Origin of the sequence: Sanguibacter gelidistatuariae, assembly GCF_900096585.1 — a bacterium.
Taxonomy (GTDB): Bacteria; Actinomycetota; Actinomycetes; order Actinomycetales; family Cellulomonadaceae; genus Sanguibacter; species Sanguibacter gelidistatuariae.
In genome coordinates this window covers 57672-115133 of sequence record NZ_FMYH01000008.1, presented here as the reverse complement: position 1 = coordinate 115133, position 57462 = coordinate 57672, and the positions used below count along the sequence as shown (strand labels likewise).

The following is a 57462-nucleotide window of genomic DNA, read 5'->3' as shown; positions in this document are numbered from 1 at the left end:
GGCGGATCGGGCGCGACCGAACCCTGGCACTGGGAGTTCACCGAGGGTGTCGAAGCCCACGGCTGACGCAGCCAGCACAGAAGTACAGCTGAACTGAGATGTGGCCCCGCACCATCAGGTGCGGGGCCACATCTGTCTGTCCGTCCGAGGTCCCCGTGCGCAAGTGTGGGTGGGCCGGAACTGAGACGGGCTCTGGGCACGCAGCCAGCCCCGACCGGGTGGCCCGGTCGGGGCTGAACGCGGCGGTTGGCCGGCGGCGTCTTTCCGCCGCCGGCGGGGGCCTACTTGCCCGACCTGCGCGGCGCCTTCTTCGCGGGAGCCGAGGCCGCGTCGTCGGGCACGGGAGCTGGAGCGGCGAGGTCGGCGGCCGGCTCGGCGCCGGTCTCGATCGCTGCCTCGACGACCGCGGCGCGGCCGGTCCGGACCTCACCGTAGGAGGTGCCGTAGTACGCGGCCTCCATGATCGTCTTCATGTCGTCGAGCATCGGCATGCGCGGGTTGGCCGGTGCGCACTGGTCCTCGTAGGCGGCCATGGCCAGCGAGTCGAGGCTTGCGATGAAGTCCTCCTCGCTCACGCCCTGCGCCTGGAAGGAGCGGGGGATGCCGACCTTGTCGCGCAGCTCCTCCACGGCCCGGGCGTAGGACTCCACACCCTCCTGGGGGGTCGAGGCCGCGAGGCCCAGGTGCTTGGCGATCTCCTGGAAACGCTCGGGAGCGACGTAGTGCTCGTACTTGGGCCAGCTCGTGAGCTTGGTCGGCACGGTGCCGTTGTAGCGGATGACGTGCGGCAGGTACGTGGCGTTGGTGCGGCCGTGGATCAGGTGGAAGGCCGAACCGGTCACGTGCGCCATGGCGTGCACGATGCCCAGGAACGCGTTGCCGAAGGCCATACCGGCGATCGTGGCGGCGTTGTGCATCTTCTCGCGGGCCTTGACGACCTCGTTGTCCGTGCTGCCCGGGCCGCCCACGACCGACTTCTCGATGTTCTCGAAGACGAGCTTGATCGCGTGCAGGCACAGGCCGTCGGTGAAGTCGTTCGCGTACACCGAGACGTAGGCCTCGGTCGCGTGGGTCAGGGCGTCGAAGCCGGAGTCCGCGGCGAGGAAGCCGGGCATCATGGCGGTCAGCGCCGGGTCGACGATCGCGACGGTCGGGGTCAGCGCGTAGTCGGCGAGCGGGTACTTCTTGCCGGTGACCGGGTCGGTGATGACCGCGAACGGCGTCATCTCCGAGCCGGTGCCCGAGGTGGTCGGGATGCAGACGAGCTTGGCCTTCTCGCCGAGGTCGGGGAACTTGAAGGCACGCTTGCGGACGTCGAAGAACTTCTCCTTCATGTCCGCGAACTCGATCTCGGGGTGCTCGTAGAGCAGCCACATGACCTTCGCGGCGTCCATCGGCGAGCCACCGCCGAGGGCGATGATCGTGTCCGGGTTGAAGGCCCGCATGAGCTCGGCGCCGGCCTGGACCGAGTCGACCGTGGGTTCGGGCAGGATGTCGTCGATGATCTGCAGGGCGACGCGCTCGCCGCGACGGTTGAGCACGTCGAGGATCTTGTCGACGAAGCCGAGGCGGGTCATGGTGGCGTCGGTGACGATCGTGACCCGGCTGATGCCGCGCATGTCGGCCAGGTAGCGGATCGCGTTCGGCTCGAAGTACGTCTTGGCGGGAACCTTGAACCACTGCAAGTTGTTGTTCCTCCGGCCGATGCGCTTGATGTTGACGAGGTTGACTGCCGAGACGTTGTTCGAGACGGAGTTGTGTCCGTAGGAGCCGCAGCCGAGGGTCAGCGAGGGGATGAAGGCGTTGTAGATGTCGCCGATGCCACCGAGCGAGCTGGGGGCGTTCGTGATGATGCGGACGGCCTTGACGCGTGAGCCGAACTCCTCGATGAGGGCCTGGTTCTCGCTGTGGATCGAGCCTGAGTGGCCCAGTCCGTCGAACTCGACCATCTGCTCGGAGAGCGAGATGCCCTCCTCGGCGTTCTCCGCGCGCAGCACCGCGAGCACGGGGCACAGCTTCTCGCGGGTCAGTGGCTCGTGCGGTCCGACGCCGGAGACCTCGGCGAGGATGATCGACGTGTCCTCGGGGACGGTGAAGCCCGCCTGGGCGGCGATCCACGCGGGGGACTGGCCCACGACCGTGGCGTTGAGCTTGGCGTCGCCGCAGTTGGTGCCGTTGGCCTGGACCCCGAAGATGAACTCTTCGAGCAGGGCCTTTTCGGCCGGGGTGGTGCGGTAGGCGTGCAGGATCGCGAACTCGGCCATGGCCTCGTCGTAGATCGGGGCGTCGAGGATGACGGCCTGCTCCGAGGCGCAGATCATGCCGTTGTCGAAGGCCTTGGAGAGCACGACGTCGTTCACGGCCCGCTTGAGCTTGGCTGAGCGCTCGATGAAGGCGGGCACGTTGCCGGCGCCGACGCCGAGGGCGGGCTTGCCGCAGGAGTACGCCGCGCGGACCATGGCGTTGCCACCGGTGGCCAGGATGAGGGCGATACCCGGGTGGTTCATGAGCAGGTTGGTGGCCTCGAGGGAGGGGTGCTCGACCCACTGGATGCAGTCCTTGGGGGCACCGGCAGCCACGGCGGCGTCGCGCACGACGCGGGCGGCGGCGACCGAGGACTGCTGGGCCGAGGGGTGGAAGCCGAAGACGATCGGGTTGCGGGTCTTCAGCGCGATGAGGGACTTGAAGATCGCGGTCGACGTCGGGTTGGTCACCGGGGTGACGCCGCAGATGACGCCGACCGGCTCGGCGATCTCGGTGATGCCGGTCAGCTCGTCGCGGCTGATGATCCCGACGGTCTTGAGCTTGAGCATGGAGTTCGTCACGTGCTCGCACGCGAAGATGTTCTTCACTGCCTTGTCCTCGAAGACCCCACGGCCGGTCTCCTTGACCGCGTGCAGGGCCAGCTCGCCGTGCTGGTTGAGGGCGGCGACCGACGCCTTCTTGACGATGTGGTCGATCTGCTCCTGCGTGAAGCTCGCGTACTCCTTGAGAGCGACGTTGCCGGCGGTGACGAGCGTGTCGATCTCTTGGGCGACGGTGCCGGTGGTCGGGGCGTCGGTGAGAGTCATCATGTCCTCTTCTGGGGCTGCCTGCGGTGGGGATCTGTTGTGTTGATCACAACGCTATCCGGACACTTGGCGCGGGCCATGCGTCAAAGGTCCCATGTTTTCTCTGGGGTGTTCGGGTGGTTTGTGCGGTCGTGTCGGCGCCGCGCGGATCAGGTCGGGTGTCCACCTCACATCCGGGTGTCCTGCGGCGTCTACCCAGTGACTGGAAGAATGGGCGGGCGCTGACCCCGGCGGCCCCGCCCGTTCCCCGCCCGTTCCCCGCCCGTTCCCCGCCCGTTCCCCACCCATTCCCGACCAGACCAAGCCCGAGAAGGCAGTCATGAAGACGTACACGGTGATCGACTCACCGCTCGGCCCGCTCACCGCGGTCGCGACCGCGGCGGTCCTGAGCGGGCTGTACATGCAGCGCGCCGCGCACCTGCCCGCGTCCTTCGGCGAGCCCGTCGCAGGCACGTTGTCCGACGCCGCCTTCGACCAGCTCCGTGAGGAGCTCGCCGAGTACTTTGCCCGGGCACGCACGGAGTTCACGGTCGCGACGGCCGCGAGCGGCACCCCGTTCCAGACCAGGGTCTGGCGCGCCCTCGCCGAGATCCCCTACGGGCAGACCCGCACCTACGGCCAGCTTGCCGTCGAGCTCGGTGACCCCCGGGTGGTGCGCGCGGTCGGTGCGGCCAACGGCCGCAATCCCATCTCGATCGTCGTGCCCTGCCACCGGGTGATCGGGGCGGACGGTGCGCTCACCGGGTATGCGGGCGGTCTCGAGCGCAAGGAGCTCCTGCTCGCCCTCGAAGACCCGGCCCGAGCCCGCGCCACCCCGCTGTTTTGAAGCGGGTGCTGTTCTGATGCGAGCGCCTTTCGACGACCTCGTCACCCGGCACGGACCTGCGATCCTGCGGGTCTGCCGGGCCGTCGTGGGCTGGTCCGACGCCGAGGACGTGTGGTCGGAGACCTTTCTTGCGGCCCTGCGCGCCTATCCCGACCTGCCCGACGGCGCCAACGTCGAGGCCTGGCTCGTGACGATCGCCAAACGCAAGGGGATCGACGCCCTGCGCGCCGGCGCCCGCCGCGCGCTGCCAGTCGAGACGGTTCCAGACCGGGGCATCCGCGACCCAGAACCCGACGCGGAGCTCCAGACGGCGCTCGCAGAGCTGACGCCTCGCCAACGCGAGGTCATCGCCTATCACGTGCTCGGCGGGCTGCCCTATGCGGAGGTCGCCGAGATCGTCGGCGGGACGGCCGCGGCGGCCCGGCGAGCCGCGGCCGACGGGCTCGCCCGGCTGCGGCGCATCTACGCTGCGGCCGACTCTGACCTATGGGAGGCACATCGTGGCTGATTCACCGATCGGAGAGTCTCTCTTCGCCTCGCTCCTGGCCCCCGACGACGCGGCGCTCGACCGCCTGCGCTCACGCCTCGCGCTCGCGGCGGCCGCCGACGGGCTGCTCGATGTCGCCTACCGCACGATCGACTCACCCATCGGGGGACTGCTGCTCGCCGCGACCGAGGAAGGCCTCGTCCGCGTCGCCTTCGAGAGCGAGGGCTTCGACTTCGTCCTGGACGAGCTCGGGCGCCAGCTCGGCTCTCGGGTGCTGCGCGCACCCGCCCGCCTCGACGCCGCGGCGAGCGAGCTCGAGGAGTACTTCGCCGGCCGGCGCCGCGACTTCGACCTGCCCCTCGACCTCGCCCTGACATCGGGCTTCCGGCGGGACGTCGTCGCGCACCTGCCCGACATCGCCTACGGGAGCACCGCGAGCTACGCGGCCGTCGCCGAGCTTGCCGGGAGCCCGCGGGCGACCCGGGCGGTCGGCACGGCGTGCGCGCGCAACCCGTTGCCGCTCGTCATGCCGTGCCACCGGGTGGTGCGCTCGGACGGCAGCCTGGGGCAGTACCGCGGGGGAGAGGCGGCCAAGCGGTGGCTGCTCGCCCTCGAGCAGGGATGAACGCCGTGCAGCCTGGCTACGCGGTGCAGCTCGGGTACGCCCTGCCGATGACCCTTGATCCGCTGCTGCGGACCATCAACGCGCACGCCGTGCCCGGAGTCGAGGAGTGCGACGTGGCCGGTCGGTGGCACTCCCGGGTCGTGCGCGGGGGCGACCTCGTCGTCACGGTCGAGTGGGGGCAGCCCGGTGAACTGACCCTGAGCGCGACGGGGACCGGCGGTCCGGTCGTCGTCGACGAGGACCTCGTGGCGCTCGTGCGTCGATGGCTCGACCTCGACCGGGACGTCGTCGCGGCGGACGTGCACCTGGGTGCCTCCGCGCTGCTCCGGCCACTCGTTCGGGCCCGGCCCGGACTACGGGTGCTCGGCTCCACGGACGGTTTCGAGACCGCTGTGATGACGGTGCTCGGCCAGCAGGTCTCCCTCGCGGCGGCGCGGACCTTCGGCGGACGGCTTGTGGCCGGGCTCGGCGTTCCTGCACCGGCCGGCATGCGTGCCTTCCCCGGTCCTGAGGTCCTCGCCTCGATCGACGCCGAGGAGCTGCGCGCGCTCGTAGGTCTCACCCGGGCACGCGCGGCCACCGTGGTGAGCCTGGCGCGCGCCGTGGCCGACGGCGCTGTGCAGCTCGGGCAGGACAGCGACACGGGCGTGCAGGTGCGGGCAGCCTTGCTCGTGGTGCCCGGGATCGGCCCGTGGACCGCGGACTACCTGGCGCTGCGCGTGCTGGGGGACCGTGACGCCTACCCCGCCGACGACCTCGTGCTCAAGCGAGCCCTCGGGGTGACCACCGGGCGGGCTGCGGCCGCACTCAGCGGTGGCTGGGCACCGTGGCGCGCCTGCGCCGTGACGCACCTGTGGACGCAGGCCGTCTACGGCTGACGTGGCTAGACCGACGTCCAGAGGAAGAGGCCGTCTCCACGTCCGTGGGCGAGGACGGCAAGCTCGACGATCCGGCGGACGAGCGCCGGCGTGAGGGCGGGGTCGAGCTCCATGTCTTCCGCCGTCGCCCACCCGGCAGCGATGTCGGCGAGGTCGGCGCTCTCGGCCGGGTCGGCGTCGTGCACGGAGAGCTCGACGCAGGCGGCGACGAGGTCGGCGGGAATCTCGAAGAGGTCCGGGAGGTCGATGTCGACGAGGTCGGGTTCGCAGTTGATGCCCTCGGCGTGCACGGCGCGGGCGATGAGCTCACCGAGGACCTCAATCTCGAAGTCGGTGATCTCGGTCGTTGCGAGGAGGTCGGTGAGGGGCGCGGGGGTTGCGCCATCTTCAGCGGCGCGGGCGCGGGCGAGCGCCGTCGCACGAGGGGCAGTGAAGATCTCAGTGAGGGTGGCCATGCTCGTAGGGTACCGAGGTGAGAAGCCCCGCTTCGCACGGCGCCGCGTCCGGACAGCTCAGGCACCCTTCCGGCCGCTCTCGACATGCCGCACCACCGGGCCTGTGGCACTCTCGCGGCACGGCCGTGAGGAGGCATCAGATGAAGGTCCTGATCTGGTTGACCGCAGGAGCATGGGAGGCGGCCGTCGATGCCTCCCGGCACTACATCCCGGCAGTTGCGACATCCCCGGGCGGTGAGCTGATCTTGCTCCATGTGCTCGACGACGACGTGTTTGCCGGCCGGTCCACGCGGTTTGTCGTCGATCATGCGCTGTGCCCCGTGCTGCTTGTCTGGCCGCGCGCCGCGTGATCTCTGCGCCGTGCCCAGGCAGCGGCGATGAACGCACCCATGTGAGTCTCGAGCCGGAACGTCATCCCCACCGGTCCCGAACCAGGCGCGCCGCAGTGCGGGAGTTGACCGAACGAGATGCGGGGTAGACGATGACGTGAACTCACACCCGTCACGGAGGATTTGCGTCAATGAAGAACGCTCGCCGCGGCGACGGAACACCGGCTGCCAGGCCACCGCTGTGAACCGCAGCACTGTCCCCATCAGCCTCGACGCTATCGTCTCGGGATTGACCGGACTGGGGCTTCGCGCTGGACATCACGTCCTGGTGCACTCGTCCCTGTCCGCGCTCGGACGGGTCGCAGGAGGCGCGCAGACAGTGGTGGACGCACTCCTCCAGGTCGTCGGTCCTTCGGGAACAGTTCTTGTTCCCACCCTGACCGGAACGGAAGCCGACGGGGAGGGAGTGGCGCTCGACTTCGACCTCGCGCAGACACCGTGCTGGACAGGCGCCGTGGCGGAGGCTGCACGCCGTCGGCCCGAGGCGATCCGATCGGCTCATCCAACGCACTCGGTGGCAGCCATCGGAGCGGCGGCGGCCCGGCTCACCTCGGACCACGAGCAGTGCATCACCCCCTGCGGGACCGGGTCCCCATACGCGAAGCTGGCCGCCGACCCCGACGGTGTCGTCCTCCTCCTCGGGTGTGACCACGAGTCCAACACCACGCTGCACCACGTCGAGGAACTTGCAGGAGTGTCCTACCACCTGCACCCGGAACCGGTGCCCGGAGTCGTCCGATTCTTCGACCGGACCGAGACGCGGGACTACTGGGTCCACAGCTGGGGCACACCCCGACGCTTCAGCGCGATCGAGCCGCTCCTGGACCAGCGCGGACTGCAGACACGCCGCGCCGTCGGCGCGGCGGACGCTCGCCTCATGTCGGCCGGGCTCCTTGTGACGCTCGCCCTCGACGTGCTCCGCGCTGATCCGCGGTTCTTCATCGCCGAGCAGGCCAGGATGAGTGGGGCGAACAGGACTGGCGTAGGGGATTGAGCGAGCTGGGATGGGGGAAGGTACCCACGCTCAAGGTCGCCGCTGCGGCCGCTGCCGACCCGCTCGTGTGGCCCAGCGCCCCACCGACCGGGGCGACGCAGCCGGCCTTCGCGGCGGAGTCCTGACCCGCGCCTACTCGACCTCTGCAGACCGGTTTCCTGTGAGGGACTCGTTCCAGTACCCGATGGCGTGGTGGGTCCCGCGCGAGACCCATCTCCCGGCGCAGGTGGGTGCGGATGCGCCGGCTCGCGGCCGCCTCTGGCAGCGCGCTCGGCCCGAGGCCGTTGCCCGATCCGACGAGCCACTCGACCGTGACGTCGCCCTCGGTCGCGAGCTCCTGCCGGTCCTCGAGCGTCGGGACCTCGATGATCGCGGTGGCCCGCGCGCCGAGCGCGGGCACCTCGTGGGGCACTGTGAGGCAAGGCGTACCTCAACCCTAGGCGGCGGGCGGTGCCGCTCCGGGCCGTCGTGGTGACCACCTGTGTCGAGGACAGGCCGACCTGTGTCGGGCTGCGACGTCGGGCTGCGACGAGCCCTCGAGGCCCCGGCCTAGATCCGGTCCCGCCGGTCCGTCGGCAGTGACCGGTGCCTCGTCCAGGCCGTGAGCATGTCCGCGCGCGTGCCGCCTGGGTTCTTGCTGTGCCAGTCCCGCGTGAAGCGGTTGAGCTCGAACTGGGGGTCGATGTCCTTGGGCGCGGCGTCGCGCGTGCTCCGCCACAGGTCGAGCGCGTCGGCGAGCGTCGTGGATCCGTCGGCGGCCGCGATGAAGTCACGCATGTGGGAGTCGAAGTGGAAGGTCGGACCCAACCGGTCGCTGAACCAGGCGCGCAGCACCTGGCTGGAGCGTTGACCCGGCGGGATGACGGTGTGCTCGGAGAGCAGCCCGGTGAGCTGCTTGCCGGACACCTTCCTCGGCGCGGCAGGTGGCAGTGGTCGGCCGTCCAGGAATGCTGAGACCCGGTGCGTCAGCTCGACTTTGCCTCCGGAGGAGGGCAAGGCGTGGGACCGGAGGAACGTCGTCTGACACGGTGCGAGCCTCACGGGGGTGGAGATCGACGGTGGCGGGAGGTGGGGCGTGGAACGACACAGGCTCGGACCCCATAGGAGTCCGAGCCTCGATGGTGCCCTCGATTGGAATCGAACCAACGACCTTCTGCTCCGGAGGCAGACGCTCTATCCCCTGAGCTACGAGGGCGGGGACCAGATCTGGTGTGCGCAGGCGCTCACCGATCAGGCATTGAGCACATTACCAGCCCCAGCCGCCATCCCTCGCCTCCGTCCGTCCCACCCCTCGCTGGGTGCGGCCGAATGGTTGCCTGGTGTCCGGTTTGGGCAGCCGTTCGGCCGCACTCAGCGGATCGGGTTCCGTGGAGCCGGGCTGCTCCTGGCGTAAAGGAGTGGATCGCGGATCCGAGCTGCCCCGGATGGGGTCAGGCGAGTGGATCGTCGATGTAGGCGTCGAGGTAGGACGTGATCTCCTCCATGGCCAGGTACGAGTCGCCCAGGGCGATGGACTCGACGAGGGAGTCGTGGTCGTCCTCGGACTGGGTGTGCACAAGGCCGATCACGTTCGTGCGGATGTTCGCCCCGATCGCATCGATGAGGTTCTCGTACAGGGACAGCAGCACGGGGTTGCGCGCCGTAGCCGCGATCGCGCGGTGTAGGGCGAGGTCGGCCGCGACGATCTCGTCGATGTCGCCGCCGGCGAAGGCCGCCTGACGTGCCGTGTTGAGCCCACGCAACGCGGCGATGTCCTCGTCGGTGCGGCGTCGGGCAGCGAGCCTGGCGGCCTCGACCTCGAGGCTGCGTCGCACCTCGAGCACGTGCTGGTGGTTGGCGTCGGCGATCTGGCGGCCCATGACGACCGTGAGCTCGGAGTCGGAGAGCACATACGTGCCCGAGCCCTGCCGGCGCGCGAGCAGCCCGGCGTGCACGAGGGACTGCACGGCCTCCCGGACGGTGTTGCGTCCGACGCCGAGCAGCTCGGTGAGTGCGGGCTCGGTGGGGATCTTGGAGCCCACCGGCCAGTCGCCGGAGATGATGTGCTTGCGCAGCTGGTCCACTGCCCGGTCGATCAGACCTGATCTGTCGCTCATCCGATGACTCTCCCACCACCATCGCCCGTCAGCCCCATCGCTGCCCAGGTCACACGCCGCACTCTACCCATTGAACGCCCGTCTATCGGCCGTTCTGCCCGGGTAAATACGCAGGTCGATGCAGGGCCGGTAGTCGGCAGGTGCACGGGCAGATGCGTGACGGCTGTGGTGGGGGAGGCGACGGGCTGGCTTCGGTAGGATTGCCCGGTGACCCCTAACGAGCTCTCCGCCGCACTCCGCGCTGCCCTCGCCGCCGCTATCGCCGACGGTACGCTGGCCCTCGACCTGGAGGCCCTGCCCGAGCAGATCCTCGTCGAGCGACCCCGCCAGCGCGAGCACGGTGACTGGGCGACGAATGTCGCCCTGCAGCTCGCGAAGAAGGCCGGCACCTCCCCGCGCGCCCTCGCCGAGGACCTTGCCTCCCGTCTGGGCTCGACCCCCGGCGTCAAGAGCGTCGACGTCGCCGGACCCGGCTTCCTCAACATCACGCTCGACGCCGCCACGGCGGGCGAGCTCGCGCGCACCATCCTCACGCAGGGGCCCGCGTACGGCCGGGGCGACGCCGAGGCCGGTCACAAGGTCAACCTCGAGTTCGTCTCGGCCAACCCGACCGGCCCCATCCACATCGGTGGCGTCCGCTGGGCCGCGGTCGGCGACTCCCTCGCCCGGATCCTGCAGGCCGCCGGCGCCGAGGTGACCCGCGAGTACTACTTCAACGACCACGGCGCGCAGATCGACCGCTTCGCGCGGTCGCTGCTGGCCCGCGCCAAGGGCCAGGAAGCCCCCGAGGACGGCTACGGCGGCCAGTACATCCAGGACATCGCCGACGCCGTGCTCGCCGAGGTCGCCGCGGCCGGCGGTCCGGACCCGCTCACCCTGCCCGACGACGAGGCCCAGGAAGTCTTCCGGTCCATCGGTGTCGCGCAGATGTTCACCGAGATCAAGGCCGCGCTGCACGGCTTCGGCGTGGACTTCGATGTGTACTTCCACGAGGACTCCCTGCACGAGTCCGGGGCTGTCGACCGCGCCGTGGCCCGGCTGCGCGAGGGCGGGCACGTCTTTGAGAAGGACGGCGCCACGTGGCTGCGCACGACCGACTTCGGTGACGACAAGGACCGCGTCATCATCAAGTCCGACGGCGAGGCTGCCTACATCGCCGGTGACATCGCCTACTACCTCGACAAGCGGGAGCGCGGGGCGACCGACGTCATCCTGATGCTCGGCGCCGACCACCACGGCTACGTGGCCCGGCTCATGGCCGTGTGCGCGGCCTTCGGCGACGTGCCGGGGGAGAACCTGCAGATCCTCATCGGCCAGATGGTCAACCTGCTCAAGGACGGCAAGCCGCTGCGCATGTCCAAGCGGGCCGGCACCGTGGTGACCCTCGAGGACCTCGTCGAGGCCGTCGGCGTCGACGCCGCCCGATACTCCCTCGTGCGGTCTTCGACCGACTCGAGCCTGGACATCGACCTCGACCTGCTGTCCCGGGCGACCAACGAGAACCCCGTGTTCTACGTGCAGTACGCCCACGCCCGCACCGCCAACGTCGCGCGCAATGCGGCCGACCACGGCGTCTCCCGCACGGCGCCCGACGGCTCCGATGCCTTCGACCCGTCCCTGCTCGTGGCGGACACCGAGTCCGGGCTGCTCGGCTCGCTCACGGAGTTCCCGCGGGTCATCGCCCAGGCCGCCGAGCTGCGCGAGCCGCACCGGGTGGCGCGCTACCTCGAGGCCCTCGCCGGCGACTACCACAAGTGGTACGCCGAGTGCCGGGTCACCCCGATCGGCGACGAAGAGGTCAGCGACGTCCACCGCACCCGGTTGTGGCTCAACGACGCCACCCGCCAGGTCCTCGCCAACGGCCTCGACCTGCTGGGCGTGAGCGCACCGGAGCGGATGTGAGCGCGGCCCCGGCCGGCTCGACCCAGCAGCCCGCACCGCTCGAGGGTCACGTCTGGCCGCTCAACGCGACCATGTCCGACGACGGCGCACTCGCCCTGGCCGGAATCGACGCCGCAGCCCTGGTGGCGGAGTTCGGGACGCCGTCGTACATCCTGGACGAGGAGCACTTCCGGGCCCGCGCGCGGGTGTTCATCGACTCCTTCACCGCGGCCTTCGCCCCGCTGGGGGCGAGCGTCGACGTCTACTACGCCGGCAAGTCCTTCCTGTCGGTCGCGGTCGCCCGGTGGGCCCGCGAGGAGGGCCTGCGGGTCGACACCTGCACGGGCGGAGAGCTCGCAGTCGCGCTGCGCGCCGGCGTGCCGGGGGCCGAGATCGGCCTGCACGGCAACAACAAGTCCGACTCCGAGATCTCCCGGGCGCTCGAGGCGCGGGTGGGTCGGATCGTCGTCGACTCCTTTGCCGAGATCGACCGGGTCGCTGCGGCGGCCCGCGCGGCCGGGCGCACGGGCGCTGACCCGGTTCCGGTCATGGTCCGGGTGACCACGGGTATCCACGCGGGCGGTCACGAGTTCATCTCGACCGCGCACGAGGACCAGAAGTTCGGCGTCTCCCTCGCCGGCGGGCAGGCATTGGCCGCGCTCGCCGCGGTCCTGGGCCACCCTGAGCTCGAGCTGCTCGGGGCGCACACGCACATCGGCTCCCAGATCCAGGACGCCCACGCCTTCGAGATCAACGCCCGCAAGATGCTCGGCCTGCGTGAAGACCTGCGCTCGACGACCGGCTACCTCATGCCCGAGCTTGACCTCGGCGGTGGCTACGGCATCGCCTACACGCCGGAGGAGATCCCGATCGACGTGCCGTCGCTCGCGCTCGACCTGGCCGGCGTCGTCGGGCAGGTGTGCACGGAGCTGGGCACCACGGTCCCGCGGATCTCGATCGAGCCGGGGCGCTCGATCGTCGGTTCCACGACCGTGACGCTGTACACGGTCGGTGTGGTCAAGCCCGTGACCCTCGAGGACGGATCGGTGCGGGTGTACGTCTCGGTCGACGGCGGGATGAGCGACAACATCCGCCCCGCCCTCTACGACGCGCGGTACACGGCGCGGCTGGCCAACCGCACGGGCTCGGCGCAGACCATGCGCGCTCGGGTGGTCGGCAAGCACTGCGAGAGCGGGGACATCGTCATCTCCGACATCGCACTGCCGGCCGACATCGCACCCGGCGACCTGCTCGCGGTCCCCGCCACGGGCGCCTACGGGCGGTCCATGGCGAGCAACTACAACCACGTGCTGCGGCCGCCGGTCGTGGCAGTCTCGGGCGGTCGTGCGCGGGTCATCGTGCGCCGGGAGACCGAGGACGACCTGCTCGCGCTCGACCTCGGCTGACCCAGATCGCCGCGGCGGGAGCGCGGCGCGCGGGGGAGGTGATCTCGATCACCAGCTTCCCCGGGACCAAGGGCCTAGGTTAGGATAGCCAAACCTCCTCCTCAGAGGCGGTATCCACTCCCAGCGGTGCTCGTCGCAGCGCTGCGCGTACATCTGGATGGAGTCGGCGAGATGACAGGCGAATGGCGTCGCGCGCCCGGCGGGCTCCGTCCGGCAGGCACCGCGCTGCGCGCGGCCCGCGCGCTGGCCGCCGCGCTCGCTCTCACCCTCGCGCTCACCGCATGCCAGGGCGCGACCGGATCCACCGGACCCGAGAAGGCGCCCGACGGCGGCCCGCAGCTGGCAGACGTCACGCCGGTCACCGACCCGAAGGCCCTCGTCGGTGGGTCGACCGCGCTGCTGACCGACGCGACCATCTCCACGCCGGCGACCCCGCCCCACCCCACGCTCCCGGTCACGCTGACCGACATGCAGGGCACCGAGGTCACCGTGACCGACACGAGCCGGATCCTCGCCCTCGACGTCTACGGCTCCACGACCCGCATCGTCTACGAGCTGGGCCTGGGCGCCAACCTCGTGGGCCGGGACGCGTCGTCGTCCTTCCCCGAGGTCGCCGGGCTGCCGCTGGTCACCCAGAGCGGACACGACCTCAACGCCGAGGCGATCCTCGCGCTGGCTCCGACCCTCATCATCACCGACACCAGCCTGGGCCCGTGGGACGTCGTGCTGCAGATGCGCGACGCCGGGATCGCGGTAGTCGTCGTCGACTCCGAACGGTCCCTCGCCAACACCGGTTCCCTCATCAACGAGGTCGCGACCGCGGTCGGGCTGCCGGCCGAGGGCGCGGCGCTGGCCGAGCGGGTGACGACCCAGATCGACGCCAAGGTCGCGCAGATCGCCGCCGTCGCCCCCGTGGCTGCGGCCGACAAGCTCCGGATCGTCTTCCTCTACGTCCGCGGCCAGGCCGGCGTCTACTACATGTTCGGAACCGACTCCGGGGCGGACTCCCTCGTCAAGGCCCTCGGCGGCATCGACGTGGCCACCGAGATCGGTTGGAGCGGAATGCGCCCGGTCAGCGACGAGGGCCTCATCTCGGCTCAGCCCGACGTCGTGCTTGTCATGTCCGACGGCCTCGACTCCGCAGGCGGGGTAGACGGCCTGCTCGAGTCCATCCCGGCGCTCGCCCAGACCCCCGCGGGGGAGAGGCGACGGATCGTCGACATGGACGACTCAGAGATCCTCAGCTTCGGGCCAGGGACAGCTGGCGTGCTCGACGCCCTCGCCGTCGCGCTCTATGCGCCCCAGAACCACGCGCCCCAGGACCCGTCATGACCGGCGCGGCCCTCGCGAAGGCCGACCGCGCCGCGACGGCGAAGCAGCCCACGCAGCCCGAGCCGTCCACGCCGGACCCGCGCCGCACGGTCCGGGTCGGGCTGCTCTTCACGGTCCTGGCCGTTGCGCTCGTCGTCCTGGCCGTCGTCTCCGCCGGGATCGGCCAGCTGCACATCCCGGCCTCGGAGGTGCTCGGCTCGATCCTGCACCGCGTCGGCCTGGACGTCGGCCCGATGCCCACCCACCCCAACGGCGACGCCGCGCTGTGGACCATCCGCTTCCCGCGGGTCACCCTCGCCATCCTCGTGGGCGCGGCCCTCGCCTCGGCCGGGGCCCTCATGCAGGGAGTGTTCGGCAACCCCCTGGCAGACCCGGGCGTCGTCGGCGTCTCCTCGGGCGCGGCCGTGGCCGCCTGCCTGGTCATCGTGTTCGGCTGGAGCTTCCTCGGCTCCTGGACCGTGGCCGCCTTCGCCTTCGTCGGGGGCCTGCTGACAACCCTGCTCGTGTACTTCATGTCCCGGTCCGCGGGACGGACCGAGGTAGTCACCCTCGTGCTCACGGGCGTCGCGGTCAACGCCGTGTGCGGCGCCGGGATCGCGTTCCTCACCTTTCTCGGCGACTCCCAGTCCCGGGAGCAGATCGTCTTCTGGCAGCTGGGCAGCCTCAACGGCACCCGCTGGCAGTACGTCGGCGTCGTCGCCCCGCTCGTGGTGATCGGCCTCGTCGGGGTGTTTGTGCTCTCCCGGCGCCTCGACCTGCTCTCCCTCGGCGAACGGTCGGCCCGCCACCTCGGGGTCGACGTCGAGCGGCTGCGCATCGTCAGCGTCGTCCTGGTGGCCCTGCTCACCGCCGCGGCCGTCGCCTTCTGCGGCATCATCGCCTTCGTCGGACTGGTCGTCCCGCACCTGATCCGGATGCTCGTCGGCCCCGGGCACCGGGTCCTGCTGCCGGCCAGCGCGCTCGGCGGCGCGGTCCTGCTGCTCGCGGCCGACCTCGTCGCCCGGACCGCCGTGCCCTACGCCGACCTGCCGATCGGCATGCTCACCGCCCTCGTCGGCGGGCCCTTCTTCTTCTGGCTCATCCGCCGCACCCGCCGCACCTCAGGAGGATGGGCATGATGCCCGACGCCGCGCTGGCCGCCGCCGCCCAGACCTCCCCACCCGCTCCCGTGCTCCAGGCGCGCGGGGTGAGCGTGGTTTTCGACGGCACACCCATCGTGACCGACATCGACTTCGAGCTGCACGCGGGCCAGGTGCTCGCACTGGTCGGCCCGAACGGTGCGGGAAAGTCGACGCTGCTGTCCGTGCTCGCCGGTGACATCGAACCGGTCGCCGGGACCGTGCTGCTGCACGGTGAGAACTTGCACTCGCTCAAGCTGGCAGAGCTGGCCCGGCGCCGCGCGGTCCTGCTGCAGGAGCAGCGGCTCGCCTTCCCCTTCACAGTGACCGAGGTCGTTGCGATGGGCCGCGCGCCGTGGCGGGGGCGCCCCGAGGCCGACGACGACGACCTCGTCGTCGCGCAGTCCCTCGAGATCGCCGACGTCACGCACCTCGCGACCCGGTTCTTCCCGACGCTCTCGGGCGGGGAGAAGGGGCGCGCCTCCTTCGCCCGCGTGCTTGCGCAGCAGACCCGGGTGCTCATGCTCGACGAACCCACTGCGGCCCTCGACATCCGCCACCAGGAGGCGGTCCTCGCCCGGGCCAGGACGCAGGCCGCGGCCGGGGACGCCGTCGTCGTCGTGCTGCACGACTTGTCCCTCGCCGCGGCCTACGCGGACGAGGTCGCGGTGCTCGAGGCGGGGCGGCTGCGCGGGCACGGGGCGCCCCGGGAGATCTTCACGAGCGCGCTGCTCAGCGAGGTCTACCGCCACCCCATCGAGGTGTTCGACCACCCGGTGACCGGCGACCTCATCATCCTTCCGGTGCGCGGCACGGCCGCGCCCACCACCCCGGCGAGCTCGCTCGACCGGTCCGCCCTGCTTGGAGGAACCACCCGTGCCACTGCGTGACCCTGCTCGTCGTGACCGTACCCGTCCCTCCGCTGCGGCCGCGCGCCCCGTGCGCGCCGTCACCGGAGTGCTGGCAGGTCTTGTGCTGGCCGGCGCGTCCCTGGCGCTGGCCGGACCGGCCGCCGCCGAGTCCCAGGTGAGCATCACCGACGACTCCGGCGCGACCGTGACCGACGTCGTCGCGGGATCTGTGGTGCACCTGGCGGGTTCGGGCTTCCAGTCGGTTCAGGGCGGGACCGGCGGGATCTACGTGACCTTCGGCTGGGTCGACGACGCCGCGAGTGGCACGTGGCGCCCGAGCGAGGGTGGGGCGACCGGTCTCGACTACCTCTATGCCCCCGACGTCGAGGGCGCCGGGAACGCTGGCTTCCAGCGGTACGTGGCCTTTCCGGGCTCAAGCACCGAGTCCGCCGCCAACGGTGGGGTCATCGCAGCAGACGGCTCCTGGGCGACCGATCTGACCATCCCCGCCGCGTCGTTCGAGGCGATGGACCGAGACGGCAACGCGGCCCCGGTCGACTGCGCCCAGGTCCAGTGCGGGTTCATCACGGTCGGCGCGCACGGGGTCAAGAACGCCAACAACGAGACGTTCGCCCCGGTGACCTTCGCCGACGCCGCGGCCGAGCCAGCCCCGGTCGAGGCGGCGCCGGAGGACTCGGTGGATCCCACGACCGAGGGGGCACCCGAGGCGACTGCGTCGGTGACTGCCGAGGCTGACGACTCAACCGAGACGATCACCGCCATCTCGGCCGAGCCGGTCGACCCCGACGATGACGCCTCCGCCCGGCGGACGTTCATCCTGTCGATGGTCGGCGGGTTCCTGACGATCGCCGTCCTGATCTACCTCGGCGTGCGCCGGGCCCGCGCGAATCGCGCGGCGCAGGCGGAGCCCGAGGTCGGCGCCGAGCCGACCACAGATTCTCCGGCAGCCGATCTCCCGACCACCGACTTCCCGACGGACGACGACGCGAGCCGCTGACCGGCGTCGGGCACGGCTGCCTGCCCGCGCGGGCATGAACGTGCGACCCGCGTGGGCACAACTACCGCGTATCCTGTGGGCGTCACCTGACCGTCTGTGCGCACTGCGTTCTGTATGCGTCTCCGGCCGGGCGTGGTGACCTCTCAACGACCTGAAGGGTGGCCTCCTGTGCCCGCACCATCGGCGCTCCGCGTCGCACTGCTCGGATGTGGCGTCGTCGGGACCCAGGTCGCGCGGTTGCTCATCGAGCAAGCCGACGACCTCGCCTCCCGGGTCGGCGCCAGGCTCGACCTCGTCGGCATCGCCGTCCGGGACATCACTGCCCCGCGTGACGCGATCATCGACCCCGCGCTGCTGACCGAGGATGCCCGTGCGCTCGTGGAGCGCGCGGACATCGTCATCGAGGTCATCGGCGGCATCGAACCGGCCCGCACGCTGCTGCTGCACGCGATCGCCTCGGGGGCCTCCGTCGTCACCGCGAACAAGGCGCTGCTCGCCGAGGACGGTCCCACGCTCTACCGCGCGGCCGACGAGGCCGGCGTCGACGTGTACTACGAGGCCGCCGTCGCCGGCGCGATCCCGATCGTCCGCCCGATCCGCGAGTCGCTCACCGGCGACCGGATCCAGCGGGTCCTGGGCATCGTCAACGGCACGACGAACTACGTGCTCGACCAGATGACCACGCACGGCCTGGCCTTCGACGAGGCCGTCGCCCAGGCGCAGGAGCTCGGCTACGCCGAGGCCGACCCGACCGCCGACGTCGAGGGATTCGACGCCGCGGCCAAGGCCGCCATCCTGGCCTCGCTCGCCTTCCACACCCGTGTGACGATCTCCGACGTCCAGCGCGAGGGCATCACCAAGATCACGGCCGACGACGTCGCCTGGGCCAAGCAGACCGGTCATGTCATCAAGCTGCTCGCGATCTGCGAGGCGACCGAGGCCGGCGTCTCGGCCCGGGTGCACCCCGCCCTCGTCCCGCTCGACCACCCCCTCGCCGGGGTGCGCGGGGCGTTCAACGCCGTGTTCATCGAGGCGGAGGCCGCCGGTGAGCTCATGTTCTACGGCCGCGGCGCGGGCGGCGCGCCGACCGCCTCGGCCGTCCTTGGCGACGTCGTCTCCGTCGCGCGCCACCGCGTGCTCGGCGGCAAGGGCCCGGCGGAGTCGCACTACGCTGGCCTGCCCATCGCGGCCCCGGCGACGTCGCGCACCCGCTACCAGATGCGCCTGGCCGTCTCCGACCGCCCGGGCGTGCTCGCCCAGGTCGCCCAGGTCGTCTCGGCCACGGGCGTGTCCATCGAGGCCGTGCGCCAGGTCGCCCTGCCCGATCAGGACAGTCGAGCCACCAGCGTGGGCAGCGACGGCTCGACCGTCGCGCTGCTCGTCATCACGACCCACCACGCGGCCGAGTCCGCGCTGGCCCAGACCGTGGCCGCTATCGCAGACCTGGACGCCGTCCAGGACGTCATGTCCGTTCTACGAGTTGAAGGATCCTGATGGCTCACCTGTGGCAAGGAATCATCCGTGAGTACGCCGACCTGCTGCCCGAGCACCTGACGACGCACATCGTCACCCTCGGTGAGGGTGGCACGCCGCTGGTTCCCGCCCCCGCGCTGTCCGCGCTCACCGGCGCCGAGGTGTTCCTCAAGGTCGAGGGCATGAACCCGACCGGGTCCTTCAAGGACCGCGGCATGACGACCGCGATCTCCGCGGCCAAGCACAAGGGCGCCAAGGTCGTCGTGTGCGCCTCGACGGGCAACACCTCCGCCTCGGCAGCCGCGTACGCGGTCGCGGCCGGCATGCGCTGCGCCGTGCTGGTCCCGGACGGCAAGATCGCCATGGGCAAGCTCAGCCAGGCGATCGCGCACGGCGCGACGCTGCTGCAGGTCGACGGCAACTTCGACGACTGCCTGGTGGCCGCGCGCAAGCTCGCCGAGGCCTACCCGGTCGAGCTCGTCAACTCGGTCAACCCGGACCGTATCCAGGGCCAGAAGACCGCGTCCTTCGAGATAGTCGACGTCCTGGGCGACGCCCCCGACATCCACGCGCTGCCCGTCGGCAACGCCGGCAACATCACTGCGTACTGGAAGGGCTACACCGAGTACGCCGCGGCCGGGATCTCCACCCGCCTGCCGCAGATGTGGGGCTTCCAGGCCGCCGGCTCCGCGCCGATCGTCGCCGGTCACCCGATCACCGAGCCCGAGACGATCGCCACGGCGATCCGGATCGGCAACCCCGCGTCCTGGGAGCAGGCGATCGAGGCCCGCGACACCTCCGGAGGCGTGATCGAGGCGGTCACCGACGAGGAGATCCTTGCCGCGCACCGCATCCTGTCCGCGGAGGCCGGCGTGTTCGTCGAGCCGGCCTCGGCCGCCGGCGTCGCCGGGATCCTCTCCCGCGCCCGTCGCGGCCTCGTGCCGGCGGGGGCGCGCATCGTCGTGACCGTGACCGGTCACGGTCTCAAGGACCCCCAGTGGGCCCTGCGCACCCTGGACGGCTCCGACGTCGTCCCGCAGCGCGTCACGGCCGACATCATGTCGATCGCCGCTGCGCTCGAGCTGGTCTGAACCGGCCGCCATGCAGCTGGGAGCAGATCACGTCCGCGTCCGGGTCCCGGCCACGAGCGCGAACCTCGGGCCGGGCTTCGACGCCCTCGGCCTCGCCCTGGGCTACCACGACACGCTTGAGGTGCGGGCGCTGGCCAGCTCCGAGGTCCGCGTGGACGTCACCGGCGAGGGCGCCGGCGAGGTGCCCGACGACGAGCGTCACCTCGTGGTGCGCGCGCTGCGGGTCGCCCTCGACCACGTCGGCGCTCCGCAGACCGGTCTGCATCTGACCTGCACGAACGTGATCCCGCACGGGCGCGGGATGGGCTCGTCGGCCGCCGCCGTGGTGGCCGGCCTGCTGGCCGCGCGGATGCTCGTGGCCGACCCGACCGGGCTCGACGACGCGACGATCCTCGCCTTGGCGACCGAGCTCGAGGGACACCCGGACAACGCCGCCCCGGCGATCTTCGGCGGGGCGACCGTGGCCTGGTCGAGGGACGGCAACGGCCCGCAGGCCGCGCGGCTGCAGGTCCACCCCGACATCGAACCGACGCTCGTCGTGCCAGTTTCCCGCCTGGCCACCCGCGCGGCGCGCGGTGTGCTGCCGGCCACGGTTCCGCACGGCGACGCCGCGTTCAATGCGGGACGCTCCGCGCTCCTCGTCCATGCCCTGGCCCAGGAGCCGGCGCTGCTCTTCGACGCGACCGAGGACCGGCTGCACCAGGAGTACCGCTCGGGCGTCATGACGAGCACCTGGGAGCTGGTCCGCGGGCTGCGCGAGCAGGGGATCGCCGCGACGGTCTCCGGCGCGGGACCGACCGTCCTGGTGCTGCACCCGGTATCCGACCGAGAGAGGGTAGCTGCGGCGGTCGACGAGCTTGTCGGCGGATCGCCGCGGTGGCGGGCGCTGCAGCCGGGGATCGATTCCGTGGGCGCGGTCGCCGAGCGTCTGTGACGCCTGACCGCGCGCCCTGAAGGCGCGTGGTCGCGGGCCTGAAGCCGCGTGACTACGCGCCTGAAGGCGCGTGGCGGCGGGCGGGGGAATGGGCGGGATGGTGGCCTGCTGAGTGTTATAGTGATGACAGTTTCCCACAGGTCCCGGCACTCGCCGGGCGAGTGCGCCACTGAAATCACCGAGTCTTGCTCCACAGGTCATCTCCGTCGATGCATCTCATCTCTCGTTGATCACCCGAGGTCGTCGATAGCTGAGACCTCTGCGGACAGTCATGGTGGATACGCAGCCGGCGCCGCACAAGGGAAACAATCCGAACACGTGTCATCTCTCGTTGCGTCGTCTCGACGTGACGTGTGTTCGTACTACGTACCGGCCGCCTCAGTGCCGGACGTCGACCGCACGCAGCCCGTCAGTTTCTGATGCGCGGGCTGTGAACGAGGGGAAGGGTCCTTCGTGACTGAAACCATCGACGCCACCTCGAGCAGCACTGCTGCTGGTGGCCCCGCCCGAACCGGCGCGATCTCTGCGCTGCGACTTCCCGAGCTGCAGGCTTTGGCCTCCCAGCTTGGTGTGAAGGGCACGTCCAAGATGCGCAAGAGCGATCTTGTCGACGTCATCAAGGCGACGCAGGGCGGCGGCTCCGGCCGTCCCGCCAAGGCCTCCGGGTCTGCCATTGCTTCGGTCGCTGCACCAGCGACCTCGACCCAGGCTCCGGCCGTGGCGTCCGCGCCGACAGCGACCGCGTCGTCGGCCGACTCGTCGTCGTCCGCCCGGGAGGACGCAGCCTCGGCGCGTGCCGCCCGGTCGATCGCTTCCCTCGACGCACCGGTGCGGACCGACCGGGTCCGCTCTGACCGTGCCGACGTTCGTCTCGCGGCAGGAGAGACCGCCGACGACCGTGCGGCTCGTGCCGCGGCGGCCGTCGTCGACGTGACGTTGCCCGACCGTCCGCTTCGCGAGCGTGGCTCGCGCCGCGCAGCCCGCGGCGCCGGTGCGCCGGTCGACGGCGCACCCGCCGCCGCTCGCTCCACGTCCGACGACGCGGCTCGCGCGACCGGCGACGCAGCTCGCGCAACCGGAGACAGCCAGCGCAGCTCGAACGACGCTCAGCGTGGTGATTCTCAGCGCGACTCCCAGCGTGGTGGTCAGAATGATGGCCAGCGTCAGACTGATGGTCAGCGCCAGACGGACGGTCAGCGCGGCGGTCAGAACGACGGCCAGGCGCGGGGCAACCGCCAGCGTGGTGGTCAGAATGACGGCCAGCGTCAGAACGAGAGCCAGCGCCAGAATGATGGCCAGCGCCAGGGTGACGCTCAGCGCGGCGGCCAGAACGATGGCCAGCGTCAGAACGACGCTCAGCGTCAGAACGACCGTGGCAACGGGCCGGACCGCAGCAACGGCTTCGACGACGACGAGGGCAGTGGCCGTCGTCGGCGTGGACGCGACCGGTTCCGTGACCGGGACCGCGATCGCGACCGCAACAAGCGTGGCGCGCGCACCCGTGGCGGCGCCGCGGACATCGCCTTCGAGGAGATCGAGGTCAGCGAGGACGACGTCCTGCTGCCCGTGGCCGGCATCCTCGACATCCTCGACAGCTACGCCTTCGTGCGGACCTCGGGCTACCTGCCAGGTGCGAACGACGTGTATGTCTCGCTCAGCCAGGTCAAGAAGTCGGGCCTGCGACGCGGCGACGCCGTGACCGGAGCCGTGCGTCAGCCTCGCGAGGGTGACACCAGCGGCCAGGCGACGGCCGGCCGGTCGAAGTACAACGCGCTGATCCGCCTGGACACGATCAACGGCATGGCTCCGGAGGAGGCGCGCAACCGCCCCGACTTCGCCAAGCTCACGCCGCTGTACCCGCAGGAGCGGCTGCGCCTGGAGACCGGTGACCCCACGCGTCTGACGCCTCGTGTCATCGACATCGTCGCCCCGATCGGCAAGGGCCAGCGGGGTCTCATCGTCTCCCCGCCCAAGGCCGGCAAGACGATCATCATGCAGCAGATCGCGAATGCGATCACGGCGAACAACCCCGAGGTCCACCTCATGGTGGTGCTCGTGGACGAGCGACCTGAAGAGGTCACCGACATGGAGCGCACGGTCAAGGGTGAGGTCATCGCCTCGACCTTCGACCGTCCGGCCTCCGACCACACGATCGTCGCGGAGCTCGCGATCGAGCGGGCCAAGCGCCTGGTCGAGCTGGGCCAGGACGTCGTCGTGCTCCTCGATTCCCTCACCAGGCTGTCGCGTGCCTACAACCTCGCGGCTCCGGCGTCGGGCAGGATCCTCTCCGGTGGTGTGGACGCCTCGGCGCTCTACCCGCCCAAGCGGTTCTTCGGTGCGGCTCGCAACATCGAGAACGGTGGCTCGCTCACCATCCTCGCCTCGGCGCTCGTGGAGACCGGGTCCAAGATGGACGAGGTCATCTTCGAGGAGTTCAAGGGCACCGGCAACATGGAGCTGCGCCTGGCACGCTCGCTCGCGGACAAGCGGATCTTCCCGGCCGTGGACGTCAACGCCTCGGGTACCCGCCGCGAGGAGATCCTCATGGGTCAGGACGAGCTGCGGGTCATCTACAAGCTGCGCCGCGTCATGGGTGCGCTCGACCACCAGCAGGCCATCGAGCTGCTCCTCGGCAAGCTCAAGGACACCAAGTCCAACGCCGAGTTCCTCATGCAGGTGCAGAAGACCACGCCGGCCGGTCCGATGGACGAGCACGCGGGGCGCACGATCTGATCTGCCGACACCCGCTGAGCCGGTAGTTCCGGTCGCGCACCGGACGCGCAACCCTGGGCATGTATGCCCGGGGTCGCGCGTCTTTTGTCGTGTCTGGGAGCGGGCGGTATCGGGTGCCGGGGCACAATGGGGCCCATGATGGAGTCGATCCGCGAGGTGATCTTCCTGGTCGGTGTCTGGCTGGTGCTCCTGTGCTCTTGCGCATGTCCCCTCGTCGCCTTCCCGTGGATCGGTCCGGCGCAGCTGCCGAGGTCCATGTGGCCTGCCGTGCAAGCCCGCTCTGGCATCCCGATAGCCATCACCGCGGCTGGTTTCATCCTGGTCGCTGTGGCCGGGGAACCTCTGACCTTCTCCGCGTCCAGTGCACTCGCCGGGGTGCTTCTTGTGCTTGGCCTGCGCTTGCCGCGGACTGTGCAGCCACCCGCCGGTCGAGGACGACAGCAGCCCCCGCTCACGGGTCGCCATGCCGTGCCCTGGCGATCTCCAGGGCCTGGCATGACGCCGCGCATGGTGGTCTTGGGCTGTGGGTTCACGGTTGGCTTGATGGGATTCTTCGCCATGATCGGCGTAGCGGTTCCGAACGCGCCGGCCTGACCGGCTGCGGTGTGGCGACGGTGGCGGTGAGGTTGGGGTCGTCGGGATGATTTTCGTCCCGGCCGTTGTTCTGAGACAATGTCCCGTTGGCTTCTGGTTCACGTGCACGGTTGGCGTTCACGACCCAGGGGCATACCCCAAGGAGAACCCTGTGAAGTCTGGAATTCACCCCGAGTACGTCGAGACCACGGTCACCTGCACCTGTGGGAACTCGTTCGTCACGCACAGCACCCAGGTCTCGGGCGTCATCTCGTCCGACGTCTGCAGCGCTTGCCACCCGTTCTACACGGGCAAGCAGAAGATCCTCGACACCGGTGGCCGCGTGGCCCGCTTCGAGGCTCGTTACGGCAAGAAGTAGCGACTTCACAGCGCCGGTGGAACCGGCGTCGGCAACCTCTCCAGGGGCAACCGACGCTGGTTCCACCGGCGCTGTTGTCTTACCCGGGGCCTAACCCCGGGGCCCTACCCAGGGCCGTACCCAGAGCTTCAGCCGACGCAGCACCCCACCGCGCCACGACCGTGCGATCCCACCGCACGACAGACGCAGGCACCCAGCGAGGAACCGATCCCGATGAACGAGTCTTTTGCAGCGGCGGAGCCGCTCCTTGCTGAGCACGCCGAGATCGAGCAGCAGCTCTCCGAGCCGTCCGTGCACGCCGACGCCGCCCGCGCCCGCACGCTAGGACGCCGGTACGCCGAGCTCGGCCAGGTCGTCGCCGCGTACCGCAGCTGGCACGCCGCGACCGAGGACGCCGAAGCCGCCGCCGAGCTCGCGGCGGAGGACCCCTCCTTCGCCCAGGAGCTGCCGGCTCTCAACGCTGCCGCCGCCTCAGCGTCCGAGAAGCTGCGCCGGGTGCTCATCCCGCGTGACCCCGACGACGGCCGTGACGTGATCCTCGAGATCAAGGCGGGGGAGGGCGGCGAGGAGTCCGCGCTCTTCGCGGGTGACCTCCTGCGGATGTACCTGCGCTACGCCGAGCGGCGTGGCTGGAAGACCGAGGTCATCAGCGCGACCGAGTCCGACCTCGGCGGCTACAAGGACGTCCAGGTCGCGATCAAGGCCAAGGGCACCGTCGCGCCCGAGGACGGCGCCTGGGCCAACCTCAAGTACGAGGGCGGCGTGCACCGCGTCCAGCGCGTGCCTGTGACCGAGTCGCAGGGCCGCATCCACACCTCAGCCGCCGGGGTGCTCGTCTTCCCCGAGGTCGAGGACGTCGGCGAGCTCGAGATCGACCAGAACGACCTGCGCATCGACGTCTACCGGTCCTCCGGCCCGGGCGGGCAGTCCGTCAACACGACCGACTCCGCGGTGCGCATCACCCACATCCCCACCGGAATCGTGGTGTCGATGCAGAACGAGAAGTCCCAGCTGCAGAACCGCGAGCAGGCCATGCGCGTGCTGCGGGCCCGCCTGCTGGCCGCACGCCAGGAGGAAGAGGCCGCCGCGGCGAACGACATCCGCCGGTCCCAGGTCCGCACGGTCGACCGCTCCGAGCGCATCCGCACGTACAACTATCCCGAGAACCGCATCGCCGACCACCGCACGGGCTACAAGGCCTACAACCTCGACCAGGTGCTCGACGGCGACCTCGAGCCCGTGGTCCGCTCGGCGATCGAGGCGGACGAGGCGGCCCGACTGGCCGCCGCCGGAAGCTGATCGACGTGACCAAGGACGACGTGACCCCGGATGCCATGAGCCCGGATGAACAGTCGAACCGTGCCGACGCCGGCCCGAACGCGAGCCCTGCGCGCGCAGCCGCGCCGCAGGACGCCGCCCGGCTGCTCCGGTCGGCCGCCGCACGGCTCGCCGACGCTGGCGTCGACTCCCCGCGGGTGGACGCCGAGCTGCTGCTCGCGCACGTCTGCGGGCTCAGCCGAGCTGACCTGACCCACCGCCTGCTGCTCGGGCGGCCTGTCCTCGGAGTGGCAGCACTTGGAGATGCAGCGCCCGGAGCTACCGCACTGGAAGAGTCCGCCGCATCCGCAGAGGACCGCTTCCTCAACCTCGTCACACGTCGCGCCGCCCGCGAACCGCTCCAGCACCTCACGGGCACAGCCCCCTTCCGTCACACGGAGCTCGCCGTCGGCCCCGGCGTCTTCGTCCCGCGGCCCGAGACCGAGGCCGTCGCCCAGGTCGCGATCGACGAGGCGCGCCGGGTCGCCGCGGAGCGCGGGAGCGTCCTCGTGGTGGACCTGTGCACCGGGTCCGGGGCGATCGCGATCGCCGTGCACACCGAGGTCGAGGCCGCCCGGGTGCACGCCGTCGAGCTCGACGCCGAGGCCTTCGTCTGGGCCCAGCGCAACGTCGCCGCCTACCCATCGACGTCTGGCACCCTCGTCGACCTCGTCCGCGGCGATGCCCGCCGGGCCTTCGCGGAGCTCGACGGGACCTGCGACGTCGTCGTCTCCAATCCCCCCTACGTCCCCACCGGCGCCGTGCCCAAGGACCCGGAGGTCGCCCGGCACGACCCCGCCGTCGCGCTCTACGGCCTGGGCCCCGACGGGCTCGAGGTGCCGCGCGGGGTGACCCGCTCCGCCGCGCGGCTGCTCGCCCCGGGTGGGCTCTACGTCATGGAGCATGCCGAGGTCCAGGACGCCGCAGCCCGTGCGATGGTCGCCGAGACCGGTCTCTTCGACCCGGCCACGACCCATGTCGACCTCACCGGGCGCCCGCGGATGGTCGTGGCTCGTCGAAACCGGTCCCCGATCATGGAAGACTCTCACCCGTGAGTACGTCCGCGATCCGCCCCGCCCACGACCCCTCCGAGTGGGGTCCGTCCATCGATGAGGCTGTGCACGTCGTCCAGCGCGGCGGCCTCGTCGTCCTGCCGACCGACACCGTCTACGGCATCGGTGCCGACGCCTTCAACCCCGACGCCGTGTCCGCTCTGCTCGCGGCCAAAGGCCGCGGCCGGCAGATGCCGCCCCCCGTTCTGGTGGGTTCCCTCGCGACCCTCGACGGCCTCGCAACCGAGGTGCCCGACGACGCCCGCGCCCTCGCGACCCACTTCTGGCCCGGCGCGCTGACGCTCATCCTCACTGCCCAGCCATCGCTCGCCTGGGACCTGGGGGAGACCTTCGGCACGGTCGCCCTGCGGATGCCTGACCACCCGACCGCGCTTGCGCTCCTCGCCCGTACCGGGCCGATGGCCGTCTCGAGTGCGAACCGCACCGGCTCGCCCGCCGCGCTCACCGCGCAGGACGCCCATGCTCAGCTCGGCGTCTCGGTCATGGTCTACCTCGACGCCGGCCTTGCCCCCGGGGGAGTCGCATCCACCATCGTGGACGCGACGGGACCCGTGCTGCGAGTCGTGCGGCCCGGGGCGATCACGCTCGCCGAGCTCAACGCCGTCGCACCCGTTGAAGACGTGCCCGTCGTCGAGGCGCCGGTCGACGACGCGTCCGGTGACGACGCACCCGTCGACGGCGCCCAGGACGACGCCCCCGTCGCTCTGGTGCCCGACGGCGATGCGCCGGTCGATGCGCCGGACGCTGCGGCGTCGTCCAGCCCAGCACCCGCCGAGGCCAGCCCTGATGGTGAGGACGCTCCCGGGTGAGGGTCTATCTCCTGGTCATGCTCGTAGCGGCGGCGGTGACGTTCCTGCTCACCCCGTTCGCCCGGTGGCTCGCCATCCGCACCGGCGCGGTCACCGCGGTCCGCGCGCGCGATGTGCACACCATCCCGACGCCGCGCCTGGGCGGGGTGGCGATGTGGCTCGGGCTGGCCGCCGCGCTGCTGTTCGCCTCCAAGATGCCCTTCCTCGAAGGGGTCTTCGAGGCATCCGACACCGCCTGGGTGATCCTCGGCGCCGGGGCGATGGTGTGCCTGCTCGGCGTGGCCGACGACATCTGGGACCTCGACTGGATGACCAAGCTCGTCGGCCAGGTCCTCGCGGCCGGGTTCATGGCATGGCAGGGCGTCCAGCTCATCACCATCCCGATCGGCGGGCTGACGATCGGCTCGAGCCGCCTCTCGCTCATCGCGACCATCCTCGTGGTGGTCGTGGCGATGAACGCGGTGAACTTCGTCGACGGGCTCGACGGGCTGGCCGCGGGCATGATCGCGATCGGCGGGACCGGTTTCTTCGTCTATACCTACCTGCTCACCCAGGACGCGAGCCCGACCGACTACTCCAACCTCGCCACGGTCGTGATCTCGGCGCTCGTGGGCGCGTGCCTGGGGTTCCTGCCGCACAACTTCCATCCCTCGAAGATCTTCATGGGGGACTCCGGATCGATGCTCATCGGGCTGACGATCGCGTCGGCCGCGATCGTGGTCACCGGGCAGATCGATCCCTCCCAGGCCTCCGGTGGAAAGTCGATCCCGGCCTTCATCCCGATCCTGCTGCCGATGGCAGTCCTGCTGCTGCCTCTGCTGGACATGGTCCTGGCGGTCGTGCGACGGGTGCTCGCCGGGAAGTCCCCGTTCCATCCTGACCGGATGCACCTGCACCACCGGCTGCTCCAGCTGGGCCACTCCCATCCCCGCGCGGTGATCATCATGTACCTGTGGAGCGCGGTGTTCTCCTTCGGTGCTGCCGCGCTCGTCGTCGCGCCCTGGCGGACTGTTGCGGCCTGGCTCGCGGTCGCCGTCATCATCTCGATCGCCCTCACGCTCGGCCCCCTGCGCGGGCGCAGAGCCCGCAACGGCGCCACCCTCGAAGGAAAGACCTCATGAGCAACCACGACTCACAGCCCGCACCGGACTCTCCCGACGAGCCGCGGCCCGCCGCCGAGGCCGCCGACGCCGCTGCACCCGCGATCCCGGTGGTCCCGCCGCACGTCACCAAGGAGATCTTCGCCTCCGCGCTGCGGGCCACCCTGATCATGCTCGTTGTGCTCACGGTCGTCGGGATCGGCGTCGGCGCGCTCGTCGCCGGGGCGTCGGGCGTCTGGGCCGCGCTGCTCGGGGTCGGGGTCACGCTGATCTTCTCCGGGACGACCATCGCCTCGATGCTCTACACCGCGGACAAGGGCCCGAACACCACCATGGCACTGCTCCTCGGTGGGTGGATCGCCAAGATGCTCGTCCTGGTCATCATCCTCGCGGTCCTGGGGCAGCTGGACTTCTATCACCACCTGATCTTCGCGGTGATCGTCATGGTCGGAGTGGTCGGTTCCGCCGCCCTCGACATGGTCTCGGTGATCCGCGGCCGCGAGCCCTACGTATCTCCGATCGTGACCTCGGACGACACCCCGCACTGATCGGGTCCATGCCCTGGGACCGGCGCCCTCGGCGGCCGTGCCGGTGAGTAAATCCGCGGACGTTCACCGTGAGACGCCGTCGCCAGCACGGCCGTCGCTGGGTTAGAATTCTCTTAATCCATGACGGACAGGTTTGCCTTGTGCGCGCACGCGAAGTCGCCCGCGCCACGCAGACCACGACGACCGGGAGCTTCTTCTGTCCACCATCGCGACGATTACGCAGTTCGCCGCCTCCGGTGAGGACGGCGGATTCCATCCCCCGTCGATCTCGGAGTTCTTCCCGACGGCAATCTTCTTCGAGGACACGATCTTCGAGTTCAACCGCATCATGCTGGTGCGAGTGGTCGCCGCCGTCGTCCTCATCTGGTTGTTCGTCCTCGCCGCCCGCCGGGCCAAGCTTGTCCCCGGTCGCGGCCAGAACATCGCCGAGATGGCACTGGACTTCGTCCGGGTCCAGATCGCCGACGAGATCCTCGGTCACAACGCGCGCAAGTACCTGCCGATGCTGACGACGATCTTCTTCGCGATCCTCGCCTTCAACATCACGGGCGTCATCCCGTTCCTGAACATCGCGGGCACGTCCCTCTTCGGGCTCCCCGTGCTGCTCGCACTCTGGGTGTACGTCGTGTACCTCGGCTCCGGCATGAAGAAGTTCGGGCTCGTAGGTTTCCTCAAGGTCAGCCTCTTCCCAGCGGGCGTGCCGTGGTTCCTCTACGTCCTCATCACGCCGATCGAGATCCTGCAGGTCTTCGTGTTCCGGCCGGTGACGCTCGCACTGCGACTCACCGCCAACATGATCGCCGGTCACCTGCTGCTGGTCCTGTGCTTCTCGGCGACGAACTTCTTCTTCGTCGAGGCCACCGGAGCGCTCAAGGCGATGGGTGTTGTCTCCCTCGCCGCGGGCTTCGGCTTCACCCTCTTCGAGATGCTGGTCGCGGGCCTGCAGGCATATGTCTTCACGCTGCTCGCCGCCGTGTACATCTCGATGTCGATCGAAGAGGAGCACTGACGCCTGTCGTCCGTGCCGCCAGACGCAGGACTGCACCACCGCAGCACCGCAGCACCGCAGCACCTAACTTTTCTCCGCGTAGCACGTCCCACATGACGCCCCGACGGGGCGCCCAACGGAAGGAACACCCCAGTGGACACCACCACTACTCTCGCTGAGCTCACCGGCAACATCGCCACGGTCGGTTACGGTCTCGCGACCCTCGGCCCGGGTATCGGTCTGGGTATCCTCATCGGCAAGACCGTCGAGGGCATGGCACGCCAGCCTGAGGTCGCCGGCCAGCTCCGCACCACCATGTTCATCGGTGTCGCCTTCGTCGAGCTCCTCGCTCTGCTGGGCATCGTCGCAGGCTTCCTGTTCTGATGACCACCCTGACGGCCGCCGGGGCCATCCTGGCTGCGTCTGGGAGCGAAGAGGTCGAGGGCATCAACCTGTTCCTGCCCGCCGGGTATGACATCCTCTGGTCTGCGGTTGTCCTGATCGCGATCGCCTGGATGTTCTACAAGCTCGTCCTGCCCAAGTTCACCGAGATCCTCGATGAGCGCACGGCGAAGATCGAGGGCGGGCTGAGCAAGGCCGCGACGATGCAGGCCGAGGCCGACGCGCTGCTCGCCGAGTACAAGGCGCAGCTGACCGAGGCACGCACCGAGGCCGCACGCATCCGCGAGGATGCACGCACCGAAGGCGCGGAGATCGTGGCAGAGGCGCGCGGCAAGGCCAGCGAGGAGTCCGCACGAATCTTCGAGACGGCTCAGCGTCAGATCGAGGCCGAGCGTCAGGCCGCAGCGATCTCGCTGCGGGGCGACGTCGGCGCGCTCGCGACCGAGCTCGCCTCCAAGATCGTCGGGGAGTCCCTCGAGGACACCGCCCGTCAGTCACGTGTCGTGGACCGTTTCCTCGATGACCTCGAGGCCTCGGCCCTGACGACCGCAGCAAAGGGGAAGTGATGCGAGGGACCAGCCTGGCGTCTCTCCACGCAGCCCAGGACCGGCTCGAGCCGGTCCTGGCCGCTGCCGGGGAGCAGGCCCACACCATCGGCGACCAGCTGTTCGCCGTGGTCGACGCTCTCGACGCCTCAGGGGCGCTGCGCCGGTCTCTTGCAGACCCGTCACGTCCCGCTCAGGACAAGGCAGATCTTGCCCGCTCGCTCCTGGTGAAGGCGTTTGACCCTCGCACGGTCGAGATCGTCGAGGGCCTTGCCCGGGCCCGGTGGTCCTCGGAGCGCGACCTGGCCGATGCCGTCGACACGCTCGGCATCACCGCCTACCTGGCGTCGGCGCAGGCGCGCGGCGTGCTCGAGGCCGTCGAGTCCGAGCTGTTCCGGATCACCCGGGAGCTCGTCGGGCAGCGTGAGGTCCGTCAGGCCCTCTCAGACAGCTCGACCGACCCGGCCCGGCGCATCAAGCTCGTCGACGACATCCTGGTCGGCAAGGCCGACCCGGTGACCATCGCGATCTGCCGCCGGGCAACCGGCATCCCGCGTGGGGAACGCTTCGTTCCCGCACTCGTGCGGGTCGGCGGGATCGCCGCAGCTCGTCGGAACCGCATCGTGGCCTCGGTCACGTCGGGAACCGAGCTCAGCCAAGCCCAGCTGGACCGCCTCGCGGCCCTGCTGGAGTCGGCCTATGGATCGGCGGTCCAGATCGACCTGACCGTCAACCCCGAGGTCGTCGGCGGCCTTCGCATCCAGATCGGTTCAGACGTCGTGGACTCCACGGTGCTGACCCGCCTGGCCGATGCTCGGCGACGGCTTGCAGGTTGAGCGCCTTCCGCTCCGCACGGCCGGCAGCGGCCGGTTCCACAGACATGAAAGTTCGACCGCACATGCGGCCACGACAGGAGACAAGCAATGGCTGAGCTGACGATCCGGCCCGAGGAGATTCGGGCCGCGCTGGACAGCTTCGTGAAGTCCTACAAGCCTGAGACCGTCGTCACCGAAGAGGTTGGCCGGGTTGTCCTGGCTGGTGACGGCATCGCGCAGGTGGAAGGCCTTCCGGGCGCAATGGCCAACGAGCTGTTGCGATTCGAAGATGGCACGCTCGGCCTCGCACTGAACCTCGACGTGCGCCTCATCGGCGTCGTCGTCCTCGGTGAGTTCACCGGGATCGAAGAGGGCCAGCTCGTGCGCCGCACCGGAGAGGTCCTCTCGGTCGGAATCGGCGACGCCTACCTCGGTCGCGTCGTCGACCCGCTGGGTGCACCGATCGACGGTCTCGGAGAGATCGTCACGACGGGACGGCGGGCCCTCGAGCTGCAGGCTCCGGGCGTCATGGCCCGTAAGTCTGTGCACGAGCCGCTGCAGACCGGCCTCAAGGCGATCGACGCGATGATCCCGATCGGTCGCGGACAGCGTCAGCTGATCATCGGTGACCGCCAGACCGGCAAGACGGCGATCGCGATCGACACGATCATCAACCAGAAGGCGAACTGGGAGACGGGCGACCCGTCCAAGCAGGTTCGCTGCATCTACGTCGCGATCGGCCAGAAGGGGTCGACCATCGCCGGCGTGCGTGGTGCCCTGGAAGAGGCCGGCGCGCTCGAGTACACGACGATCGTCGCGGCTCCGGCCTCCGACCCCGCCGGGTTCAAGTACATCGCCCCGTACACCGGCTCGGCCATCGGCCAGCACTGGATGTACGAGGGCAAGCACGTCCTCATCGTCTTCGACGACCTGTCCAAGCAGGCTGAGGCGTACCGCTCCGTCTCGCTGCTGCTGCGTCGTCCGCCGGGCCGCGAGGCATACCCCGGTGACGTCTTCTACCTGCACTCCCGTCTGCTCGAGCGTTGTGCCAAGCTCTCCGACGAGCTCGGTGCCGGTTCGATGACCGGTCTGCCGATCATCGAGACGAAGGCGAACGATGTCTCGGCGTACATCCCGACCAACGTCATCTCGATCACGGACGGTCAGATCTTCCTGCAGTCCGACCTGTTCAACGCCGACCAGCGTCCCGCGGTCGACGTGGGCATCTCGGTCTCGCGTGTTGGTGGCTCGGCACAGATCAAGGCCATGAAGAAGGTCTCGGGAACGTTGAAGCTCGACCTCGCGCAGTTCCGCTCGCTCGAGGCCTTCGCAATGTTCGCCTCCGACCTCGACGCGGCCTCGCGCGCCCAGCTCAACCGTGGTGCTCGTCTGCTCGAGCTGCTCAAGCAGGCGCAGTACACCCCGTACCCGGTCGAGGACCAGGTCGCCTCGATCTGGGCCGGAACCAAGGGCAAGCTCGACGACGTGCCCCTCGAGGACGTGCGCCGCTTCGAGACCGAGCTGATCGACCACCTGCGCCGGAACACCGAGGTGCTCACCACGATCGCCTCGACCGGCAAGCTCGAGGCCGACACCGAGGCGGCCTTGGCCGCAGGCGTCGACGTGTTCCGCAACGGCTTCCTCAAGGGCGACGGTTCTCCGCTCATCGGCGACGAGTCTGGTCCGGTTGACGAGTCAGCGCCTGTCGAGCAGGAGCAGATCGTCCGTCAGAAGAAGGCGTGACCTGTGGCCGGTAACCAGCGCGTCTACAAGGAGCGGATCAAGTCGACGCAGTCGCTGAAGAAGATGTTCCGTGCTCAGGAACTCATCGCAGCGTCTCGCATCGGCAAGGCCCGCGCCCGCGTCACAGCGGCTCTTCCGTATGCCGATGCCATCACCCGTGCGGTCTCGGCCGTTTCCACGCACTCGACCGTCCAGCACCCGCTGACGTCCGAGCGTCGGGGGAACAACCGGGTTGCTGTCCTCGTCATCGCCTCTGACCGAGGCATGGCGGGGGCGTATGCCGCCAGCGCCATCCGCGAGGCCGAAGGGCTCATCACGCGGCTCACGGAGCAGGGCAAGGAGGTGGCTCTCTACGTCAGCGGACGGCGGGCCTTCGCCTACTACCAGTTCCGTGGACGCCCGATCGCCGGTTCCTGGACCGGCGGCTCGGACTCTCCGGATGCGGTCGAAGCCGAGGAGATGGCCGACACCCTGTTGGCTGCCTTCCTGGCCGACGACGAGCTCGACGGCGTCGGTGAGCTGCACATCGTGTACACGCAGTTCGTGAACATGGTGACCCAGCGTCCCCGGGTGATCCGCATGCTCCCGCTCGAGATCGTCGACGGCGTCACGCCGGTCGGCGAGGCTGAGACGCTGCCGCTGTACGACTTCGAGCCCTCGGCCGAGGCCGTGCTCGACGCCTTGCTCCCGCGGTACGTGCGCAGCCGGATCTACAGCTGCTTGCTCCAGGCCGCGGCCTCCGAGCTCGCCTCGCGTCAACGGGCGATGCACACGGCCACGGAGAACGCCGAGGACCTCATCCGCATGTACACGCGTCTGGCCAACCAGGCGCGCCAGGGTGAGATCACCCAGGAGATCAGCGAGATCGTCTCGGGCGCTGACGCGCTTGCGGCGTCCTGACCGGCGCATGATGACCCAGAGCAGCACTGCCATCGTCACAGCATCACCACTCAGCACAGTCCCCGCCGGAGTCACCTCCGGCCCAGCGAAGCGAGGCCAGTAATGACCGCCACGTCCGTCGAAGCCACGGCCGGCTCACAGGCCGGATCCGGCGTGGGCCGTGTGGCCCGCGTCATCGGTCCCGTCGTCGACATCGAGTTCCCGGCCGATGCCATCCCCGAGATGTACAACGCGCTCACGGTGGAGATCGACCTCTCCGCTCAGGGCGAGGGCGAGGGGACCGGCCCCTTCGTGCTGACCCTCGAGGTTGCGCAGCACCTGGGAGACTCGCTCATCCGGGCGATCGCTCTCAAGCCGACCGACGGCTTGGTCCGCGGCGCCGTCGTCACCGACACCGGTTCCCCGATCAGCGTCCCCGTCGGTGATGTCACCAAGGGTCACGTCTTCGACGTGACCGGGAACATCCTCAACGCCAAGCCGGGCGAGAAGATCGAGATCACCGAGCGCTGGCCGATCCACCGTAAGCCCCCGGCCTTCGACCAGCTCGAGTCGAAGACCTCCATGTTCGAGACCGGCATCAAGGTCATCGACCTCCTCACCCCGTATGTCCTGGGTGGAAAGATCGGTCTCTTCGGTGGAGCCGGTGTTGGTAAGACCGTCCTCATCCAGGAGATGATCTACCGTGTGGCCAACAACCACAACGGTGTGTCTGTCTTCGCGGGTGTCGGTGAGCGTACCCGTGAGGGCAACGACCTCATCGAGGAGATGACCGAGTCGGGTGTCATCAAGCAGACCGCCCTTGTCTTCGGCCAGATGGACGAGCCGCCAGGCACGCGTCTTCGCGTCGCGCTCTCGGCCCTCACGATGGCTGAGTACTTCCGCGACGTGCAGAAGCAGGACGTGCTGCTCTTCATCGACAACATCTTCCGCTTCACGCAGGCCGGTTCCGAGGTCTCGACGCTGCTCGGGCGCATGCCGTCCGCGGTGGGCTACCAGCCGAACCTCGCCGATGAGATGGGTCTCCTCCAGGAGCGCATCACGTCGACGCGTGGTCACTCGATCACCTCGCTGCAGGCCATCTACGTCCCCGCAGACGACTACACCGACCCGGCTCCGGCGACGACCTTCGCCCACCTGGACGCGACGACCGAGCTCTCCCGCGAGATCGCTTCGCGTGGTCTGTACCCGGCCGTCGACCCGCTCGCCTCGTCGTCGCGCATCCTCGACCCGCGTTACGTGGGTCAGAAGCACTACGACACCGCGACGCGCGTCAAGCAGATCCTCCAGCGCAACAAGGAGCTGCAGGACATCATCGCGATCCTCGGCGTCGACGAGCTCTCCGAAGAGGACAAGACGGTCGTCTCGCGTGCCCGTCGCATCCAGCAGTTCCTCTCGCAGAACACGTACATGGCCGAGCAGTTCACCTCTGTCCCGGGCTCCACGGTGCCCATGACGGAGACCATCGAGGCGTTCTCGATGATCGCGGACGGCGACTTCGACCACATGTCGGAGCAGGCCTTCTTCAACATCGGTGGCCTCGAAGACCTCGAGCGGAACTGGGCACGGATCCAGAAGGAGTACGGCGTCTGACGCTGTTCTTCACTCTGGTCCCACCCCAACGATCACAGGAGTAGCACGTGGCACAGCTTGAAGTTGACCTCGTCGCGGCCGACCGCAAGGTCTGGTCGGGCAGCGCGAGGCTGGTCAGCGCGCCGGCCGCCGACGGCGACGTCGGTATTCTCGTCGGCCATGCGCCGCTGCTGGCGGTTCTGCGTCCCGGGCACGTCAAGATCCACCGGACCGGGGCAGCCGACGTAGACGTCGCCGTCTCGGGCGGATTCATCTCGGTCGACGACAACGCGATCACGATCGTCGTCGACTCGGCCAAGCTCGACGTGTCTATCCTGCCCGCGGCGCACTGATACCGGCTGCGGAGTACTGACGAAGTCGTGGGGATCCTGGTCTGGACACTGGTAGGACTGCTGGCTGCAGTCCTGCTCGTGGCTGGCCTGGGGTTCTCACGACTTCGTGCGTTGTCCCACCACGTGGGTTCCTTCGAGTCCAGGCTGAGGTTCACGACCGACTCGGCGACCGGTGGGCCGTGGCGCTCGGGCTTCGGCGTCTATCGCGCGGACCGGCTCGTCTGGTGGCAGTCTCGCTCGCTCTCGATCAGGCCGACGCACGAGTGGCTGCGTCGGCCGTTCTCGGTCACCGGTCGGGTGCCGCTGGACCATGCAGGCCGGCCCGACCTGTTCCTCGTGCAGTGCCGGTACGGCGCGGAGACCTTTGATCTGACCATGTCCCCGGAGGCCTATTCAGGGCTCGCCTCCTGGCTCGAGTCCGCGCCACCCAGCTCCCGCCACTTCGTGGTGTGATGGGTGGTCCGGCGTCCCACGGCGCCGGTGAACATGTGTCTTCTCTAGGTCTCTAGGAGTTAGCTGTGCGTCTTGTTGTTGCCCGGTGCTCGGCCCATTACACGGGTCGGCTCGCCGCTCACCTCCCGCTCGCCACGAGGCTCCTCGTGGTCAAGGCGGACGGCAGCGTGCTGCTGCACTCCGACGGCGGGTCCTACAAGCCGCTGAACTGGATGAGCCCGCCCTGCTCGATGGCCGTCACCATGCCCGACGACGAAGCCGTCGCCCGCGGGGTCAGCGAGGTCTGGGCGGTCCAGCACGCGAAGAGCGACGACCGCCTCGAGATCGAGCTGCACGAGATCATCCATGACTCCTCCCACGCCCTGGGGATCGACCCGGGCCTGATCAAGGAGGGCGTCGAGGCGCACCTGCAGGCCATGCTCGCCGAGCAGATCGAGCTGGTCGGCCCCGGGCACACCCTGGTCCGACGCGAATACCCGACGGCGATCGGCCCGGTCGACATCCTCGCCCGGGACGCCTCGGGGGCCAGCGTCGCGATCGAGATCAAGCGGCGTGGCGACATCGACGGTGTGGAACAGCTCACCCGCTACCTCGACCTGCTCAACCGCGACCCGATGCTCGCCCCGGTCCGTGGCGTCTACGCCGCCCAAGAGATCAAGCCGCAGGCACGGGTCCTGGCGACCGACCGCGGCATCACCTGCCTGATCCTCGACTACGACGCCATGCGCGGGGTCGACGACGTGGACGCGCGCCTGTTCTGATCGCTCACCTGGCCGTCCTCAGACGATCGGGGGGCGGGTGCTCCCACGCTCGACGACGAGCGGGGTGAGCAGCCGGGTCTCGGCCGGCTGGGCGTGATCGAGACGGGCCATCGCCATCTCGACCGCGACCTGACCGATCGCGTGCGCGGGCAGGTTGATCGAGGTCAGCGGGACCGGCTGGGCCTCCGCGACGTCCGAAGGGCACACAGCGAGGACCGAGATGTTCTCGGGAGTGCCGCGTCCACGCTCACGCAGCGCGGAGACGACATAGGGGAGGGCCACTTCGTTGTGGACGACGACGCCGGTGACATCAGGCATGTCGGCCAGCAGGCGGTCGACTGCGTCGACCGCCCCGGTCTGGGACGACTCGCACGAGACATGAACCGCCTGCACCCCGATCTCGGCGACCTCGGCGTTGAAGCCCCGCAGGAGCCGCTCCGCGTAGGTGGTGTGCCGTTCCAGGACCGCGAGCGGGGAACCGATCAGACCGATCCGGGTGTGCCCGAGGGCGGCCAGGTGGCTTACCGCGAGGTGGCCGGCGCCGTCGAAGTCCAGGTCGACGCAGCTCAGCCCCTGGGGCTGGCGCGGCAGACCGATCAGGATGGTGGGCTGGCGCAGCGCGGCGAGGACCGGGACGCGCGGGTCGTCGGCCTCGATGTCCATGACCACGAGCGCGTCGACCATCGAGCCGCTCGCCACCCGGTCCAGGCCGGCGTCGTCGTCCTGGGTCAGCAGCAGCACGTCGTGCTCGAAGGACCGGGCGCTGGTCACCACGCCGGTGACGAACTGCATGATGACGTTGACATTGACGTCGACCCGCAGGGGCGCCATGAGCGCGATGACGTTCGTGCGGTTCGACGCGAGAGCCCGGGCCCCGGCGTGCGGGCGGTACCCGAGGTCGCGGATGGCCTTCTCGACGCGGTGCCGCGTCGGGGCGGAGATCGGTCGTTTGCCGCTCAGCACGTACGAGACGGTCGAGGTGGAGACACCGGCGGACCGAGCTACGTCGTCGATCGTGGCCACGGGAGACTCCCTCGTCGATCAGTTGTGGGGCGGGTGGACCGCCCGTGCCGACAAGGTGGCAGGGCGCGTCCATACGTGCAGGTCATCACAGTAGGCGTCGACCGGCATGCGCGGAAGCGTTTCGACGGAGGGTCGTCGAAAGATCACCTCATATCTATCCGCCCGCACCCGTGGTGGGTGCGGGCGGATAGGTGTGGGTACGGCGGGTCAGCTCACGAGGTTGTCGCGGAGCGCGACCGAGAGGGACGGGGTCAGCGGGGCCCTCGGGATGAGGGTGGCCTGGAAGGCGTGGTAGAGGTCCGGCTTGCCGGGCCACACCGCGCGAGACGGCGTGTTCGTTGCGTCTAGCTCGTGGTGCCAGGAACCGTGCTCGGCGTCGATGAAGGCCGTCGCCGCGTGGTCCCACCACCGCTGGTAGTCGGCCGCGTATCGCTCTTCGCCCGTGGCCAGGAGCAGGGCCGCGGCTGCCCCGATCGCCTCTGCGGCGACCCAGTGCATCCGAGTGGCTACGATGGGCTCCCCGTCCCACCCGGTCGTGTAGACGAAGCCCCACGCCCCCGGGGTGGACTCCCGCCAGCCGTCGGCGATCGCGCGGGCATAGAGCTCGCGTGCGCCGGTGAGCAGCCAGTCCGGGGCGTCCGCCCCGAGCCCGGCCCGCAGGTGCAGCAGCAGCCGTGACCACTCGATCCCGTGGCCGACCGTCGCACCGAAGGGCTTGAACGGGTCGTCGGGGGAGTCCTCGTTGAGCAGCAGCTGGGGCGTCCATTCCTCGTCGAAGTGCTCCGGGATGCGCCAGGAGTGCGCGGGTGCCCACTCGCTCGCGACGTGCTGGGCAATGCCGAGGGCCCGCTCGCGCCAGCGCGCGTCACCGGTCACGTCCGCGGCCGCGAGCAGCGCCTCGACCGAGTGCATGTTCGCGTTGACCCCGCGGTAGGGGTCCAGCACGGTCCAGTCAGCGTTCCACTCGTCGCGGTGCAGGCCCGACGAGGGTTCGAAGAACCGCTCGTCGAGGACCGCGAGGGCGTCGTCGAGCAGCTCGGCGGCCCCATCGAGACCGGCGGCGACGCCGGTGCTGGCGGCCAGCACGACAAAGGCGTGCGCGTAGGCGCTCTTCGTGGTGTCAGGGACCCCGTCCGCGCCGATCGAGGCGTACCAGCCGCCGAAAGCGTCGTCGTGCAGGCGGCCGCGGAGGGCGTCGAGCGCCGCCTGGGCGCGCGGGGTGGAGCCGGGGACGCCGAGCAGCGACCCGAGGCCGTAGACGTGCGCCATTCGGCAGGTGATCCAGGTGAACACCGGCTGGGTGGCGTCGAGGGAGCCGTCGTCCTCGAGCCAGCCGGCACCGCCGGCCGGGGAGGCGAAGCCCTCGCCGAAGGTGAGCAGGTCACGGGTGTGCTCGTCCAGCCAGCGGCGGTGCGAGGCGCTGGCGAGCCAGTTCGGGGATGCGAGGGTCATGAGGATGCTCCGACGGTTGTGAGAGTGGGGGTGGTTGCGGGTCCGGCCGTGGTGGGCCGGGTGAGGCCGGCGATCGCTCGCAGCCACGGCAGCTGCTTGGTGAGCTGGTGACCCTGCCCGCCCTCGTGCTGGTTGAAGGGGTAGACGTCGATCGTGACCGGCCCGACGGCGGCCGCGGCGTCGTGGCTGCCGTAGAGGTTGTGAGCCGCGAACACCGTCGAGGGTGGGCAGACCGGGTCCATGAGCGCGACGGAGAACATCGCCGGGGCCGTGGCCCGGCGGGCGAAGTTCACGCCGTCGATGTAGGACAGGGTCGTGAAGACCTGCTCGACGTCGCCGCGGTGGACCGAGAGGTACCGGGTGATCTCGCCGTAGGGATCGGTTCCGGCGATTGCGACCGCGCGGCGGAAGTGGCACAGGAAGGGGACGTCGATCGCCGCGGCGAGGAGGCCGGGGACGAGGCCCGCGACCGCGAGGGCGAGCCCACCGCCCTGGCTGATCCCGGAGACTGCGACCCGGGTCGGGTCCACCTGAGGCAGGGCGCGCAGCAGGTCGACCGCGCGCACGGCGTCGGTGATCACCCTGCGGTAGTAGTAGCCCTCGGGGTCGAGCACGCCTCGGGTCATGTACCCGGGGCTGGCCGGGCCGTTGCCGACCGGGTCCGGGGTGTCGCCTCCGTTGCCCCAGGTGCTGCCCTGCCCGCGGGTGTCCATGACGAGGTTGGCGAACCCGGCCGCCGCCCAGCCGAGGTGCTCGTGAACGAGGCCGCGCCCGCCGCCGTAGCCGACGTAGGTGACCACGCCGGGGAGGTCGTGCCCGCCGCGCGGGAGCACGAGCCAGGCCTTGATCGGGTGACCGCCGAACCCGGCGAAGGTCACGTCGAACGTCTCGACCAGGTCGAGCCCGGCGTCGACCGGCTTGACGGAGATCTCCGGGGCGACGGTCCGTGCCTCGGCAAGGGTGCGGCCCCAGAAGTCGTCGAAGTCGTCCGGCTCCTGGACCGTGGGACGGTAGCTGCGCAGGGCCTCGTCGTCGAGGTCGTAGAACGGCATGGGGATCCTCTCCCTGATGGGTGCGTGGTGCGTATCTAGGTGGTTGGGGCGCCGCCGGTGTCGAGCCTGGCCGGGGGCCGGGCTAGCGGTTGGCCTGCAGGGTCGTCGGCTCGATCGTGTGGACGAGCGAACCTAGCTCGCTGACCTGGGCGAACGGTGCGTCGGCGCCGAGCGGTGGGGCCGCCCTTCGCTGCGGGACGAGCTCGGACTGGAGCACCATCGCCGCCCCGCCGATCGCACCCGCGGTCTCGGCCGCCCGGGACAGCCGGACGTCGACGGGATGGCTCGAGCGGGCGAAGGCGGCGGAGTCGAGCAGGTCACGGATCACCGGGACGTAGATGTGGCTGGCGGCCGCGAAGGCGGACCCGGTGAGCACCAGCATGCGGACGTCGAGCAGGTTGGTGATCGCGTGCGCCGCCACGGCGACGTAGCGGGCGGACCGTTCGAGGATCTCCCGGGCGCCGGCGACCCCGTTGCGCGAGGCTCTGGCCACGGCCGCGAACTCCGAGGCGATCGACGCCCCCGGCCCGAGCGCGTCCAGCCCGGCCGCGTGGCGGACGTGGGCGTCCGCGCGGGCAGCCGCCACGACGGCGGCCGGTCCGGCGAGAACCTCCGTGCAGCCGTGCATGCCGCACCAGCACGGCGGGCCGTCCAGGTCCAGGCATATGTGGCCGATCTCGCCTGCGTTGCCGCTCGTGCCGCGGTAGGCGTTGCCGTCCAGGACGATACCGGCACCGATCCCGGTGCCCATGTACAGGGCCGCGAAGGTGCGCTCGGAGTCGGTGCCCCCGGACCAGTACTCACCGATGGCCGACGCGGTCGCATCGTTCTCGAGCAGGACAGGGAGGCCGGTGAGGGTCTCGAGCTCGGCCGCGAGCGGGTAGTCCAGCCAGGGGCGCATGAACGGCGGCGTGCGGTGCATCGCCTGGGCCGAGGTGAGCGGGCCGGGGGAGGCGAGGCCGAGGCCGAGCACCTTGGACCGGTCGACGCCGATCCCGGAGATGAGCAGGTCGATCTCGTGGGCCATCCGGGCGAGCACGACGGCGGGGGCGGCGTCGCCGGGGCCGGGGCGCGACATCCGGGCGACAGGGGCGCCGGCGAGGTTCGTGACGGCGTAGGTGATGCCGGAGTGGTCCAGATGGGCGCCGACGGCGAACCGTGCGGACTGGTTGAGCTCGAGCAGCACGCGTGGCTTGCCACCGGTGGACTCGGCGCGACCGATCTCGACGACCAGCTCGTCGTCGAGCAGCTTGCGGACCACGGTCGAGACCGTCGCCCCGGTGAGGCCGGTGGCCCGGGTGAGTCCCACCCGAGAGATGGTCCCGGCGTCCCGGATGGCGTCGAGCAGCGCGGAGGCGCTCGCGCCCTGGGTGCGGGCCGGTGCTGCTCTGGCCACCGCTGCCACCTCTCGTCGCTGTCAGACCCAGCCACGCAGACGCGTGCGAGCGGAGTTCGGGCCTGTGTGCACCTCTCGGGCCTGCCCCACTTTATTCATGTCTCGAAGATTGTGGCAAGGCCGGAGGGGCTCGGCGGGTCGCTGCTGGGCGCTGCAGCGAGATCTGCGCCCCTATGTCACGAATAATCCGCTGGTCGAAACCCTTGACTTACTTTGTTCGCTTACTTAAGAATGCTTCCTACGGGTCGATGGCGACCCTGCGCCCCCTCCGGGCACGGACCTCCGGCACAGAGCTGTGCCGGACAGAGAGGATCACAGATGTTCCCTCACACCCGCCGCACACGCATCGTCGCGGCCACCGCGATCGCCTCACTCATCGGACTCACCGCAGCCTGCTCGTCGAGCGGCGATGGTGGGAGCGGTTCCACCGACCCCGAGGTCATCTCGGGCGACATCACCGTCCTCACCTGGCGCACCGACCTCGTCGAGGACGGCACCTTCGACGGGTACAAGGCAGCCTTCGAGAAGGCCTACCCCGACGTGACCGTCGAGTTCGAGGGCATCACGGACTACGAGGGCGAGGTCCGGACCCGGATGAACACGAAGGAGTACGGCGATGTGCTCGGCATCCCCAACACCGTGACCCCCGCCCAGCTGCCGGACTTCTTCGAGCCGCTCGGCAAGGTCGACGAGCTCGAGAAGACCTACCGCTTCCTGCGGGACAAGACCTACGACGGTCTCTCCTACGGCATCCCGGTGGTCGGCAACACCCAGGGCATCGTCTACAACAAGACCGTCTGGAAGGAGGCCGGCATCACCGAGGTCCCGACCACCTCGGAGGAGTTCCTCGCCGACCTGGCCCTGGTCAAGGCGACCGGCTCGATCCCGCTGTACACGAACTACAAGGACGGCTGGCCGCTCACTCAGTGGGAGAGCCACCGCGGCTCGATCTCGGCCGACCCCGAGTACCAGAACAAGATGACCGTCTCCGACGCGCCGTGGGCCGAAGGCACCGACCACTTTGTCATCGACTCCCTGCTCTGGGACTCCGTCAACCAGGGCTACACCGAGGCCGACCCGACGTCGACCAACTGGGAAGAGTCCAAGGCGCTGCTCGCCACGGGCGACATCTCCGCGATGGCGCTCGGCTCCTGGGCGATCTCACAGATGCAGCAGGCCGCGACCGACGCTGGCCAGGACGCCTCGATCATCGGCTACATGCCCTTCCCGCACCAGACGGACGGACAGTTCTACGCCTCGGTGGGCGGCGACTACAACCAGGCGATCAACGTCAACTCCACGCACAAGGCGGCCGCCCGGGCCTGGATCGACTGGTTCAACACCGAGTCCGGCTTCGCTGAGGCCCAGGGTGGGCTCTCCCCGCTCAAGGACGGTCCTACTCCCTCGACCCTGGTCGACTTCGAGACCCTCGGGGTCGAGTACGTGGCTCAGAACCCCGGCGTGGAGGGGGAGGAGTCGCTCCTCAACGACATCGACAACGAGGCGGAGATCGGGCTGTTCGCCCCGGAGTACCGCCAGCGCCTCGTCGACTCCGCCCGCGGCGCGACGGACGAGACCAAGGAGCAGATCTTCGACGATCTCAACGCCCGCTGGGCGGCCGCTCGGGCCTCGATCGGCTGACGAGCGCGACTGAACCCGTGCCCCGCGCGGCGGCCTCAGCCGCCGCGTGGGGCGATCGGGAAACCTTCTCGCAGCCGTGGCAGAACCCAGTGGGAGAATCGAATGACTTTTGCATCCAAGAGCCCGCGGCCGTCCGGTCCCGCAGGCCGGCCCGCTGTGGCCGGCAGACCGAACGCAGCCGGTCCCGCAGCCAGTCCCGCAGCCGATGCCGTCCCCGCACCGGGTCCGACGGCGCGCTCCGCGCCCCTGCACTCCCCACCCTCCTCGCGTGCTCGCCGACGCCGCGGCACGTGGGGCTGGGCCGGGACCCCGTACCTGTTCCTTGCCGTTCCCATCCTGCTGCTTGTGCTCTTCACCTATATACCGGTGGGGAACATGTTCTGGTACTCCCTGACGAGCTGGGACGGCCTGGACAAGACGAAGGAGTTCGTCGGGATCGACAACTATGTCGCGGTGTTCACCCGACCCGAGCTGTTCAAGGTCTTCTTCGTCAGCCTGTACTACCTCGGCGGATCCTTCGTCCAGATGGTCCTCGCCCTGTACTTCGCGACCATCCTCAGCTTCAGCACACGGTTCCGGAACGTGTTCAAGGGCATCTTGTTCTTCCCGTACCTCATCAACGGTGTCGCGATCGGCCTGATCTTCACGTACTTCTTCAAGGCCGGCGGGACGCTCGACACGATCCTGCACCTCGTGAACGCGGACGCCCTGATCCAGCAGTGGACCGGTAACCCGGACATCGTGAACTTCTCCCTCGCCGGGGCGTCGGTCTGGCGCTACATGGGCCTCAACTTTGTGCTGTTCCTCGGCGCGATCCAGTCCATCCCGGGCCAGATCTACGAGGCGGCCGAGCTTGACGGCGCCAACCGCTGGCACCAGTTCCGCTACATCATCGCCCCGAGCATCAAGCCGATCATCGGCCTGTCCTTCATCCTCGCGGTCTCGGGCAGCCTCGCGGTCTTCGAGATCCCCTTCATCATGACCGGCGGCGCGAACGGCTCGATGACGTTTGTCATCAAGACCGTGGACATGGCCTTCCAGTTCTCCAAGGTGGGGCTGGCCTCGGCGATGGCGGTCGTGCTGCTCGCGATCGTGCTCCTGCTGACCTGGCTCCAACGAACGATCATCCCGGACGAGAAGGTGAACCTCACATGAGTGCCCTGGTCGCAAAGACTGCTACCACGTCAAAGTACGTCTCCCTCGTGCTCGCGTCCCTCGTGACGATCGTGCCGATCCTCGTGATCGTCGTCGCCTCGCTCAAGGGCCACCAGGAGTTCCTCACCACGGGTCCCTTCGACGCCCCCGCGAACTGGTTCAACTTCGACAACTACGTCACGGCCTTCACCAAGGGGAAGATGGTCCAGGGCTTCGTCAACACCACGATCCTGCTCGTCATCTCGGTGACCGGGACGATCGTCATCGGCACGATGGCCGCGTACGCGATCGACCGCTTCGACTTCCGGCTGAAGAAGACCGTCGTCGCCGCCTTCCTGCTCGCCACCCTCGTCCCCGGGGTGACCACCCAGGTTGCGACGTTCCAGGTGATCAACCACCTCGGCCTGTACAACACGCGGGGTGCCGCGATCGCCCTGTTCCTCGGCACGGACATCATCTCGATCTACATCTTCATCCAGTTCATGCGCTCGATCCCGCGCGAGCTCGACGAGGCGGCTGTGCTCGACGGTGCCAACCACTTCACGATCTACCGCCGGATCATCCTGCCGCTGCTCAAGCCGGCGATCGCGACCGTGGTCATCATCAAGGGCATCGCGATCTACAACGAGTTCTACATCCCGTTCCTGTACATGAAGAGCAAGGACCTCGGGGTGATCTCCACCTCGCTGTTCCGCTTCAAGGGGCCCTTCGGGGCGCAGTGGGAGGTGATCTCGGCGGGTGTGGTCATCGTCATCATCCCGACGCTGATCGTGTTCCTGCTGCTCCAGCGATTCATCTACAACGGGTTCACCTCCGGGGCCACCAAGTAGGTCGCCGTGGCCTGCCCGCGGGCAGGCCACGCCGTGTGGTTCGACGAGCCCGTCCCGGGCCCGGGCGCTAGGCTCGCCTCGGCGAACGGATCGACGCGACGCCCTCTCTTGACTTTGTTTGTTAATTTGCTTAAGAATCATCCCAGGTGTTTGATCAAATCGATTCGACACGTCCGTTCCTGCCGCCTGGCAGACGCCCGAATAGGAGTGATCAAGGATGATCTCAGACACGCTGCACGCCGACTGGACCCTCCGAGCCACCGGCGGACCCGTCCCGGCAGAGCTGGCCGAGACCCTGTCCGGCGGCGGCGTCCAGGCCCAGGTGCCGGGCACGGTCCACACGGACCTGCTCACCGCGGGACTCATCCCCGACCCGTATCTCGACCTCAACGAGACCGCCCTGGAGTGGATGCACCACACCGACTGGCGCTACGAGACGACCTTCGCGGCCGTGGCCGCCCAGCCTGGGGAGCACCTCGACCTCGTCTTCGAGGGCCTCGACACCGTGGCCACGATCACCCTCAACGGGACCGTGGTCGGGCGCACGGCGAACCAGCACCGCAGCTACCGCTTCGACGTCGCGGCCCTCCTGCACGACGGTGAGAACCACCTCGCGGTCGACTTCCGGTCCGCGCTGGCCTACGCCGAAGAGGTGTCGGATGCGATCGTCCTTCGACCGCGCGCCTACGACCACCCCTTCAACATGGTCCGCAAGATGGCATGCAGCTTCGGCTGGGACTGGGGCCCCGACCTGCAGACCGCCGGCATCTGGAAGCCCGTGCGCCTCGAGCGCTGGACGACGGCGCGGATGGCCCAGGTGCGCCCCCTCGTCACGGTCGACGCCGCGGGAACCGGCCATGTCGACGTCCACGTCGACCTCGACCAGTCACCGCACACCGTGGCCGCAGACCACCACGGCGACCTCGTCCTCACCGCGGCGCTCGACGCAGCCCACGGCGTGGGTGACCACGTCGCCTCGGTGGCCGTCTCTCGTGACGCGCGCACCGCCGTCGTGCACCTGGAGTTCCCGCAGGCGCCGCTGTGGTGGCCGGCCGGGTATGGAGAGCACCCGCTCTTCAACCTGACCGTCACCCTGGGCACGACCGACGGCGACGACTACGGCATGTTCGCGCGCCGCATCGGCTTCCGCACGGTCGAGGTCGACACCACCCCCGACGAGTTCGGCACGCCCTTCACGCTCAAGGTCAACGGGCAGCCGATCTTCGTCAAGGGCGCCAACTGGATCCCCGACGACCACCTGCTCACCCGGATCACCCGCAAGCAGCTCGCCCGCCGGGTCGACCAGGCCCTCGACGCGAACATGAACCTGCTCCGCATCTGGGGTGGTGGAATCTATGAGACCGAGGACTTCTACGACGTCTGTGACGAGCGCGGCATCATGGTGTGGCAGGACTTCCTCATGGCCTGCGCGGCTTACGCCGAGGAAGAGCCGCTGTGGAGCGAGTTCGAGGCCGAGGCCCGCGAGAACGTCGCACGCCTGACCCCGCACGCCTCGCTCGTGGTGTGGAACGGTGGCAACGAGAACCTCTGGGGCTTCCTCGACTGGAAGTGGCAGGAGGAGCTCGAGGGACGCACCTGGGGCTTCAAGTACTACACCGAGCTTTTCCCGGCGATCATCGCCGAGCTCGACCCCACGCGCCCGTACTGCGCTGGCAGCCCCTTCAGCCCGGGCTTCACCGACGAGATCACCGCAGGCGCGCTCCCCACGGTCCACCCCAACGACCCCAACCACGGCACCCACCACCAGTGGGAGGTCTGGAACCGGATCGACTACACGAACTACCGCAACGACGTCCCGCGCTTCTGCTCCGAGTTCGGCTTCCAGGGCCCGCCGGCCTGGACCACGCTCACCCGATCGATCCCCGAGGCTGCGCTGACCCAGGAGTCGCCCGAGTTCCTCCTGCACCAGAAGGCCGGCGACGGAAACCTCAAGCTCAACACCGGTTTTGCCCCGCACCTGCCTCAGCCGTCCACCTTCGAGGACTGGAACTGGACCACCCAGCTCAACCAGGCGCACGCCGTCTCCTACGCGATCGAGCACTACCGCTCGTACTGGCCGCGTACCGCCGGGTCCATCGTGTGGCAGCTCAACGACTGCTGGCCGGTCACGTCCTGGGCCGCGATCGACGGCGACGAGCGGCCCAAGCCGCTCTTCTACGCCCTGCGTCACGCCTATGCCGACCGCCTGCTCACGGTTCAGCCGCGAGGCGCAGACACGGCCCTCGTCGCGGTCAACGACCACGCCGAGACCTGGGAGGGCGACCTCGTGCTGCTGCGCATCGACGTCGACGGTGCCGAGCTGGCCCGCGCCGAGGCAGGGCTGTCGATCCCGGCCCGGAGCGCGTCCACCCTCATCGTCCCGGACGAGATCCTCGAGGCTGTCGATCCGACGCGTGAGCTCCTCGTGGCGCAGATCGACGGGGTGCGCACAGTGCACTACTTCGTCGAGTACAAGGACCTCGACCTCGCGGTCGAGCCCGTCTCAGTCGACGTGCAGCGGGTTGCCGGTGGTGTGGCCTTCTCCGTCACAGCGTCCTCCGTCGCGGTCGACCTCTCGGTCCTGGCGGACCGGGTCGCCCCCGACGGCGTGGTCGACGACATGCTCGTCACCGTCCTGCCGGGGGAGTCGCACACGTTCACGGTGACCACTGACGCGGACCTCACGGACGAGCGGCTCGCCGAGCTTGCGACCCCCGCGGTGCTGGCGTCGGTCTTGCGGTCGGTCAACAGCTGCCTGCGCTCATGAGCACTGGCGCGGTCGGGATGGTGCGCACCGCCTCCCGCCGCGTCGTCGGCGTCGAACCCTTCTTCATGGAGTTCATCGCCGGCGCCGAGGAGGTGCTCACCGAGGACGGACTCTCCGTCCTCCTCGCGGTCGTCGTCGACGAGGCCGCCGAGCTCGCGATGTACGCGCGCTGGGCGGCCGCAGGCACTGTCGACGCCGTCATGGTGACGAACGTGCTCGTCGACGACCCGCGCCCGGCGCTGCTCGCCGAGCTCGGGGTGCCCGCGGTCGCGGTGGGGGCCTGGGACGGTCCACCCCCGCTGCCCTCGGTCCGCGCGGACGACGCGGCGGCGATGAGTGCGGTCGCCGAGTACCTGCTCGGCCTGGGGCACCGCTCGATAGCCCACGTGACCGGCCCGGCGACGTACCTGCACACCCGGAACCGGGTGACGACCCTGGACCGGGTCTGCGAGGCCCGCGGAGTCGTGCCGGTCACCGTCGAGGGCGACTACTCCGACCTGGCCGGGGCGCGAATCACCCGGGCGCTGCTGACCGATGCCGAGCCGCCGAGCGTCATCGTCTATGACAACGACGTGATGGCCGTGGCCGGTCTGCACGTGGCCCAAGAGCTGGGGATCGCCGTCCCCGCGGACCTCTCCCTCGTGGGCTGGGACGACTCGGCGCTGTGCCAGCTCACGCTGCCCCCGCTGACCACGATGACGCTGGACGTGCACCTGCTCGGCCGGCTCGTGGGGGCCGCGGTCCTGGCGACCCTGGCCGGGTCGCCGCCCCAGGACCAACCGGTCGTGCCGGCCCGGCTGAGCATCCGTGGCTCGACCGCGGAGCCGGCCGCCGGTCGGTAGTGTGGCCGGTCTCGCGCCCCTGTGATCGTGGCCAGCCTGCGTGATCTTGCCTGTGCCTGACCACGTTCGTGCTTCGCCTCGCTCTTCCCTGTCCGACCGTCCATGTCCCACCCCCGCCCACCCCCGCCCACCCCCGCCCGCCCGCGCACGCCCGCGCGGGCCATGTCTCCGAGGAGAATCTGTGCCTGAAGAAGCAGCTCCGTCCACCACCGCTCGTCAGTTCCCCGAGGACTTCGTCTGGGGCTCGGCGACTGCCGCGTATCAGATCGAGGGCGCGGCGGGCGAGGGTGGGCGCGGGGTGTCCATCTGGGACACGTTCTCCCGGACCCCTGGCAAGACGCTCAACGGCGACACCGGAGACGTGGCCGACGACCACTACCACCGGTGGGCCGAGGACGTCGCCCACATCAAGGACCTGGGCCTGGACGCCTACCGCTTCTCCATCTCCTGGCCGCGCGTGCAGCCCGGCGGGTCGGGGGAGTTCAACGCCGAGGGCATCGCCTTCTACTCCACGCTCGTCGACGCGCTCATCGCCGAGGGCATCAAGCCGGTCGTGACCCTCTACCACTGGGACCTCCCGCAGGAGCTTGAGGACGAGGGCGGCTGGACCAACCGCGCGACCGCCTACGCCTTCGCCGAGTACGCACGCCGGATGGCTGTCGACCTCGGTGACCGGATCGACGTGTGGACGACGCTCAACGAACCCTGGTGCGCGGCGTACCTCGGCTACGCCAACGGCGAGCACGCCCCCGGGCGCACCGACCCGGTGGCCGCCCTCACGGCGGCGCACCACCTCAACCTCGCGCACGGTCTGGCCGGGCGCGCCATCCGCGAGGTGCTCGGCGAGGACGCCAACATCTCGATCACCCTGAACCTGCACGTCAACCGGCCCGCCGACCCGACGTCGGAGCTCGACCTCGAGGCCGTGCGCCGCGCGGACGCCGTGGGCAACCGCATCTTCCTGGGCCCCCTGCTCGAGGGCGCCTACCCGGCCGACCTGCTGGCCGACCTCGCCCACCTCACGGACTGGTCCTTCATCCAGCCCGGCGACGCCGAGCTGTGCCGGGTGCCGATGGAGATCCTCGGCATCAACTACTACTCGACCGGGAAGGTGCGCTACGCCGAGGGCGCCGGCCGCGTGCCCGAGGGTGAGATCGCCACGTCCGTCCTCGTCGGGGTGCTCGACGTCGAGGGCGTGCCCGTGCCCGGGCCGTACACGGCCATGGGCTGGAACATCGACCCCTCGGGGATGACCGAGCTGCTGGTCTCCCTGCACGCGACGTACCCCGGCCAGGCGCTCATGGTCACCGAGAATGGCGCCGCCTTCGCCGACGAGGTCTCCGCCGACGGTCACGTGCACGACGCCGACCGCGTGTCCTACCTGCACGACCACATCGACGCGGTCGGTGCGGCGATCGAGGCCGGCGCGGACGTCCGGGGCTACTTCGCCTGGTCCCTGCTCGACAACTTCGAGTGGTCTTTCGGCTATGACCGCCGGTTCGGCATCATCCGGGTCGACTACGACACCCAGGTCCGGACCTGGAAGGACTCGGCGTACTGGTACCGGACGCTCGCCGCGACGAGCGTGCTGCCGGCCGCGAGCGACATCCGGTACTGATCCGGTGGTCTCGGCTCCGGCGCCGGCAGGGCGCTGACAGGCACGACGAAGGCGCTGCTCCCAGGCACCGACGTCGGCGTCTGTGAGAATCTTCACCCGGTCCTTCGGGGGCCGGCGGACACCCTTCGAGAGGGGCTGTCCACCGATCGTGGACGAGCGTCGTCCACAGGCGGTGGACAGCCCCTCTTGTGCGCTCGTGGCACCGTCCGTGAGAGGTCCATGAGGGCGGGGGGAGGCGTGAGCCACGGAATGTCAGTGGTCCCGGGCAGACTTGACGAAAGCCCTCCGATGGGCGTCGTGAGGAAAGAGCGGGGAGGGGGCGACGGGCCGGTGACGAGCGCTGGAGTTGTCCACAGAACAGTCCACATGCTGTGCGGTCGGGGATGTGGCCCTCATGACACCATCTACCAGGTCTAGGGGTGGCGCCCGGGTCGAACCCCTAGGTATAGTGGTTGTATGCTCAGCGTCCCGCAGCCGTTCACTCGCTGCAGGCCACGCGATCAGGTAAACATCATGAACGTAGTTCCACCCGTGTAGTTCGAGGTCACCCCGCCGCTTCGGTCGACGGAGACCGAGCGTGAAGTGTCTGCGACAGAGCGTGGAACCGTACGTGCACCACCCACCAGCATGAGTATCAAACGGGCTGAAGAAGCCCCCACACCGAGGAGACGCCAGGATGAGCATCACGGTCTACAGCAAGCCGGCATGTGTCCAGTGCGACGCGACCTACCGAGCCCTCGACAAGCGCGGTATCGAGTACACGATCGTGGACATCAGCCAGGACGCTGAGGCTCTGGAGATGGTGCGTGGCCTCGGCTACCTCCAGGCTCCGGTCGTCGTGGCAGGCGATGAGCACTGGTCCGGGTTCCGCCCCGACCAGATCAGCGCCCTGGCGGCGAAGGTCGCCTCGGTCGCCTGAGACCACGTCGCCCCGTACCGCGGGCGACCGGAGAGGTTGAGGTGAAGTGACATGGCGAATCTTGTCTACTTCTCGTCCACGTCCGAGAACACCCATCGGTTCGTGCGCAAGCTCGGAATCGATGCCCAGCGCATCCCCCTACGACCGGCGGACGGTTTCCTCCGGGTCGAGGAACCCTACGTCCTCATGGTTCCCACCTATGGTGGCGGCAACGAGGGCGGGGCGGTTCCCCGCCAAGTCGTGAAATTTCTCAACGACGAGCACAACCGCTCGCTCATCCGCGGTGTCATCGCTGCAGGGAACACCAATTTTGGTGAGGCCTACTGCATCGCCGGTGGCATCGTCTCCTCGAAGTGTCACGTCCCGTACCTGTACGGCTTCGAGCTTCTCGGAACGACCGAGGACGTCTTGCGCGTCCGCGAAGGATTGGATCAGTTTTGGCAACGACAGTCACAGATTCCGGCGTAGAGACCGAGTTCGACTACCACTCGCTCAACGCGATGCTCAACCTCTACGGACCCGATGGTGAGATCCAGTTCGACAAGGATCGACAGGCCGCGCGGCAGTACTTCCTGCAGCACGTCAACCAGAACACGGTCTTCTTCCACAGCCTCGAGGAAAAGCTCGAGTACCTCGTGGAGAACAAGTACTACGAGCCTGAGATCCTCGCCAAGTACGACGCGGAGTTCATCAAGAGCCTCTTCGCCTTTGCGTACTCGAAGAAGTTCCGCTTCGAGACGTTCCTCGGCGCCTTCAAGTACTACACCTCGTACACGCTCAAGACCTTCGACGGCAAGCGCTACCTCGAGCGCTTCGAGGACCGCGTCGCAATGGTCGCCCTCACCCTGGCCGACGGCACCGAGCAGACGGCCCTCGACATCGTCGAGGAGATCATCTCCGGGCGTTTCCAGCCCGCCACCCCCACGTTCCTCAACGCCGGCAAGGCCCAGCGCGGAGAGTCCGTCTCCTGCTTCCTGCTGCGCATCGAAGACAACATGGAGTCGATCTCCCGCGGTATCAACTCCTCGCTGCAGCTGTCCAAGCGCGGCGGCGGTGTCGCCCTGCTGCTGAGCAACATCCGCGAGCACGGCGCCCCGATCAAGCACATCGAGAACCAGTCCTCCGGCGTCATCCCCGTGATGAAGCTGCTCGAAGACTCCTTCTCCTACGCCAACCAGCTCGGCGCGCGTCAGGGTGCGGGCGCGGTCTACCTGCACGCCCACCACCCCGACATCATGCGGTTCCTCGACACCAAGCGTGAGAACGCCGACGAGAAGATCCGGATCAAGACCCTCTCCCTTGGTGTGGTGATCCCGGACATCACGTTCGAGCTCGCCCAGAAGAACGAGGACATGTACCTCTTCTCCCCGTACGACGTCGAGCGCGTCTACGGCAAGCCCTTCGCCGACGTCGCGATCTCGGAGAAGTACCGCGAGATGGTCGACGACGGCCGGATCCGCAAGACGAAGATCAAGGCACGCGAGTTCTTCCAGACCCTCGCCGAGCTCCAGTTCGAGTCGGGCTACCCCTATGTCATGTTCGAGGACACGGTCAACGCCGCGAACCCGATCAAGGGCCGCATCACGCACTCGAACCTCTGCTCGGAGATCCTCCAGGTCTCCACGCCCTCGACGTACAACACGGACCTGTCCTACGACCACATCGGCCGTGACATCTCCTGCAACCTCGGCTCGCTCAACATCGCCAAGGCGATGGACTCCCCGGACTTCGCCAAGACGATCGACACGGCCATCCGTGCGCTGACGGCCGTCTCAGACCAGACGAGCATCGAGTCGGTCCCCTCCATCAAGCGTGCCAACGAGGCCGGTCACGCGATCGGCCTGGGCCAGATGAACCTGCACGGGTACCTCGCTCGGGAGCGCGTCTTCTACGGCTCCGAAGAAGGCATCGACTTCACGAACATCTACTTCTACACCGTGGCCTACCACGCGATCGCGGCGTCCAACCGCCTCGCCATCGAGCGGTCACGCTTCTTCGGCGGCTTCGAGGACTCCAAGTACGCGACGGGGGAGTACTTCGACAAGTACACCGAGCAGGAGTGGGTTCCGGCCACGGCCAAGGTTGCTGAGCTGTTTGCGACGGCAGGCGTGCACATCCCAACCCAGGACGACTGGCGCGAGCTCAAGGCCTCGGTCATGGAGCACGGCATCTACAACCAGAACCTCCAGGCCGTCCCGCCGACCGGGTCGATCAGCTACATCAACAACTCGACCTCCTCGATCCACCCGATCGCCTCGAAGATCGAGATCCGCAAGGAAGGCAAGCTCGGGCGCGTGTACTACCCGGCGCCGTACCTGACGAACGACAACCTGGAGTACTACCAGGACGCGTACGAGATCGGCTACGAGAAGATCATCGACACGTACGCCGCGGCGACGCAGCACGTGGACCAGGGCCTGTCCCTGACGCTGTTCTTCAAGGACACCGCGACTACGCGTGACGTCAACCGTGCGCAGATCTACGCGTGGCGCAAGGGGATCAAGACGCTCTACTACATCCGGCTGCGGCAGATGGCGCTCGAGGGGACCGAGGTTGAAAATTGTGTCTCCTGCATGCTGTAGGCATGGCGCCTAGGCGATGATCGCCGCCGAGGTGCCTGAGGTTGTCGGAGTCGTCTACGGGATTCGCCTGCGTCTTTCAGCAGAGTTTCGCTATGTCGGCATCACGACCAAGGGCGCTCGGCGGCGTTTCTTGCAGCATCTGCGGAACGCCAGAGATGGGCGGAAGACGCCGTTCTATGACTGGCTCAGGAAGCACGGTCGCGCCGAGTTGGTTGTTGACGTCCTTGAGACGATCACGGGCGATTTGGCGGAGCTGGGGAAGGCAGAGTGTCTCTGGATTTCACAACTTCGGGAGGCAGGGCACGACCTCCTCAATTTGTCTGAGGGAGGGCTTGGCCCGACGGGAGTGGTGTGGACGGATGCCCAGCGTGAGGCCGCACGGATTCGCTCGACGGACCGCCCTGGGGTCAGCCGACCAGGTGACCTCAATCCCTTCTTTGGACACTCGCATACCGATGAGCAACGCCAAACGTGGTCGGAGTCGCGTCGGGGGACGAATGTCGGTCCCGACAACCCCAACTTCGGTCGCTTTGGTCCAGATCACCCGTCCTTCGGTCGAGTACTCTCAGCTGAGTCCAGGCGACTTCTCTCGGAAGGTCGCACGGGCCCACTGAATCCCAACTTCGGCAAGACGGCGAGTTCGGAGACCCGAGCTCTGCAGTCGGCAGCGCAAAAAGGCGTACCGAAGCCGTCGAGTGTTCGGAGTGCTCACACTAGATACCACACCAACAAAGGTGTGGTGAGCCCTATATGCAAGTTCTGTCGTGAAAGTGCTGTGTCGGACGAGAATTCGTCAGAAAGTGAGAAGCAGTGATGAGCCCCACCGGAAAGCTCAAGCTGGTCAGCCGTGTCCAGGCGATCAACTGGAACCGCATCGAGGACGACAAGGACCTTGAGGTCTGGGACCGTCTTGTCGGGAACTTCTGGTTGCCCGAGAAGGTGCCGGTGTCCAACGACATCCAGTCCTGGGCGACCCTGACGCCGGCCGAGAAGGAGCTGACGACCCGTGTCTTCACCGGTCTGACGCTGCTCGACACGATCCAGGGGACCGTCGGTGCAGTCAGTCTCATCCCCGACGCGATCACCCCGCACGAGGAAGCCGTCTACACGAACATCGCGTTCATGGAGTCGGTCCACGCCAAGAGCTACTCCTCGATCTTCTCCACGCTGAACACCACCTCCGAGATCGACGAGGCATTCCGCTGGTCGGAGGAGAACGTCAACCTGCAGCGCAAGGCCGAGATCGTCCTGAAGTACTACCACGGCGACTCTCCCCTCAAGCGCAAGGTCGCCTCGACGCTGCTCGAGTCCTTCCTCTTCTACTCCGGCTTCTACCTGCCGATGTACTGGTCCAGCCGCGCCAAGCTGACGAACACGGCCGACCTCATCCGCCTGATCATCCGCGACGAGGCCGTGCACGGGTACTACATCGGATACAAGTACCAGAAGGGTCTGGAGAAGCTCACCCAGGCCGAGCGGGATGACATGAAGGCTTACACCTTCGAGCTGCTCTTCGAGCTGTACGAGAACGAGGTCCAGTACACCGCGGACCTCTACGACGGCGTCGGGCTGACCGAGGACGTCAAGAAGTTCCTGCGCTACAACGCCAACAAGGCGCTCATGAACCTCGGTTACGAGGCGCTCTTCCCCAAGGACGAGACGGACGTCAACCCGGCGATCCTCTCGGCGCTGAGCCCCAACGCCGACGAGAACCACGACTTCTTCTCCGGGTCCGGCTCGTCGTACGTGATCGGCAAGGCCGTGAACACCGAGGACGAGGACTGGAACTTCTAGTTCTTGGCCGGGCCTGGGTGGGCGGCGGTGTGCGGGCGCGGATCTCCATCCGGGCTCGTCCTCGCCCTCCCGCCAGGCCCACCACGATCCGCGCCCGCACACCGCCGCCCTCCCTCGCCTCTCGGCGTCGGGGGGCGGTTTTGTGTTGGCCGGGGTGCGCGCACGGAGCGGCCCGGACCGTGTTGTCGTCAGTCGGATCGGTGTCCGTGGCGGCACTGCTGTGGTGTGATGTCGCCTGGGACAAGGTCGTCCAGGGCTGACTCATCGCGCCTATCTGGTCCCAGCGCCCGTCGGTCTAAGGGAGCTCGATCGGATCGTCCGTTCGATCCGCCGCCGCGGCGTTTCCGCCGGTGGCATCCCATCGCCCCTTGCCCTCCTGCCCCTGAATCACTGCCAAGCATCTCC

The 57462-nt window shown here is 69.0% G+C and carries 53 protein-coding genes, 1 tRNA gene and 1 pseudogene (1 of these 55 cut by a window edge); 45 read left to right on the top strand and 10 right to left on the bottom strand.

Going from position 1 to position 57462, the window contains the following annotated elements; all coding sequences use genetic code 11:
* A protein-coding gene (locus BLQ50_RS15910) for a M15 family metallopeptidase (RefSeq protein WP_245701313.1) crosses the window boundary here: on the top strand, positions 1 to 66 show its final stretch. 615 nt of this gene lie to the left of the window's left edge; 66 of the gene's 681 nt are visible here — the last part of the coding sequence; the start codon falls outside the window, past its left edge; its stop codon occupies positions 64 to 66.
* 215 nt (positions 67 to 281) lie between these two features.
* Here BLQ50_RS15910 and adhE read toward each other — a convergent pair whose 3' ends face one another.
* A complete protein-coding gene (gene adhE / locus BLQ50_RS15905; protein WP_245701322.1) occupies positions 282 to 3071 on the bottom strand; it encodes a bifunctional acetaldehyde-CoA/alcohol dehydrogenase in 2790 nt (929 codons plus the stop codon).
* A 319-nt stretch (positions 3072 to 3390) separates the two neighbouring features.
* On the opposite strand from adhE, the gene BLQ50_RS15900 reads away from it, so the two are divergent.
* Genes BLQ50_RS15900 through BLQ50_RS15885 form a run of 4 tightly spaced genes read left to right on the top strand, consistent with a single transcriptional unit; the run spans position 3391 to position 5887 of the window.
* Positions 3391 to 3897 (top strand): methylated-DNA--[protein]-cysteine S-methyltransferase, encoded by a 507-nt coding sequence (locus BLQ50_RS15900; RefSeq protein WP_093185785.1) that lies wholly within the window; start codon positions 3391 to 3393, stop codon positions 3895 to 3897.
* Positions 3898 to 3913: 16 nt separating this feature from the next.
* Positions 3914 to 4405, top strand: a complete 492-nt coding sequence (locus BLQ50_RS15895; RefSeq protein ID WP_093185783.1) for an RNA polymerase sigma factor — start codon at positions 3914 to 3916, stop codon at positions 4403 to 4405.
* Positions 4398 to 5009 carry a methylated-DNA--[protein]-cysteine S-methyltransferase gene (locus tag BLQ50_RS15890; protein WP_175559157.1) on the top strand — a complete coding sequence of 204 codons (612 nt, stop codon included), beginning with the start codon at positions 4398 to 4400 and terminating at the stop codon, positions 5007 to 5009. Before BLQ50_RS15895 ends, BLQ50_RS15890 begins: the two co-directional genes overlap by 8 nt.
* Positions 5006 to 5887 carry a DNA-3-methyladenine glycosylase family protein gene (locus BLQ50_RS15885; RefSeq protein ID WP_093185780.1) on the top strand — a complete coding sequence of 294 codons (882 nt, stop codon included), beginning with the start codon at positions 5006 to 5008 and terminating at the stop codon, positions 5885 to 5887. Before BLQ50_RS15890 ends, BLQ50_RS15885 begins: the two co-directional genes overlap by 4 nt.
* 5 nt (positions 5888 to 5892) lie before the next feature.
* Here BLQ50_RS15885 and BLQ50_RS18710 read toward each other — a convergent pair whose 3' ends face one another.
* The gene (locus tag BLQ50_RS18710) at positions 5893 to 6342 is read right to left on the bottom strand and encodes a hypothetical protein (RefSeq protein WP_093185778.1); all 450 of its coding nucleotides are present in this window, start codon (positions 6340 to 6342) and stop codon (positions 5893 to 5895) included.
* A 140-nt stretch (positions 6343 to 6482) separates the two neighbouring features.
* Between BLQ50_RS18710 and BLQ50_RS15875 the strand changes: the two genes are divergently transcribed.
* The 3 genes from BLQ50_RS15875 (at position 6483) to BLQ50_RS19225 (ending at position 7850) form a co-directional block, all read left to right on the top strand.
* Positions 6483 to 6692, top strand: coding sequence for a hypothetical protein (locus tag BLQ50_RS15875; protein ID WP_093185775.1), 210 nt, complete (start codon positions 6483 to 6485; stop codon positions 6690 to 6692).
* Positions 6693 to 6828: 136 nt separating this feature from the next.
* Positions 6829 to 7725, top strand: coding sequence for an AAC(3) family N-acetyltransferase (locus BLQ50_RS15870; RefSeq protein WP_093185772.1), 897 nt, complete (start codon positions 6829 to 6831; stop codon positions 7723 to 7725).
* On the top strand, positions 7722 to 7850 hold the full coding sequence (locus BLQ50_RS19225; RefSeq protein WP_281181332.1) for a hypothetical protein: 129 nt from the start codon (positions 7722 to 7724) through the stop codon (positions 7848 to 7850). The genes BLQ50_RS15870 and BLQ50_RS19225 overlap by 4 nt, the downstream gene beginning before the upstream one ends.
* Before the next feature lie 424 nt (positions 7851 to 8274).
* Here the strand turns inward: BLQ50_RS19225 and BLQ50_RS15865 are convergent, their stop codons facing one another.
* From BLQ50_RS15865 to BLQ50_RS15855, 4 genes and pseudogenes are all read right to left on the bottom strand, one after another.
* Positions 8275 to 8631 (bottom strand): DUF6434 domain-containing protein, encoded by a 357-nt coding sequence (locus BLQ50_RS15865; RefSeq protein WP_217629191.1) that lies wholly within the window; start codon positions 8629 to 8631, stop codon positions 8275 to 8277.
* A 15-nt stretch (positions 8632 to 8646) separates the two neighbouring features.
* Positions 8647 to 8766, bottom strand: a pseudogene (locus BLQ50_RS19350) (hypothetical protein); the annotation flags it as partial.
* 78 nt (positions 8767 to 8844) lie between these two features.
* Positions 8845 to 8920: transfer RNA gene (locus BLQ50_RS15860), tRNA-Arg, on the bottom strand.
* A gap of 235 nt (positions 8921 to 9155) precedes the next feature.
* A complete protein-coding gene (locus tag BLQ50_RS15855; RefSeq protein WP_093185770.1) occupies positions 9156 to 9821 on the bottom strand; it encodes a FadR/GntR family transcriptional regulator in 666 nt (221 codons plus the stop codon).
* A 207-nt stretch (positions 9822 to 10028) separates the two neighbouring features.
* Between BLQ50_RS15855 and argS the strand changes: the two genes are divergently transcribed.
* The 27 genes from argS (at position 10029) to nucS (ending at position 37986) form a co-directional block, all read left to right on the top strand.
* A complete protein-coding gene (gene argS / locus BLQ50_RS15850) occupies positions 10029 to 11723 on the top strand; it encodes an arginine--tRNA ligase (RefSeq protein ID WP_093185767.1) in 1695 nt (564 codons plus the stop codon).
* Between the two features lie 71 nt (positions 11724 to 11794).
* Positions 11795 to 13108 (top strand): diaminopimelate decarboxylase, encoded by a 1314-nt coding sequence (gene lysA / locus BLQ50_RS15845; protein ID WP_093185939.1) that lies wholly within the window; start codon positions 11795 to 11797, stop codon positions 13106 to 13108.
* A 171-nt stretch (positions 13109 to 13279) separates the two neighbouring features.
* Complete coding sequence (locus BLQ50_RS15840) at positions 13280 to 14440, top strand: heme/hemin ABC transporter substrate-binding protein (RefSeq protein ID WP_093185763.1); 1161 nt, start codon at positions 13280 to 13282, stop codon at positions 14438 to 14440.
* Positions 14437 to 15558, top strand: a complete 1122-nt coding sequence (locus BLQ50_RS15835; RefSeq protein WP_093185761.1) for a FecCD family ABC transporter permease — start codon at positions 14437 to 14439, stop codon at positions 15556 to 15558. The genes BLQ50_RS15840 and BLQ50_RS15835 overlap by 4 nt, the downstream gene beginning before the upstream one ends.
* Positions 15549 to 16448, top strand: coding sequence for a heme ABC transporter ATP-binding protein (locus tag BLQ50_RS15830; protein WP_093185758.1), 900 nt, complete (start codon positions 15549 to 15551; stop codon positions 16446 to 16448). Before BLQ50_RS15835 ends, BLQ50_RS15830 begins: the two co-directional genes overlap by 10 nt.
* Positions 16435 to 17427, top strand: coding sequence for a hypothetical protein (locus BLQ50_RS15825; protein ID WP_139185853.1), 993 nt, complete (start codon positions 16435 to 16437; stop codon positions 17425 to 17427). The genes BLQ50_RS15830 and BLQ50_RS15825 overlap by 14 nt, the downstream gene beginning before the upstream one ends.
* 114 nt (positions 17428 to 17541) lie before the next feature.
* Positions 17542 to 18921, top strand: coding sequence for a homoserine dehydrogenase (locus tag BLQ50_RS15820; RefSeq protein WP_093185753.1), 1380 nt, complete (start codon positions 17542 to 17544; stop codon positions 18919 to 18921).
* A complete protein-coding gene (thrC, locus tag BLQ50_RS15815) occupies positions 18921 to 19991 on the top strand; it encodes a threonine synthase (protein WP_093185750.1) in 1071 nt (356 codons plus the stop codon). Before BLQ50_RS15820 ends, thrC begins: the two co-directional genes overlap by 1 nt.
* A gap of 10 nt (positions 19992 to 20001) precedes the next feature.
* Positions 20002 to 20925 (top strand): homoserine kinase, encoded by a 924-nt coding sequence (gene thrB, locus BLQ50_RS15810; RefSeq protein ID WP_093185747.1) that lies wholly within the window; start codon positions 20002 to 20004, stop codon positions 20923 to 20925.
* A 453-nt stretch (positions 20926 to 21378) separates the two neighbouring features.
* Positions 21379 to 23658, top strand: a complete 2280-nt coding sequence (gene rho / locus BLQ50_RS15805) for a transcription termination factor Rho (RefSeq protein WP_093185744.1) — start codon at positions 21379 to 21381, stop codon at positions 23656 to 23658.
* A gap of 135 nt (positions 23659 to 23793) precedes the next feature.
* The gene (locus tag BLQ50_RS15800; protein WP_139185852.1) at positions 23794 to 24252 is read left to right on the top strand and encodes a hypothetical protein; all 459 of its coding nucleotides are present in this window, start codon (positions 23794 to 23796) and stop codon (positions 24250 to 24252) included.
* Between the two features lie 151 nt (positions 24253 to 24403).
* Positions 24404 to 24610 carry a 50S ribosomal protein L31 gene (gene rpmE, locus BLQ50_RS15795; protein WP_093185740.1) on the top strand — a complete coding sequence of 69 codons (207 nt, stop codon included), beginning with the start codon at positions 24404 to 24406 and terminating at the stop codon, positions 24608 to 24610.
* 213 nt (positions 24611 to 24823) lie between these two features.
* The gene (prfA, locus tag BLQ50_RS15790) at positions 24824 to 25909 is read left to right on the top strand and encodes a peptide chain release factor 1 (protein ID WP_093185738.1); all 1086 of its coding nucleotides are present in this window, start codon (positions 24824 to 24826) and stop codon (positions 25907 to 25909) included.
* Between the two features lie 5 nt (positions 25910 to 25914).
* Positions 25915 to 26982, top strand: coding sequence for a peptide chain release factor N(5)-glutamine methyltransferase (gene prmC / locus BLQ50_RS15785; RefSeq protein WP_245701309.1), 1068 nt, complete (start codon positions 25915 to 25917; stop codon positions 26980 to 26982).
* Positions 26979 to 27809 (top strand): L-threonylcarbamoyladenylate synthase, encoded by an 831-nt coding sequence (locus BLQ50_RS15780; RefSeq protein ID WP_093185735.1) that lies wholly within the window; start codon positions 26979 to 26981, stop codon positions 27807 to 27809. The genes prmC and BLQ50_RS15780 overlap by 4 nt, the downstream gene beginning before the upstream one ends.
* Positions 27806 to 28930 carry a glycosyltransferase family 4 protein gene (locus BLQ50_RS15775; protein WP_093185733.1) on the top strand — a complete coding sequence of 375 codons (1125 nt, stop codon included), beginning with the start codon at positions 27806 to 27808 and terminating at the stop codon, positions 28928 to 28930. Before BLQ50_RS15780 ends, BLQ50_RS15775 begins: the two co-directional genes overlap by 4 nt.
* Positions 28927 to 29457 carry a Cg1360 family ATP-synthase-associated protein gene (locus tag BLQ50_RS15770; RefSeq protein ID WP_093185731.1) on the top strand — a complete coding sequence of 177 codons (531 nt, stop codon included), beginning with the start codon at positions 28927 to 28929 and terminating at the stop codon, positions 29455 to 29457. The genes BLQ50_RS15775 and BLQ50_RS15770 overlap by 4 nt, the downstream gene beginning before the upstream one ends.
* A gap of 133 nt (positions 29458 to 29590) precedes the next feature.
* The gene (gene atpB, locus BLQ50_RS15765) at positions 29591 to 30466 is read left to right on the top strand and encodes a F0F1 ATP synthase subunit A (protein WP_093185728.1); all 876 of its coding nucleotides are present in this window, start codon (positions 29591 to 29593) and stop codon (positions 30464 to 30466) included.
* A 132-nt stretch (positions 30467 to 30598) separates the two neighbouring features.
* Complete coding sequence (locus BLQ50_RS15760; protein WP_066464947.1) at positions 30599 to 30829, top strand: ATP synthase F0 subunit C; 231 nt, start codon at positions 30599 to 30601, stop codon at positions 30827 to 30829.
* The gene (locus BLQ50_RS15755) at positions 30829 to 31413 is read left to right on the top strand and encodes a F0F1 ATP synthase subunit B (RefSeq protein ID WP_093185725.1); all 585 of its coding nucleotides are present in this window, start codon (positions 30829 to 30831) and stop codon (positions 31411 to 31413) included. Before BLQ50_RS15760 ends, BLQ50_RS15755 begins: the two co-directional genes overlap by 1 nt.
* On the top strand, positions 31413 to 32228 hold the full coding sequence (locus tag BLQ50_RS15750; protein WP_093185723.1) for a F0F1 ATP synthase subunit delta: 816 nt from the start codon (positions 31413 to 31415) through the stop codon (positions 32226 to 32228). Before BLQ50_RS15755 ends, BLQ50_RS15750 begins: the two co-directional genes overlap by 1 nt.
* An 87-nt stretch (positions 32229 to 32315) precedes the next feature.
* Positions 32316 to 33950: a F0F1 ATP synthase subunit alpha gene (gene atpA, locus BLQ50_RS15745; protein WP_093185721.1), complete on the top strand. Its 1635-nt coding sequence runs from the start codon at positions 32316 to 32318 to the stop codon at positions 33948 to 33950.
* Positions 33951 to 33953: 3 nt separating this feature from the next.
* A complete protein-coding gene (locus BLQ50_RS15740) occupies positions 33954 to 34850 on the top strand; it encodes a F0F1 ATP synthase subunit gamma (protein WP_093185718.1) in 897 nt (298 codons plus the stop codon).
* A gap of 102 nt (positions 34851 to 34952) precedes the next feature.
* Positions 34953 to 36440, top strand: a complete 1488-nt coding sequence (gene atpD / locus BLQ50_RS15735; protein WP_093185715.1) for a F0F1 ATP synthase subunit beta — start codon at positions 34953 to 34955, stop codon at positions 36438 to 36440.
* Positions 36441 to 36487: 47 nt separating this feature from the next.
* Positions 36488 to 36772, top strand: a complete 285-nt coding sequence (locus BLQ50_RS15730; RefSeq protein ID WP_093185713.1) for a F0F1 ATP synthase subunit epsilon — start codon at positions 36488 to 36490, stop codon at positions 36770 to 36772.
* 27 nt (positions 36773 to 36799) lie between these two features.
* Complete coding sequence (locus BLQ50_RS15725; protein WP_093185711.1) at positions 36800 to 37225, top strand: DUF2550 domain-containing protein; 426 nt, start codon at positions 36800 to 36802, stop codon at positions 37223 to 37225.
* 65 nt (positions 37226 to 37290) lie between these two features.
* Positions 37291 to 37986, top strand: coding sequence for an endonuclease NucS (nucS, locus tag BLQ50_RS15720; protein WP_093185708.1), 696 nt, complete (start codon positions 37291 to 37293; stop codon positions 37984 to 37986).
* A gap of 18 nt (positions 37987 to 38004) precedes the next feature.
* Here the strand turns inward: nucS and BLQ50_RS15715 are convergent, their stop codons facing one another.
* From BLQ50_RS15715 to BLQ50_RS15700, 4 genes are all read right to left on the bottom strand, one after another.
* On the bottom strand, positions 38005 to 39009 hold the full coding sequence (locus BLQ50_RS15715; protein WP_093185706.1) for a LacI family DNA-binding transcriptional regulator: 1005 nt from the start codon (positions 39007 to 39009) through the stop codon (positions 38005 to 38007).
* 207 nt (positions 39010 to 39216) lie between these two features.
* Positions 39217 to 40461 carry an AGE family epimerase/isomerase gene (locus BLQ50_RS15710; protein ID WP_093185703.1) on the bottom strand — a complete coding sequence of 415 codons (1245 nt, stop codon included), beginning with the start codon at positions 40459 to 40461 and terminating at the stop codon, positions 39217 to 39219.
* On the bottom strand, positions 40458 to 41513 hold the full coding sequence (locus tag BLQ50_RS15705; RefSeq protein WP_093185700.1) for an acetylxylan esterase: 1056 nt from the start codon (positions 41511 to 41513) through the stop codon (positions 40458 to 40460). The genes BLQ50_RS15710 and BLQ50_RS15705 overlap by 4 nt, the downstream gene beginning before the upstream one ends.
* A gap of 82 nt (positions 41514 to 41595) precedes the next feature.
* Positions 41596 to 42909 carry an ROK family transcriptional regulator gene (locus BLQ50_RS15700; RefSeq protein ID WP_093185934.1) on the bottom strand — a complete coding sequence of 438 codons (1314 nt, stop codon included), beginning with the start codon at positions 42907 to 42909 and terminating at the stop codon, positions 41596 to 41598.
* Between the two features lie 318 nt (positions 42910 to 43227).
* Here BLQ50_RS15700 and BLQ50_RS15695 point away from each other — a divergent pair, with 318 nt between their 5' ends.
* From BLQ50_RS15695 to nrdF, 10 genes are all read left to right on the top strand, one after another.
* Positions 43228 to 44550, top strand: a complete 1323-nt coding sequence (locus tag BLQ50_RS15695; RefSeq protein WP_093185697.1) for an ABC transporter substrate-binding protein — start codon at positions 43228 to 43230, stop codon at positions 44548 to 44550.
* A 102-nt stretch (positions 44551 to 44652) separates the two neighbouring features.
* Positions 44653 to 45705, top strand: a complete 1053-nt coding sequence (locus BLQ50_RS15690; protein WP_093185695.1) for a carbohydrate ABC transporter permease — start codon at positions 44653 to 44655, stop codon at positions 45703 to 45705.
* Positions 45702 to 46535 (top strand): carbohydrate ABC transporter permease, encoded by an 834-nt coding sequence (locus BLQ50_RS15685; protein WP_093185692.1) that lies wholly within the window; start codon positions 45702 to 45704, stop codon positions 46533 to 46535. Before BLQ50_RS15690 ends, BLQ50_RS15685 begins: the two co-directional genes overlap by 4 nt.
* A 217-nt stretch (positions 46536 to 46752) precedes the next feature.
* Positions 46753 to 49302 (top strand): glycoside hydrolase family 2 protein, encoded by a 2550-nt coding sequence (locus tag BLQ50_RS15680; protein WP_093185690.1) that lies wholly within the window; start codon positions 46753 to 46755, stop codon positions 49300 to 49302.
* Positions 49299 to 50144, top strand: coding sequence for a LacI family DNA-binding transcriptional regulator (locus BLQ50_RS15675; RefSeq protein ID WP_093185687.1), 846 nt, complete (start codon positions 49299 to 49301; stop codon positions 50142 to 50144). Before BLQ50_RS15680 ends, BLQ50_RS15675 begins: the two co-directional genes overlap by 4 nt.
* Positions 50145 to 50325: 181 nt before the next feature.
* Entirely contained in the window at positions 50326 to 51762 is a 1437-nt protein-coding gene (locus BLQ50_RS15670; RefSeq protein WP_093185684.1) for a GH1 family beta-glucosidase, read from the top strand.
* Positions 51763 to 52438: 676 nt separating this feature from the next.
* Complete coding sequence (gene nrdH / locus BLQ50_RS15665; protein ID WP_093185682.1) at positions 52439 to 52681, top strand: glutaredoxin-like protein NrdH; 243 nt, start codon at positions 52439 to 52441, stop codon at positions 52679 to 52681.
* A gap of 51 nt (positions 52682 to 52732) precedes the next feature.
* The gene (nrdI, locus tag BLQ50_RS15660) at positions 52733 to 53149 is read left to right on the top strand and encodes a class Ib ribonucleoside-diphosphate reductase assembly flavoprotein NrdI (protein ID WP_093185679.1); all 417 of its coding nucleotides are present in this window, start codon (positions 52733 to 52735) and stop codon (positions 53147 to 53149) included.
* Positions 53119 to 55263: a class 1b ribonucleoside-diphosphate reductase subunit alpha gene (gene nrdE, locus BLQ50_RS15655; protein ID WP_093185677.1), complete on the top strand. Its 2145-nt coding sequence runs from the start codon at positions 53119 to 53121 to the stop codon at positions 55261 to 55263. The genes nrdI and nrdE overlap by 31 nt, the downstream gene beginning before the upstream one ends.
* An 813-nt stretch (positions 55264 to 56076) precedes the next feature.
* Entirely contained in the window at positions 56077 to 57057 is a 981-nt protein-coding gene (nrdF, locus tag BLQ50_RS15645) for a class 1b ribonucleoside-diphosphate reductase subunit beta (RefSeq protein ID WP_093185673.1), read from the top strand.
* Positions 57058 to 57462 lie beyond the last annotated feature (405 nt).

Bases quoted from the DNA above. Each gene is read 5' to 3' on its own strand.
- thrB (WP_093185747.1), top strand. From the start codon at position 20,002: ATGCAGCTGGGAGCAGATCACGTCCGCGTCCGGGTCCCGGCCACGAGC.
- BLQ50_RS15885 (WP_093185780.1), top strand. From the start codon at position 5,006: ATGAACGCCGTGCAGCCTGGCTACGCGGTGCAGCTCGGGTACGCCCTG.
- atpD (WP_093185715.1), top strand. From the start codon at position 34,953: ATGACCGCCACGTCCGTCGAAGCCACGGCCGGCTCACAGGCCGGATCC.
- BLQ50_RS15830 (WP_093185758.1), top strand. From the start codon at position 15,549: ATGGGCATGATGCCCGACGCCGCGCTGGCCGCCGCCGCCCAGACCTCC.
- BLQ50_RS15680 (WP_093185690.1), top strand. From the start codon at position 46,753: ATGATCTCAGACACGCTGCACGCCGACTGGACCCTCCGAGCCACCGGC.
- BLQ50_RS15895 (WP_093185783.1), top strand. From the start codon at position 3,914: ATGCGAGCGCCTTTCGACGACCTCGTCACCCGGCACGGACCTGCGATC.
- nrdI (WP_093185679.1), top strand. From the start codon at position 52,733: ATGGCGAATCTTGTCTACTTCTCGTCCACGTCCGAGAACACCCATCGG.
- nrdH (WP_093185682.1), top strand. From the start codon at position 52,439: ATGAGCATCACGGTCTACAGCAAGCCGGCATGTGTCCAGTGCGACGCG.
- atpA (WP_093185721.1), top strand. From the start codon at position 32,316: ATGGCTGAGCTGACGATCCGGCCCGAGGAGATTCGGGCCGCGCTGGAC.
- BLQ50_RS15800 (WP_139185852.1), top strand. From the start codon at position 23,794: ATGATGGAGTCGATCCGCGAGGTGATCTTCCTGGTCGGTGTCTGGCTG.
- BLQ50_RS15750 (WP_093185723.1), top strand. From the start codon at position 31,413: ATGCGAGGGACCAGCCTGGCGTCTCTCCACGCAGCCCAGGACCGGCTC.
- lysA (WP_093185939.1), top strand. From the start codon at position 11,795: ATGTCCGACGACGGCGCACTCGCCCTGGCCGGAATCGACGCCGCAGCC.
- BLQ50_RS15690 (WP_093185695.1), top strand. From the start codon at position 44,653: ATGACTTTTGCATCCAAGAGCCCGCGGCCGTCCGGTCCCGCAGGCCGG.
- BLQ50_RS15840 (WP_093185763.1), top strand. From the start codon at position 13,280: ATGACAGGCGAATGGCGTCGCGCGCCCGGCGGGCTCCGTCCGGCAGGC.
- nrdF (WP_093185673.1), top strand. From the start codon at position 56,077: ATGAGCCCCACCGGAAAGCTCAAGCTGGTCAGCCGTGTCCAGGCGATC.
- BLQ50_RS15875 (WP_093185775.1), top strand. From the start codon at position 6,483: ATGAAGGTCCTGATCTGGTTGACCGCAGGAGCATGGGAGGCGGCCGTC.
- BLQ50_RS15685 (WP_093185692.1), top strand. From the start codon at position 45,702: ATGAGTGCCCTGGTCGCAAAGACTGCTACCACGTCAAAGTACGTCTCC.
- BLQ50_RS15835 (WP_093185761.1), top strand. From the start codon at position 14,437: ATGACCGGCGCGGCCCTCGCGAAGGCCGACCGCGCCGCGACGGCGAAG.
- BLQ50_RS15820 (WP_093185753.1), top strand. From the start codon at position 17,542: ATGCGTCTCCGGCCGGGCGTGGTGACCTCTCAACGACCTGAAGGGTGG.
- BLQ50_RS18710 (WP_093185778.1), bottom strand. From the start codon at position 6,342: ATGGCCACCCTCACTGAGATCTTCACTGCCCCTCGTGCGACGGCGCTC.
- prfA (WP_093185738.1), top strand. From the start codon at position 24,824: ATGAACGAGTCTTTTGCAGCGGCGGAGCCGCTCCTTGCTGAGCACGCC.
- thrC (WP_093185750.1), top strand. From the start codon at position 18,921: ATGGCTCACCTGTGGCAAGGAATCATCCGTGAGTACGCCGACCTGCTG.
- BLQ50_RS15900 (WP_093185785.1), top strand. From the start codon at position 3,391: ATGAAGACGTACACGGTGATCGACTCACCGCTCGGCCCGCTCACCGCG.
- BLQ50_RS15705 (WP_093185700.1), bottom strand. From the start codon at position 41,513: ATGCCGTTCTACGACCTCGACGACGAGGCCCTGCGCAGCTACCGTCCC.
- adhE (WP_245701322.1), bottom strand. From the start codon at position 3,071: ATGACTCTCACCGACGCCCCGACCACCGGCACCGTCGCCCAAGAGATC.
- BLQ50_RS15855 (WP_093185770.1), bottom strand. From the start codon at position 9,821: ATGAGCGACAGATCAGGTCTGATCGACCGGGCAGTGGACCAGCTGCGC.
- BLQ50_RS15710 (WP_093185703.1), bottom strand. From the start codon at position 40,461: ATGACCCTCGCATCCCCGAACTGGCTCGCCAGCGCCTCGCACCGCCGC.
- BLQ50_RS15770 (WP_093185731.1), top strand. From the start codon at position 28,927: ATGAGCAACCACGACTCACAGCCCGCACCGGACTCTCCCGACGAGCCG.
- BLQ50_RS15675 (WP_093185687.1), top strand. From the start codon at position 49,299: ATGAGCACTGGCGCGGTCGGGATGGTGCGCACCGCCTCCCGCCGCGTC.
- BLQ50_RS15695 (WP_093185697.1), top strand. From the start codon at position 43,228: ATGTTCCCTCACACCCGCCGCACACGCATCGTCGCGGCCACCGCGATC.
- BLQ50_RS15755 (WP_093185725.1), top strand. From the start codon at position 30,829: ATGACCACCCTGACGGCCGCCGGGGCCATCCTGGCTGCGTCTGGGAGC.